Raw genomic sequence first — 45,223 nt, forward strand, 5'->3', positions numbered from 1 at the left:
CAGCTCGCGGCGCAGCGGGAGTCCACCTGGGCGGAGTTCGCCACGCAGGTGGTCGAGACCACGGGGCGGCCGCCGCACGAGGTGGCCCGCATCGTGGCCGAGCGCACGCGGGACGAGGACGTCGCCGACCGGTGGCCCCTCGGCCCCCGCAGCGGGCTGCGCGTGGCCGTGAGCACCTCCGAGGGCGGTGACGCCTACCCGGTGACCATCGGCCACGGGGTGCTGGACGACCTCGCGTTGCTCCTGCCGGCCACCGGGGCGGTGCCGCCCGCGGCGCTCGTGGTGCACCAGCCGGGTCTGGAGCCGGTCGTGGAGCGGGTGCGCGCGGTGCTGGAGGCCGCGGGCACGCCGGTGCACGTGCACGGCATCGAGGCGGCCGAGGCGGGCAAGCGACTCGAGGGTGTGGCCGGTATCTGGGAGGCGTGCGCGGCGGCCGGGCTGGACCGTGGCGGGCTCCTCGTGGCCGTGGGCGGGGGAGCGTGCACGGACGTCACCGGCTTCGCCGCAGCCACGTGGATGCGGGGCGTGGACGTGGTGCACGTGCCCACCACGCTGCTGGCCATGGTGGACGCCTCGGTGGGCGGCAAGACCGGCATCAACACCTCCGCGGGCAAGAACCTCGTCGGCGCCTTCCACCAGCCGCGGGCCGTGGTGTGCGACCTGGACCTGCTGGCCGGCCTGCCCGTCCAGGACGTCCGCGCCGGATTGGCCGAGGTGGTCAAGTGCGGGTACATCGACCTCGAGGAGGTGGACGGCTGGCAGATCCTGGACCGGGTCCGTGCAGGCGCCGAGCACTCGGCCGACCCGCGTGAGTGGCCCTTCCTCGCCGAGCTCGTCCACCGGGCGCTGCGCGTCAAGGCCCGGGCCGTGGCCGCCGACACCCGCGAGGCCGGGGTGCGCGAGTTCCTGAACTTCGGCCACACCCTCGGCCACGCGCTGGAGAAGGTGGAGGGCTTCGCCCTGCGCCACGGCGACGCGGTGGCCGTCGGCATGGTCTTCGCCACCGCGCTGGGCCAGGAGCACGACCTGTGGCCCGGCACCGACGAGGTGCGCGGCCTGCTGACGTCGGTCGGCCTGCCCACGCGCTACCAGGGGAGCGCCACGTGGGAGGAGGTGCGCGTGGCGATGGCGGGCGACAAGAAGGCCCGCGCCGGCGCCCTGCGCTTCGTGGTGCTCGAGGAGGTCTGCCGTCCGACCACCCTCGACGCCCCCGACGAGGCGCTGCTGCGCCGCGCGTGGGAGGCCGTGCGGGCCTGACGGGGGTGCACGCCCTCGTACCGAGGGGGGAGACGCAGGACCGCCGAGGGCGGGCCCGGGAGACCGGGCCCGCCCTCGGCGGTTCTGGGGGAGCGGCGCCTCAGCGGACCGCGTCCACCACCTGGCGCTGCTCGGCGAACAGGCAGCGGCTCGGGTGGTCCGTGCCCTCGCGGAGCTCCAGGTCGGGCTCCGTGGTGGCGCACAGGTCCACGGCCTTCCAGCAGCGGGTGCGGAAGCGGCAGCCCGACGGCGGGTTGGCGGGAGAGGGCACGTCACCCTCGAGGCGGATCTGGTCGCGCTTGCCGCGCATCTCCGGGTCCGGCACCGGCACCGCCGAGAGCAGCGCCTGCGTGTACGGGTGCACCGGGCGGGAGTAGATCTGGTCCTCGTCGCCCAGCTCCACGATGCGGCCCAGGTACATCACGGCCACGCGGTCGGAGATGTGGCGCACCACCGAGAGGTCGTGGGCCACGAAGATGTAGGCCAGACCGAGCTCGCTCTGGAGCTCCTCCATGAGGTTGACGACCTGCGCCTGCACCGAGACGTCGAGCGCGGAGACCGGCTCGTCGCAGACCAGCACCTCGGGGTTGAGGGCCAGGCCGCGGGCGATGCCGATGCGCTGCCGCTGACCACCGGAGAACTGGTGGGGGTAGCGGTTGATGTGCTCGGGGTTCAGCCCCACCAGCTCGATGAGCTCCTTGACGCGCGCGGTCCGCTTGCCGCGGTCCAGCACGTCGGGGTGGATCTTGAACGGCTCGGCGATGATGTCGCCGACCGTCATGCGCGGGTCGAGCGAGGTGTACGGGTCCTGCAGCACCATCTGCACGTTGCGGCGCATCTCGCGGAACTCGCGGGAGTTCATCTGCGCCACGTCGCGGCCCTTGAAGAACAGCTGGCCCTCGGTGGGCTTCTCCAGGGACATGATGAGGCGGCCCAGAGTGGACTTGCCACAGCCGGACTCGCCCACCACGCCGAGGGTCTCGCCCCGGTACAGGTCGAAGTCCACGCCGTCGACGGCGCGCACGTGGCCGTACGTGCGCTTGAACACGCCCTTGGTGAGCGGGTAGTGGCGCTTGAGGCCACGGCCGCTGATGACGGGCGTCTCACCCGCGCGGTCGGGGCGCACGCCGGCGGCAACGACCTCGTCCACACCGGCCTCCAGGGACCGGGTCACCGGGTGGCCCTTCTGGTCCACCAGGCCCTCGCCGGTCACCGGGGTGCGGTCCTCGGTCAGGGCGTGGCTGCCGGTCGCGTGGGCGTCGGCGCGCTCCACGTCCTCGCGGCGCCTGTCGTCAGATCCCAGCACGCTGGCTCCCATCGAGCGTCTCCTTCCAGAAGTGGCACGCCGAGGCGCGCTCCGGGGCGAAGCGCTCCAGCGGCGGGCGCTCGGTACGGCAGACGTCCTGCGCGTACGGGCACCGCGGGTTGAAGGCGCAGCCCGGGGGGATGTTCGTCAGCATCGGGGGCAGGCCCTCGATGGCGGTGAGCTTCTGGCCCTTCTGGTCCACGCGCGGGATCGAGGCCAGCAGGCGCTCGGTGTACGGGTGGGCCGGGGCCTTGTACAGGTCGCGCGCGGGCGCCTGCTCCACGATGCGGCCGGCGTACATCACGGCGATCTGGTCGGCGACGTCGGCCACCACGCCCAGGTCGTGCGTGATGAGGATCAGGCCCATGTTCATCTCGCGCTGCAGCTCCTCGAGGAGCTCCATCACCTGGGCCTGCACCGTCACGTCGAGCGCAGTGGTCGGCTCGTCGGCGATGAGCACCTCCGGGTCCAGCGCAATTGCCATCGCGATCATGATGCGCTGGCGCATGCCGCCGGAGAACTCGTGCGGGTAGTTGTTCACGCGCTCGCGGGCGGCCGGGATGCGCACGCGGTCCATCAGCTCGATGGCGCGCTCCGTGGCCTCCTTCTTGCCCATCTTGCGGTGCACGCGGAACATCTCCGCGATCTGCGCACCCACCGGGAACACCGGGTTCAGGGCCGAGAGGGAGTCCTGGAAGATCATGGAGATCTTGTCGCCACGGTAGGTGCGGCGCTCGGACTCCTTCATCGCCAGCAGGTCCTTGCCGCGGAAGCGGACCTGGCCGCCGGTGATCCTGCCGGGGGGCGAGTCGAGGATGCCCATGATCGCCTGAGCGGTCACGGACTTGCCCGATCCGGACTCGCCCAGGACGGCCAGGGTCTCACCGGCGCGCAGGCTGTAGTTCACGCCGTTGACGGCCTTGGCCACGCCGGCCTTGGTGTGGAACTCGACCTGGAGGTCCTCGACCTCCAGGAGCAGCTCGCCCTGCCGGGCACGGTCGGTGCCGGCGGCGCGAGTGGGCTGCGTGGGGGGATTCGTGTCGGTCATGTCGGTGCTCCTCATCGCAGCTTCGGGTCGAGGGCGTCACGCACCGCGTCGCCGAGGAGCATGAAGCTCAGCACGCAGAGCGAGAGGGCCAGGGACGGCCAGACCATGATCTCCGGGTTGGTCCGCAGCACGCGCTGGGCCTCGGAGATGTCACCGCCCCACGAGACGACCTTCTCGGTGTCCAGCCCGATGCCCAGGTAGCTCAGCGTGGCCTCGGCCACGATGAACATGCCCAGCGAGATCGTCGCGATGACGATCACCGGCGCGATGGCGTTGGGGATGATGTGGTTCACGATGATGCGGCCCGTGCTCGCGCCCATCGAGCGGGCGGCGGTCACGTAGTCGGCCTGCTTGGCCTGCAGCACCGAACCGCGCATGATGCGGGCCACGGAGGTCCAGCCGAAGATCGTGAGCATCAGGGCCACGGTGGGGATGTTGCGGCCGAGCCAGCCGAAGCCGGGCAGGTCGATGTGCTCCACCATCGACATCACGACGATGCCGGCGAGCAGCAGGGGGATGGCCAGGAAGGTGTCGAGGATGCGGGAGAGGACCGCGTCCACCCAACCGCCGAAGTAGCCGGCGATTGCGCCGATGGCCCCGCCGAGCAGCACCACGCCGGCGGTGGTGAGCAGGCCCACGAGGATCGAGGCCCGGGCGCCGTGGACGACGCGGGCCCAGATGTCGTGGCCCTGCTGGTCGAAGCCCAGCGGGTGACCGGGCTCGGCCGGCTCGAGCGAGTTCATGATGCTCTGCGCCTGCGGGTCCACCGACGTGAACAGGGTGGGGAACAGGGACATCGCAGCCATGACGAGGATCAGGAGCGCACTCACCACGAACATCGGGTTGCGGATGAGGTCCGCCCAGGCGTCCTGCGCGAGCGACCGGGGCTTGCCGACGACCGCGTTCGCGTCGCCCATCGCCTGCGCCTGCTCGGCGGCTGCGGTCGGGTTCTGGTCCGGGTCGGCCGAGAGGCGGTCGCCGTCGGCGCGACTGGCCGGCTCATGCTCGAGGTCGTACTGCGACTCGGTGAGCTCTGCTGGGTGCTGGGTGTGGTCAGTCAAGGCGGATCCTCGGGTCGAGAACGGCGTAGAGCAGGTCCACGATCAGGTTGGCGACCAGGTAGACGAAGATCAGCACCGTCACGAAGGAGACGACGGTGGCGTTCTCGCCGGCGATGATCGCGCGGTAGATCTGGTTGCCCACGCCCGGGACGTTGAAGATGCCCTCGGTGACGATGGCGCCGCCCATGAGCGCGCCGAGGTCGGTGCCGAGGAAGGTCACCACGGGGATGAGCGAGTTGCGCAGCAGGTGCACGCCGATGATGCGGTGCTTCGGCAGCCCCTTGGCCAGTGCGGTCTTCACGTAGTCGGCGGACTTGTTCTCCACGATGGAGGTGCGCATGAGGCGTGCGATGTACGCCACGGACATGGCGGCCAGCACCAGGCCCGGCAGCAGCAGGTTCGACCAGGAGGCCTCGCCGCCCACGGTGGGTTCGAACACGCCCCAGCGCAGGCCCAGGTAGAACTGGGCCAGGAAGCCGAGCACGAACACCGGGATGGAGATCACCAGCAGGGTGAGCAGCAGGGCGGCGGTGTCGAGGAAGGTACCGCGCTTGAGGCCCGCGACGAGACCGATCGGGACACCGATGAGGATCTCCAGCACCCACGCGATGAGGGCCAGTCGGATGGTCACGGGGAAGGTCTCACCCATGACGTCCAGGACCGGGCGGCCGGTGAAGGTCTCACCGAAGTCGAGGGTCAGCACGCCCTGGAGGTAGTAGCCGTACTGGACGAGCAGCGGCTCGTCGAGGTGGTGTTCCTCGTTGAACTTCTTGACGAAGGTCGGGTCGCAGCCGCGGTCGCCGCACATCGCGGCGGCGGCGTCTCCGGGCAGGCCGTAGACCATGGCGTACAGCAACAGCGTTGCCAGGATGAACACGGGGATCATCTGGAGCAATCGCCGGAGCACATAGGTACCCACAACTTTCTCCTCAAGTTGTCGAGTGCACGGGGCAGGGGTGGCGCCGGACCGTGGGGTCCGACGATCGTGCAACGTCGGAACAGTACAGGGCCAGTGAGGCGTGGATCACAGGACACGCCTGCGGCGCACGACTGTGGGGGACCCGGTCGGGTCCCCCACAGTCGTGTCATGTGGTGCCGGGAGGGGCTCCCGACGTGGCGTCAGTTCTTGACGATGTTGTGGTACTCAGCCACGCCGAAGACGTCGAAGCGGACGTTGCTGACGGCGTCGGAGCGGCCGCCGGTCACGTTGGAGTACCACAGCGGGATGACCGGGGCGTCCTCGACGAGGATCTTCTCGGCCTCCTTGTACTTCTTGAGCGACTCCTCCTCGCTCTTGGCGGCGTCACCCTCCTCCAGGAGTTTGTCGAACTCCTTGTTGGAGTAGTCGCCGTCGTTGGAGGAGGCGCCCGTCTTGTACAGCGGGGTGAGGAAGTTCTCCAGGGCCGGGTAGTCCATCTGCCAGCCGGTGCGGAAGGCGCCCTTCATCTTCTTCTCGGTCACGTCGTCGCGCAGGGCCTTGAAGGCCGGGTAGGCCTTGCCCTTGCACTCGATGCCGAGCGCGTTGGAGATCTCACCGCAGACCGCGTCGACCCAGCCCTTGTGCGGGCCGTCGGAGTTGTAGGCGATGGTCAGGGGGCCACCGGACCAGCCGCCGGCCTCCTCGAGCAGCTGCTTGGCCTTCTCGTCGTCGTGGGCGCACAGGTCGCCGCACACGGTGTCGTCGTAGCCCTTGACGACGGGGGAGGAGAAGTCCTTGGCCGGGATGCGGGACCCGGAGAACAGCTTCTGCGTGATGCCCTCGCGGTCGATGGACATCGAGATGGCCTTGCGGATCTTCTTGGCCTTGTCGCTGTCGCCGGCGTAGGGGGCGTCGGCGTACATCGGGAAGGAGAAGGACTGGAAGACACCGGACGGCTGGTTGATGGCGCGGTCGCCCAGGTCGGTCTGGAAGGTCGAGAGGGCGGTGTCCGGCACGGAGTCGAGGATGTCGAGCTTGCCGGCCTGCAGGTCGGTGTAGGCGGGGTCCGGGGTCTGGTAGAACTTCAGCTCCACGCCGCCGTTCTTCGGCTTCTTCTCACCCACGTACTCGGGGTTCTTCACGAGCTTGGCGCCCTGGTTGTGGGTCCACTTCTCGACCATGTACGGACCGTTGCCGATCGGCTTCTCGCCGAAGGCCTTGGGGTCCTCGAAGAACTTCTCCGGTAGCGGCGCGAAGGCGGTGTAGCCGAGGCGCTGCGGGAAGGCGGCGTAGGGCTGCTCGAGGGTCACCTGGAAGGTCGTGTCGTCGATGACCTTCAGACCCTTCATGGTCTTGGCCTTGGCCTTGGCGCCCTCCTCGGAGGGGTACACGTCGGTGTAGCCGGCGATGGGCTCGAAGAAGTAGGAGGCCAGGTTGTTGTTGTCGATGTGGGCGCCCCAGTTCCAGGCGTCGACGAACGACTTGGCGGTCACCTTGGTGCCGTCGGAGAACTTGCGGTCGCCCTTGATCTTGATGGTCCAGGTCTTCTTGTCCTTGGACTCGATCGACTCGGCGACGTCGTTGACGAGGTTGCCCTCGTTGTCGTAGTCGACGAGCTTGGCGAAGGCCATGTCGAGGATCTTGCCGCCACCCGTCTCGACGGTCGCGGCAGGGATCAGCGGCTTCTGCGGCTCGGAGCCGTTCGCCGTGATGATCTTGTCGTTGCCCTTGGCGTTCTCGTCGATCGGGGGCTGCGAGGCGGTCTGGCTTCCCTTCCCCTCGTCTGAGCCGCCGGACTCCCCGCCGCCGCATGCGGTCAGGGTGAGGGACAGGGCTACCGCGCCCGCCGCGCCGGCCAGCCACTTGTTGCGCTTGATCGCCATGGAATCTCCTGTAGCAGTAGGGACACCGCGGCCGGGACCGCAGCGACGCCCACCCTAAGCACCTGTGAGGCCCCTCACCTGCCGATCTGCCGGGTCGTTACCCAACTGAGACCAAAAGGCAGGTGAGGGGCCCGGCAGGAGCGGTGCCGGCTCAGTGCCCGGGGGAGACCGACTCCCGGTCGGCGGCGACGTTGTCCGTCTCGTCGGGCTGCGTGAGCGCGTGCATGAGGTCCATGACCTCCCGGCGGTTGGCCTCCGGCACGCCGCCCCAGCCCAGCTCGTAGCCGTAGATCTCACGGAGAGTCCGGCCCTCGCGGGTTCCCCACATGAGCTCGAGGTCGTCACAGGTGACGAAGCCCGGGTGGGGCACGCCGACGGCCTCGGACAGCTTGAGCAGCTGGGCGCGCAGGGCGCGGATGTAGTTGGCCGCGCGCAGCGACTTGGACGGGACGTCCAGGCCGCGCTCCAGCCACTTGTTCTGGGTGGCCACGCCGGTGGGGCAGCCACCGGTGTGGCACTTCTGCGCCTGGATGCAGCCGACCGACATCATCGCCTCGCGGGCCACGTAGAGCATGTCGGCGCCCATCGCCATCGCGACGATGGCGTTGGAGGGCAGGCCCAGCTTGCCGGCACCGATGAAGGTGACGTCGTCGGTGATGCCGGCGCGGGCGAAGGTGGAGTACACGCGGGCGAAGCCGAGGCGGAAGGGCAGGGCCACGTGGTCGCTGAACAGCAGCGGGGCGGCGCCGGTGCCGCCCTCGCCGCCGTCGACGGTGATGAAGTCGACGCCGCGGGTGCGATCGATCATGCGGTCGGCGAGCTCCTCCCACATGCTCATCTCGCCGATGGCCGCCTTGATGCCCACCGGCAGGCCAGTGGCCTCGGCGATCTCCTCGACGACGTCCAGCATGGAGTCGACGTCGCGGAAGGCGCTGTGGCGCGAGGGGGAGGCGACGTCCTCACCCACCGGCACACCGCGGATGGCGGCGATCTCCGGGGTGACCTTCTCGCCGGGGAGCATCCCGCCCAGGCCCGGCTTGGCGCCCTGCGAGAGCTTGATCTCGATGGCGCGCACCGGGTTGGCCTGGGTGAGCTCCACCAGGCGGGGGATGGACAGGCGCCCCTTCTCGTCGCGGCAGCCGAAGTAGCCGGTGCCCACCTGGTAGATGAGGTCACCGCCCTGCTTGTGGTGCTCGGACAGGCCGCCCTCGCCGGTGTTCTGCATTGCACCGGCCATGCGCACGCCGTTGTTCAGCGCCTGGACGGCGTGGCCCGAGAGGGAGCCGTAGCTCATGGCCGAGACGTTCACGATGGAGTCGGGACGGAAGGCGTGACGGCGCCCACGGGGGCCGCCGAGCACCTTGGCCGAGGGGAGGCGCGCCGGGTCGCCCTTGTGGCCGTGCGAGGTGGGCGGGGCCTCGGTGCTGAAGGTGCGGTGCTTGACCACCAGCCAGCCCTCGTCGAACTCGACGTTGTTGTCGGTGCCGAATCCCTTGTAGGTGTTCTGCTCCTTGGCGGCGGCGTAGATCCACGAGCGCTCGTCGCGGTCGAAGGGTCGCTCCTCGTTGTTCATCGCCACGATGTACTGCCGCAGCTCGGGGCCGATGGTCTCCAGGGCGAAGCGGGCGTTGCCGAGCACCGGGAAGGTGCGCAGGATGGCGTGCTTCTTCTGGAACGCGTTCTGGGCCGCCCAGCCGGCGAGGCCGAGGGCAGGGATGGCCAGTGCCTTGATGGGGTGCATGCGCCCGTTCTACCAGTCCGGGCGCGAGGCGCCACCCGGGCCGTCAGGTGTGGTGGGGCACTGCGCCGGGAGTGCGTAAAATGACCCACTGCCCACCTCGACCGCGCCGCTGCGGCCCGCGGGTGGCCGACGGACATCCCCGACGACACGCAAAGGACGCGCCTCGTGGCAACGACGAACGACCTGAAGAACGGCATGGTGCTCAACCTGGAGGGCCAGCTCTGGCAGGTCCAGGAGTTCCAGCACGTCAAGCCCGGCAAGGGCCCGGCCTTCGTGCGCACCAAGATCAAGAACGTGCTCTCAGGCAAGATCGTCGACAAGACCTTCAACGCCGGCACCAAGGTCGAGACCGCCAACGTGGACCGCCGCGACATGCAGTACCTGTACAACGACGGCGACTCCTACATCTTCATGGACACCCGCGACTACGAGCAGCTCCCGGTGTCGGCCGAGATCGTGGGCGACGCCTCCCGGTTCATGCTCGAGAACCAGGAGGTGCTCGTGGCCACGCACGAGGGCACCCCGCTCTACATCGAGCTGCCGCCGAGCGTGGAGCTGCGCATCACCCACACCGATCCGGGCCTGCAGGGCGACCGCTCCACCGGTGGCACCAAGCCCGCCACCCTGGAGACCGGCGCCGAGATCCAGGTGCCGCTCTTCCTGGAGTCCGACACGGTCGTCAAGGTCGACACCCGCGACGGCTCGTACATCAGCCGCGTCTCCTGATGGCAGCCCGCTCCAAGGCCCGCAAGCGGGCCGTCGACCTGCTCTTCGAGGCCGAGCAGCGCGGCCTCAACGTGGAGACCCTCATGGGCACCCGCCGTGCCGAGGCCGACCCGCAGGTGCCGGTGCCGCAGTTCACCGTGGACCTCGTGGAGGGCGTGGTGGCGCACTGGGCGTCCATCAACGACGCCCTCTCGGCCTGGTCCCAGGGCTGGTCGCTGGAGCGCATGCCGGCCGTCGACCGCGCGATCCTCCGCCTGGGCGTCTACGAGATCGTCTGGGTGGAGGACGTGCCGGACGCGGTGGCCATCAGCGAGGCCGTGAACCTCGCCTCCCACCTGTCCACCGACGACTCGCCGAACTTCGTCTCCGGCCTGCTCACCCGCATCAGCCAGATGAAGGCCACCGTCGTGTGACCCGACAGTGGCACCCCGCCGCCCGTGGCCTAGGCTGGGCGGCGTCCGACATCCTTTAAGCGACTGTCCCGTGAGGCAGGCAAGGAGGTCACGATGGGGCACACCCCCACTGTGCGTACGGTCCTGGACGACCAGGACATCACCCGCGCCATCCGCCGGATGGCCCACGAGGTGCTGGAGCGCAACGACGGCGCCGGTGACCTCGTCCTGCTCGGCATCCCCACCCGCGGTCTGCCGCTGGCCCGTCGCCTGGCTGATGCCGTCCGCGCCATCGAGGGCGTCGACGTGCCCTGCGGCGCGGTCGACCCCGCCGGCCACCGCGACGACCGCGAGCCGGGCGGTCCCACCCCGGCCGCGCCCGCCGAGCCCCCCACCGCGCTGCCGGTCGACGTGACCGACCGCGTCGTGGTGCTCGTGGACGACGTGCTCCACACCGGCCGCACCGTCCGCGCCGCCATGGACGCCGTCTCCGCCGCCGGGCGCCCCCGCGCCATCCGGCTGGCCGTGCTGGTGGACCGGGGCCACCGCGAGCTGCCCATCCGTGCCGACCACGTGGGCAAGAACCTGCCCAGCGCGGCCGACGAACGCGTCCAGGTCCGCCTGGCCGACCCGGACGGCCTCGATGCCGTCGAGATCATCCGTCTGGCCAGGGAGGCCCGATGAAGCACCTGCTGAGCACCGACGACCTGACCCTGGAGCAGACCACCGCGCTGCTCGACGCGGCCGAGGGCCACATGGCCCTGCAGTCCGCCCCGGTCAAGAAGCGGGACGACCTGCGCGGTCGCACCGTCATCAACCTGTTCTTCGAGGACTCCACCCGCACCCGCTCGTCCTTCGAGATCGCCGGCAAGTGGCTGGGCGCCGACACGATCAACATCGCGGCCAAGGGCTCCTCGGTGAGCAAGGGGGAGTCGCTGCGCGACACCGTGAGCACCATCGCCGCGATGGGGGTGGACGCCCTCGTGGTGCGCCACCCGGCCTCCGGGGCGCCGCAGCAGATCGCCGGCTGGCTCGACGAGCGCGGCCGGCGCACCGCGGTGGTGAACGCCGGCGACGGCACCCACCAGCACCCCACGCAGGCGCTCCTGGACGCGTTCACCCTGCGCCGCGCGCTGGGTGACCTGGAGGGCCGCCACGTGGCGATCGTCGGGGACATCACGCACTCCCGCGTGGCGCGCTCCAACCTCGCCACGCTGCGCACCCTGGGGGCGCGCGTCACCGTGGTCTCGCCGCCCACCCTGCTGCCCAGCGGCATCCACGCCCGGGCGCAGGCCGAGGGATTCACCGTGAGCCACGACATCGACGCGGTGCTGCCGACGGTGGACGCGGTGATGATGCTGCGCGTGCAGTCCGAGCGCATGGCCGGCGGGTTCTTCCCCACGCCGCGCGAGTACACGGTGGTCAACGGCCTCACCCGCGACCGCCTGGCCGCCCTGCCGGCCCACGCGGTGATCTGCCACCCCGGCCCGCTCAACCGCGGCCTGGAGATCAGCCCCGAGGCCGCCGACGACGCGCGCTCCCGCGTGCTCGACCAGGTGAGCGCCGGCGTGGCCGTGCGCATGGCGGTGCTCGACCACCTGCTCAACGGAACGGACGGAGAGAACGCATGACCACCGCTCGACTCATCCAGGGCGCGGACCTGGCCGGCGCGGGCGTCGGCGACCTCCTGCTGGTGGACGGCGTGCTCGCCGCCGCGGGGGCCGGCGCCGCCGAGCAGGCGCCCGCTGGGACCCAGCGCGTGGACGCCTCCGGCCTGGTGGCGCTGCCCGGGCTGGTTGACCTGCACGTGCACCTGCGCGAGCCCGGTCGCGAGGACGCCGAGACGGTGGAGACCGGCTCGCGCGCCGCGGCCGCCGGCGGGTTCACGGCCGTGCTGGCCATGGCCAACACCAACCCCGTCACCGACACCGCCGAGAAGGCCGAGCACGTGGCCGACCTGGGCCGCCGTGCCGGGCTGGTGGACGTGCACCCGGTGGGCGCCGTGAGCAAGCGGCTCGCCGGCGAGGAGCTCGCCGAGCTGGGGCTCATGGCCCGCTCCGTGGCCCGCGTCCGTGTCTTCAGCGACGACGGCAAGTGCGTGCACGACGCGCGCCTGATGCGCCGCGCGCTGGAGTACCTGCGCGGGGTGGACGGCGTCATCAGCCAGCACAGCCAGGACCCGCGCCTGGCCGACGGCACGGCCTGCTGCCACGAGGGTGAGGTCTCCGGGCGCCTCGGGCTGCCCGGCTGGCCGCAGGTGGCCGAGGAGACCGTCATCGCCCGTGACGCGATGCTGGCCAAGCACACCGGCGGCCGCGTGCACGTCGCCCACGTGACGACGGCCGGCGGGGTGGACGTGGTCCGCTGGGCCAAGTCCCAGGGCATCCGCATGACCGCCGAGGTGACCCCCCACCACCTGGCGCTGACCACCGACCTGCTCACCGGCTTCGACCCGGTCTTCAAGGTGAACCCTCCGCTGCGCCCCGACGAGCACGTGCAGGCGCTGCGCGAGGCCCTGGCCGACGGGACCATCGACGCCGTGGCCACTGACCACGCCCCGCACGCCACGCACGACAAGGAGCACGCCTTCGTCGACGCCGCCTTCGGCATGCTCGGCCTGGAGACCGCCCTGCCGGTGGTGCACGAGGTGATGGTGCGCAGCGGCCTGCTGGACTGGGCCGACGTGGCCCGCGTGATGTCCAGTGCGCCGGCCCGCATCGCGCGGCTGGACGAGCTGGAGGGGGAGCGCCGGCAGGGCCAGGGGCTCGTCGTGGGCGCCCCGGCGCACCTCACGCTGTTCGACCCCTCGGCCGTGTGGACCGTGGACCGCGACGCGTCGCTGTCCCGCTCCCGGAACAACCCGTGGCACGGCCGCCAGCTGCACGGCGTGGTGCAGGCCACCCTGCGCGCCGGTCGCCCCACCCACTCCCTGCTGCCCGACCTGCCCGCCCACACCCAGGAGGACCGCGCATGAGCGCCGCACCCACGGACCGTTTCACCCCCGAACCCGGCCTGCTCGTCCTGGAGGACGGCGAGACCTTCGCCGGCCACGCCTGGGGCACCCGCGGTACCACGCTGGGCGAGATCGTCTTCACCACCGGCATGACCGGCTACCAGGAGACCCTCACCGACCCGAGCTTCGCCGGGCAGATCGTGGCCCTCACGGCGCCGCACGTGGGCAACACCGGCTGGAACGACGAGGACGACGAGTCCCGCCGTATCTTCGTGGAGGGCCTCGTGGTGCGCGACCCGGCCCTGCGCCCGAGCAACTGGCGCAGCCAGCGCACCCTGGAGGACGAGCTCGAGCGCCAGGGCGTGGTCGGTCTGGCCGGGGTCGACACCCGCGCCCTGACCCGCCACCTGCGCACCCGCGGCGCGATGCGGGCCGGCGTGTTCACCGGGGAGGCCGCCGGCCGCCCGGTCCAGGACCTCGTGGCCGAGGTGTGCTCCGCCCCGGCGATGGCCGGCCGCGAGCTGGCCAGCACCGTCTCCACGCCCACCCCCGTGGTGGTGCCGGCCGTGGGGGAGCACCGGTTCACCGTGGCCGCCGTGGACCTCGGCATCAAGAGCAACACCCCGCGGCTGCTGGCCGCCCGCGGCATCGAGGTGCACGTGCTGCCGGCCAGCTCCACGCTCTCGGACGTGCTCGCCGTGCCGGGCGTCACCGCGCAGTCCGGCCCCGACGGGGTGTTCTTCTCCAACGGGCCGGGCGACCCGGCCACCGCCGACACCGCCGTGGAGCTGCTGCGCGGCGTCCTGGAGGCCGAGGTGCCCTTCTTCGGCATCTGCTTCGGCAACCAGCTGCTCGGCCGGGCCCTGGGCTTCGGCACCTACAAGCTGGACTTCGGCCACCGCGGCATCAACCAGCCGGTGATGGACCGCACCACCGGCAAGGTGGAGATCACCGCCCAGAACCACGGGTTCGCCGTGGACGCCCCGCTGGACGCCGCGGTCACCGTGCCGCACCGCGAGGACTGGGGCCGGGTGTGGGTCTCCCACGTGGGGCTCAACGACCAGGTGGTGGAGGGGCTGGAGATGCTCGACCGCCCGGCCTTCTCCGTGCAGTACCACCCCGAGGCCGCCGCCGGCCCCCACGACAGCGAGTACCTGTTCGACCGCTTCGTGGAGCTCATGACCACCCGCCGCCCCGCCGACCGCAGCGCGCAGACCGCGCGGCTCGGCGCCGCGGCCGCCCCGTCCACCCCCGCAGGAGAGGTGCGCTGATGCCCCGCAATCCCGACATCCGGTCCGTCCTGGTCATCGGCTCCGGCCCGATCGTCATCGGCCAGGCGTGCGAGTTCGACTACTCCGGCACGCAGGCCTGCCGCGTGCTCAAGGAGGAGGGCCTGCGCGTGGTCCTCATCAACTCCAACCCGGCCACGATCATGACCGACCCGGAGTTCGCCGACGCCACCTACGTGGAGCCCATCACCCCCGAGGTGGTGGAGCGCATCATCGCCGCCGAGCGCCCCGACGCCGTGCTGGCCACCCTCGGCGGGCAGACGGCCCTGAACTGCGCCATCGCCCTGCACGAAGCGGGCGTGCTGGAGAAGTACGACTGCCCCCTCATCGGTGCCAACGTGGAGGCCATCCAGCTGGGCGAGGACCGCCAGCTGTTCAAGGGCGTGGTGGAGCGCTGCGGCGCCGACGTGGCCCGCTCGGTGATCTGCCACACGATGGACGAGATCATGGCCGCCGCCGACGAGATGGGCTACCCGCTGGTCCTGCGCCCCTCGTTCACCATGGGCGGTCTGGGCTCCGGCTTCGCCCACGACGAGGCCGAGCTGCGCCGCATGGGCGAGGCCGGCCTGCGCGACTCGCCGACCACCGAGGTGCTCATCGAGGAGTCGATCCTCGGGTGGAAGGAGTACGAGCTCGAGGTGATGCGCGACCGCGCGGACAACGTGGTGGTCGTGTGCTCCATCGAGAACCTCGACCCGATGGGCGTGCACACCGGTGACTCGATCACCGTGGCGCCGGCCCTGACCCTCACCGACCGCGAGTACCAGAAGTTGCGCGACGTGGCCATCGCCGTCATCCGCGAGGTGGGCGTGGACACCGGCGGCTGCAACATCCAGTTCGCGGTGAACCCCGAGGACGGGCGCGTCATCGTCATCGAGATGAACCCGCGCGTGAGCCGCTCCTCGGCGCTGGCGTCCAAGGCCACCGGCTTCCCGATCGCCAAGATCGCGGCCAAGATGGCCATCGGGTACACGCTCGACGAGGTGCCCAACGACATCACCGGTTCCACGCCGGCGTCCTTCGAGCCCACCCTGGACTACGTGGTGGTCAAGGTGCCCCGCTTCGCCTTCGAGAAGTTCCCGGCCGCCGACCCCGAGCTCACCACGACGATGAAGTCCGTGGGCGAGGCGATGGCGATCGGCCGCAACTTCACCGAGGCCCTGCAGAAGGCGCTGCGCTCCACCGAGGCCAAGGGCTCGTCCTTCGACTGGACTCCCGAGGACCGCCCGGACGCCGAGGAGCTCGAGCAGCTGCTGGCGACCGTGGGCACCCCCACCGACGGGCGCCTGCGCCAGGTGCAGCGCGCCCTGTGGGGCGGGGCGAGCGTGGAGACGCTGCACGAGGTCACCGGCATCGACCCGTGGTTCCTCGACCAGGTGGCGCTGCTCAACGACGCCGCCGACGCCATCGCCGCCGACGTGGCCCGCAACGGCCGCCTGCGCCCGGAGGTGCTGGCCCACGCCAAGCGCCACGGGTTCAGCGACGCCCAGCTGGCCGCCCTGCTGGGCATGGACGAGGCGGTGCTGCGCGGGGTGCGCCACGCGCTGGGCATCCGCCCGGTCTACAAGACGGTGGACACCTGCGCGGCGGAGTTCGACGCCCGGACGCCGTACCACTACTCGAGCTACGACGCCGAGACCGAGGTGGCCCCGCGCGAGAACCCGGCCGTGCTCATCCTCGGCTCCGGGCCCAACCGCATCGGGCAGGGCGTGGAGTTCGACTACTCGTGCGTGCACGCCAGCTTCGCCCTGCGCGAGGCCGGCTACGACACGGTGATGGTCAACTGCAACCCGGAGACCGTCTCCACCGACTACGACACCTCGAGCCGGCTCTACTTCGAGCCGCTGACCCTCGAGGACGTGCTGGAGGTCTACCACGCCGAGCTCACAGCCGGTCCCGTGGCGGGCGTCATCGTGCAGCTCGGGGGGCAGACGCCGCTCGGCCTGGCCCAGGAGCTGGCCGACGCCGGCCTGCCCATCGTGGGCACCTCCCCGGAGGCCATCGACCGGGCCGAGGACCGCGGGCACTTCGGTCGCGTGCTGGCCGAGGCCGGCCTGGCCGCCCCACGCTTCGGTACCGCCTTCTCCGCCGAGGAGGCCGTGGAGATCTCCCGCGAGATCGGCTACCCGGTGCTGGTGCGCCCGAGCTACGTGCTCGGCGGCCGTGGCATGGAGATCGTGTACGACGACGAGTCGCTGACCGACTACGTGCAGCGCGCCGCGCTGGTGACCCCGGACAAGCCGATCCTCGTGGACCGCTTCCTCGACGAGGCCGTCGAGATCGACGTGGACGCGCTCTACGACGGCACCGACATGTACCTCGGCGGCGTCATGGAGCACATCGAGGAGGCCGGTATCCACTCCGGCGACTCGGCCTGCGTCATCCCGCCGGTGACCCTGGGCACCGAGGAGCTCGACCGGGTGCGCGAGGCCACGCGGGCCCTGGCGGAGGGCATCGGGGTGCGGGGCCTGCTCAACGTGCAGTTCGCCCTCGCCCAGGGTGTGCTGTACGTCCTCGAGGCCAACCCGCGCGCCAGCCGCACGGTGCCGTTCGTCTCCAAGGCCACCGGCGTGCCGCTGGCCCGCGCCGCCTCCCGCATCATGATGGGGGAGAGCATCGCCTCGCTCACCGAGCAGGGCCTGCTGCCGGAGCACCTGGACGGCGGATCGCTGCCGGTGGACTCCCCGGTGTCGGTGAAGGCCGCGGTGCTGCCCTTCAAGCGCTTCCGCACCCGCGAGGGCCAGGTGGTGGACAGCCTGCTCGGCCCGGAGATGCGCTCCACCGGCGAGGCGATGGGCGTCGACACGAGCTTCGGCGCGGCCTTCGCCAAGGCGGAGATGGGCAAGACCACCCCGCTGCCGACGAGCGGCACCGTGTTCGTCTCGGTGGCCAACCGTGACAAGCGCGGCATGATCTTCCCGGTCAAGCGGCTGGCGGACCTCGGGTTCACGCTCGTGGGCACCTCCGGCACCGTGGAGGTGCTGCGCCGCAACGGGGTGGAGGCCCAGGTGGTGCGCAAGCGCAGCGAGGGCCGGGGGCCCGACGGCGAGCCCACCGTCGTGGACCAGATCACCTCCGGTGAGGTGGCGATGGTGGTCAACACCCCGTCGGGCCGCGACGCCCGGGCCGACGGCTACGAGATCCGGGCCGCCACGGCCTCGGCGGGTGTGCCGATCATCACCACGGTGCAGCAGTTGGGCGCCGCGGTGCAGGCCATCGAGTCGCTGCAGACCGCGGACTTCGGCGTGAAGCCGCTGCAGGCGCACGCCGTCGCGCTGGACCTGGTGGGGCGCGGGCCGGCCGGGAGCGGGGCGTGAGCGCGGGCGCGCCCGCCGGGCCGGGCCTCGGGGCCCGGCTGCGGCAGGCCGTGGCCGCGCACGGGAGACTGTGCGCCGGCATCGACCCGCACCCGAGCCTGCTGCGCGACCTCGGCCTCGGGGTGGACCCGGCGGGCCTGGCCACCTTCGCCGAGCGGTGCGTCGCGGCGTTCGCGGGCCGGGTGGCCGTGGTGAAGCCCCAGGTCTCCTTCTTCGAGGCCTTCGGCTCCCGCGGCATCGCGGTGCTCGAGGACACGATGGCGGCGCTGCGGGAGGCCGGCGCGCTGGTGCTGCTCGACGCCAAACGCGGCGACATCGGCAGCACCAACGCCGCCTACGCCCGGGCCTGGTTCGGCGAGGGCGCCCCGCTGCGCTGCGACGCGGTGACCCTCAGCCCCTACCTGGGCGAGGACGCCCTGCGCGGCGTGGTCGAGGCCGCCCGGGCCGACGGTGCCGGGGCGTTCGTGCTCTGCCGCACCTCCAACCCGGAGGCCGGCCGGCTCCAGGGCGCGCGTCGCGATGACGGCCTGACGGTGGCCGCCGGGGTGGCCCGGTGGGCCGAGCAGTTCGAGGGCGACGTGGGCCTCGTGGTGGGCATCACCGTGCGCGACGCGCTGGAGACCCTGCCGCTGGCCGGCGGTAGGGCGCCCCTGCTGGCCCCGGGCTTCGGCGCGCAGGGCGGCTCGGCCGCCGACCTGCGTGGCGTGTTCGGTGACGAGTCCAACCGCGTGCTGGCCTCGGTGAGCCGTGACCTGCTCCGTCACGCCGGCTCGGCCGAGACGCTCGTGCAGGCCGTCGAGGGCTGGCAGCGGGAGCTCACGGCGGGGGAGGGGCCGGGGCGTTGAGGGCCACCGTGCACCACCGGTACCCTGCGGTGTCCCCCGCAGAGCAGGAGCAGCACGTGACCCTTCCCGACCTCACGGCCGACCAGCGTCGGGCCGCTCTGGACGCCGCCGTCGCCGCCCGCCACCGGCGGGCCGAGGTCAAGGCGGCCGTAGCCCGGGGTGCCCTGAGCATCGGGGAGGTGCTGCAGGCCGCCGAGCACGACGAGGCCGTGGCCAAGATCCGGGTGTCGGTGCTGCTGGAGTGCCTGCCCGGCATCGGCCCGGTGCGTGCCGGTCAGGTGCTGGCCGAGCTGGGCATCGCCCCCTCGCGCCGGCTGCGCGGCCTGGGCGTGCACCAGGTGGCCCGGCTCAGCGACCGCTTCGCGGCGGTGGCGCGGTGACCGCCGACGCGCCCCAGCGGCGCCTCGTGGTGCTGGCCGGCCCCACGGCGGTGGGCAAGGGGACCGTCTGCCAGTGGGTCCGTGAGCACCACCCCGAGGTGTGGGTGTCGGTGTCCGCGACCACCCGCGACCCCCGGCCCGGCGAGGTGGACGGCTCCACCTACCACTTCGTGACCCCACAGGAGTTCTCGCGGATGGTCGAGGACGGGCGGATGCTCGAGCACGCCGTCGTGCACGGGGTGCACTCCTACGGCACCCCGCGCGACCCGGTGGAGAGCGCGTTGGAGCAGGGCCGTCCCGCGCTGCTGGAGATCGACCTCCAGGGGGCCCGCCAGGTGCGTGAGGCGATGCCGGACGCTCTCTTCGTCTTCCTCGCCCCGCCGAGCTGGGACGAGCTGGTGCGCCGCCTCGTGGGCCGGGGCACCGAGGACGCCGAGGAGCGGGAGCGCCGCCTGGCCACCGCCGAGCGCGAGCTGGCCGCCCGGGACTGGTTCGACGTCAGCATCGTCAACGAGTCCGTCGAGCGTGCCGGTGCCGACCTCGTAGACTTGCTCCTCGACCCGCCGCCGGTCCCCGCCGACCGCCGGGTCCCCTGACCACCCGCCGACCCGCCTCCCGCCCGCCGGGAGGCCCGTGCGACGACCCCGTCGCCACCACCGCCCCGATCCAAGGAGGATCCATGTCCGGCACCAAGGCCGCCCCCATCGGCGTGACCAACCCGCCCATCGACGACCTGCTCAAGCACGTCGACTCCAAGTACGCCCTGGTCATCTACTCGGCCAAGCGCGCCCGCCAGATCAACGCCTACTACGCACAGCTCAAGGAGGGCCTGCTGGAGTACGTGGGCCCGCTGGTGGAGGCCGAGGCCTCCGACAAGCCGCTCTCGGTGGCGCTCAAGGAGATCAACGCCGACAAGCTGGTCCGCACCGTGCGCACTGACGTGCCCGAGCTGGGCGAGGACGGGGTGTCCGAGGAGCCCGAGGAGATCACCGCGGTCGCCGACTCCACCGACGAGGTGGCCCCGGCCGAGTCCGTCGACGTGGTCGAGGGCACGCAGGACGCGGACGGCACCGACGAGGCCTGATGCGCGTCGTCCTGGGGGTCGCCGGCGGCATCGCCGCCTACAAGGCCGCGAGCCTGTGCCGCCTGTTCACCGAGGGCGGGCACGACGTGCGCGTACTGCCCACGGCGGCGGCGCTGCGCTTCGTGGGCGCCCCCACCTGGGAGGCCCTCTCCGGGCACCCCGTGGCCACCGACGTGTTCACCGACGTGCCGTCGGTGCAGCACGTGCGCGTGGGCAAGGAGGCCGAGCTCGTGGTGGTGGCCCCCGCGACCGCCGACCTGCTGGCCCGGATGGCCGCCGGCATGGCCGACGACCTGCTGACCACCACGCTGGTCACGGCCACCTGCCCGGTGGTGGTGGCCCCGGCCATGCACACCGAGATGTGGCAGCACCCGGCCACGCAGGCGAACGTGGCCACGCTGCGCTCCCGGGGCGTGCACGTCATCGAGCCCGCGAGCGGGCGCCTGACCGGCAGCGACACCGGCCCCGGCCGCCTGCCGGACCCCGAGGTGATCCACGCCGAGGCGCTGGCGCAGGTGGGGGCCGCGGACGCGGGCTCCGGTGAGCTGCCGTGGGCTGGTCGCCGCGTGGTGGTGAGCGCCGGCGGGACCCGGGAGGCCCTGGACCCGGTGCGCTTCCTGGGCAACGCCTCCTCGGGGCGCATGGGGATGGCCGTGGCCCGCGCCGCACGCGACCTGGGCGCCGAGGTGACCGTGCTGCAGGCGGCGGTCGAGGTGCCGGCGCCGGAGGGGGTGCGGGTGGTGGACACGCCGAGCGCCGCCGACCTCGAGGCCGCCGTGGGGCGGGAGTTCCACGAGGCCGGGGCGGACCTGCTGGTCATGGCCGCCGCCGTGGCCGACTACCGGCCCGCGCAGGTGGCGACCACCAAGATCAAGAAGCAGGACGACGGTGCCGGGCTCACCCTGGAGCTCGAGCGGACGCCCGACGTGCTCGCCGGGGCCGTGCGCCGCCGCGACGCCGAGGCCGCGCAGCACCCGCAGGAGCGACGGCAGGTGGTGGTCGGCTTCGCCGCGGAGACTGGCGACGAGCACGGCTCGGTGCTCGACCACGCGCGCGCCAAGCTGGCCCGCAAGGGCGTGGACCTCCTCGTGGCCAACGAGGTGGGCCTGGGCGTGGTCTTCGGGCAGGAGGACACGACGGTGCACCTGCTCACCCCCGACGGCCCGGTGCGCGCGGTGGGCCCGGTGTCCAAGGACGAGGCCGCCCGGGCGGTGTGCGAGGCCGTGACGCCCCTGCTGGGCTGAGCTGCAGCCGGGCCGAGGTCGTCGGTGGAGGGGTCTAGGCTGTCGCCCGCGTCAACCCGGCGCACCCGTCAGACAGCAGCCGCTGCACAAGGAGCACCCATGGCACGTCTCTTCTCGTCCGAGTCCGTCACCGAGGGACACCCCGACAAGATCTGCGACCAGATCAGCGATGCGATCCTGGACGAGATGCTGCGGCAGGACCCGGACGCGCGGGTGGCCGTGGAGACCATGGTCACCACCGGGCTGGTGCATGTGGCCGGCGAGGTGCGCACCTCGGGGTACGTGGACATCCCGCGGGTGGTGCGCGACACCATCATCAAGATCGGCTACGACAGCTCCGAGAAGGGCTTCGACGGACGCACCTGCGGCGTCGAGGTGAGCATCGGCGACCAGAGCGTCGACATCGCCGCCGGCGTGGACGACTCCTTCGAGGCCCGGGAGGGCGCCTCGGAGAAGTACGACCGGCAGGGCGCCGGTGACCAGGGGCTGATGTTCGGGTACGCCAGCGACGACACCCCCGAGCTGCTGCCGCTGCCCATCTCGTTGGCCCACCGGCTGAGCAAGCGCCTGGCCCAGGTGCGGCAGGACGGCACGCTGGACTACCTGCGCCCCGACGGCAAGACCCAGGTGACCGTCGAGTACGACGGTGACCGCCCGGCGCGGCTCGACACCATCGTGCTCTCCACGCAGCACGCCCCGGGGGTGCCGCTGGAGGCGCTGCTCACCCCCGACCTGCGGGAGCACGTCATCGGGCCGGTGCTGGAGAACCTCGCCGAGTCGGGTGTGGAGCTCGACACGAGCAGCACCCGCCAGCTCATCAACCCGACGGGCATCTTCACCATCGGTGGGCCCATGGGCGATGCCGGGCTCACCGGGCGCAAGATCATCGTGGACACCTACGGCGGCATGGCCCGCCACGGCGGTGGCGCCTTCTCCGGCAAGGACCCGTCGAAGGTGGACCGCTCCGCCGCCTACGCGATGCGGTGGGTGGCCAAGAACGTGGTGGCCGCGGGGCTGGCCGCGCGCTGCGAGATCCAGGTGGCCTACGCCATCGGTGCCGCGCGCCCGGTCGGCCTCTACGTGGAGACCTTCGGCACCCACACCGTGCCGGTGGAGCGCATCGAGCACGCCATCGACGAGGTCTTCGACCTGCGCCCGGCGGCCATCGTGGACGCGCTGGGCCTCAAGCGCCCGATCTACCTGCCCACCTCGGCCTACGGGCACTTCGGCCGGACCACCGCCAGCGGCGTGGCCCGCGCCTTCCCGTGGGAGCGCACCGACCGGGTGGAGGCGCTGCAGCGCCTGGCGCACGCCTGAGCGGCGCCGTGGAGGAGGGCCTGCTCCCGGTCCCCGGCCTGGCCGTGCAGCGCACGGCCCCGCCGGGGGTGGGGGAGCTGGCCGCCTCGCACCCGGTGGCCCGGGTGCTGGTCTCCGGCGGCCTGCCGCACCTGGACCGGCCGTTCGACTACGTGGTGCCGGCCGACCTCGACGACGACGCGGTGCCCGGCGCGCGAGTGACCGTCACCCTGGCCGGGCGGACCGAGGACGGGTGGATCACCGAGCGCCTGACCGCCAGCGACCACCCCGGCCAGCTCTCGCCCCTGCGCTCGGTGGTCTCGCCGCTGCCCGTGCTCACGCCCGCCCTGCACGCCACCTGTGCGGCCGTCGCGGCCCACTACGGCGGCACCGTGGCCGACGTGGTGCGCCTGGCCGTCCCGGCGCGCCACGCCACCGAGGAGAGGGCCGCCCTCGCCCTGGGGGAGCCGGGGCCCGCCGAGCGGCCCGTCGCCCCGACCCCGGGACCGGTGTGGACCGGCGTGCCGGCCGCCGGGGCGCTGCTGGCCCGCATCGCGGCAGGGGAGCACCCGGCCGCCGCCTGGGTGGCCACGCCCGACGGGGGCGACCCCGCGCGCCACTGGGCGCACGGGCTGCTCGACCTCGCGGTGGCCGCGGCGGCCTCCGGGCGGGGCGCCCTCCTGCTGGTGCCCGACGACGCCGACGTGCAGACCGTGCTCGACCTCGCCGGCACCCGCTCCGAGGCCGTGCTGGGAGGGCTGGTGGGGCTCACCGCCTCGCAGGGTCCGCGGGCGCGCTACGCCGCTTGGGTGCGGGTGCTGCTGGGGCACGCCCGCCTGGTGGTGGGTACGCGGTCGGCGGCCTTCGCCCCGGTGGCCGACCTCGGGGTGGTGGCCTGGTGGGACGACGGTGACGGGTCCTGGTCCGAGCCGCGCACGCCCCGCCCGCACGTGCGGGAGGTGGCCGCCGCGCGCGCCCGCATCGAGGGCGCCGCGCTGGTCTCGGCCGGGCCCACGCGCACCGCCCGCGTGCAGTCCTGGGTGGAGTCCGGGCGGATGGCCGACCTCGCGCCGGCTGCGGGGACCGCCCGGGCCGCGGCGCGGGTCCACGTGGCCGGCGAGGGGGTGGACCAGGAGCGCGACGCCGCGGCCCGGCGGGCGCGGATCCCCTCGGTGGCCTGGCAGGCCGCCCAGCGTGCCCTGCAGCACGGGCCGGTGCTCGTGCAGGTGCCACGCACCGGGTGGTCGGGGGCGGTCCGCTGCCGGGAGTGCGGCACCGCGGCCGCCTGCCACCTGTGCCCCGGGCACCTGGTGCAGCCGGGCGCGGGGCAGCCACCGCAGTGCGGCACCTGCGGCGAGGCGCCCCGTCACTGGGCCTGCACCCGGTGCGGGGGCCAGCGGTGGCGTCCTGCCGCGCCGGGCACGGAGCGCACCGCCCACGAGCTGGGCCGCGCCTTCCCCGGGGTGCGGGTGGTGACGAGCACCGCCGCCTCCCGCGTGGCCACGGTGGGGCCCGAGCCGGCGCTGGTCATCGCCACGCCGGGCGTGGAGCCCCGCCCCGAGGCCGGGTGGGCGGCGGCCCTGGTGCTGGACGGTGCGGTGACCCTGGAGCTGCCGGTGGCCGATGCCGAGGCGCAGGCCCTGCGGCGGTGGGTCTCCGGCACGGCCTCGGTGCGCCCGGACGGGCCCGGCATCGTGCTGTGCGGCGTGCCCGCCCACGCCGGCATCGACGCCGTGGAGGCCATGGTGCGGCGCGACCCGGTCTGGTACGCCCGCCGCCTGCTGGCCGAACGGACCCAGGCGCACCTGCCGCCCGCGGTCTCGCTGGTGCACCTGGTGGGGCACCGGCGGGACGTCGAGGGGTCCCTGCAGGAGTTCACCGCCGCTCTGGACGCCGCCGAGGTGGTGGGGCCGGTGCCGGTGGGTGCCGCGGCCCTGCCCAGCCGGTGGGACGACCTCGACCCCGAGCAGGCCGCCCAGGCCTGGGTGCGCGTGCCGTGGGCGCACCACGCCGAGCTGGCCCGCACGGCCCACGACCTGCGCGCCCACCGGTCCGCGCGCCGCGCCACGGGACAGCTGGTGATGACCGTCGACCCGGAGGACTGGGTGGCTCCGTAGACTTGCTCCTCGTGCGCATCCTCTTCGCCGGAACCCCGGACGTCGCCCTGCCCGCCCTGGACCACCTCGTGGCCGCCGGCCGGGCAGCGGACGGACCCGACCGACCCGAGGTGGTGGGGGTGCTGACCCGGCCCGACGCCCGCGTGGGGCGCGGCCGCAAGGTGCGCCCCAGCCCAGTCAAGGAGCGGGCCACCGAGCTCGGCCTGCCGGTGCTGGAGAGCGACCGGCCGTGGGAGGACGACACCCTGGCGGCCCTGCGCGAGCTGGCGCCGGACGTGGCCGGGGTGGTGGCCTACGGCGCGCTGCTCCCGGCATCGGTGCTGCAGGTGCCCGCGCACGGCTGGGTGAACCTGCACTTCAGCCTGCTGCCCGCCTGGCGGGGGGCGGCGCCGGTGCAGCGCGCGCTCATGGCCGGGGACGAGATCACCGGGGCCACCACCTTCGTGCTCGACGAGGGCATGGACACCGGCCCCGTGCTGGGCACGCTCACCGAGGCCGTGCGCCCCACCGACACCGCCGGCGACCTGCTGGACCGTCTGGCCCACGCCGGGGCGCCGCTGCTCACGCAGAGCCTCCTGGGCCTCGTGGACGGCTCGCTGCAGCCGATCGCCCAGCCGGCCGAGGGGGTCTCGCGTGCGCCCAAGCTGACCGTGGCGGAGGCGGAGCTCGACTTCGCGCTCCCGGCGTTCGCCGTGGCGCGGACCGTGGCCGGGTGCTCCCCGGCGCCGGGGGCGTGGACGACCTTCCGGGGCAACCGCCTCAAGGTGCTGCGTGCCGCAGCCGGCCCGGCCGTGACCGACCTGGCGCCCGGCCGCATCACCGTGCGCGAGGGGGCGGTGCTGGTCGGCACCGCGGCCGGCGCGCTGCGCCTCGTCAGCGTGCAACCGTCGGGCAAGCAGGAGATGGATGCCGACGCCTGGGCACGCGGTGCCCGTTTCGACGATGAGGAGGTCCTCGGTGGCTGAGCAGGAGAACACCCGGTCCCGGGGCGGGCCCCGCCGGGACGACCGCCGGGGCGAGCGGCGAGGTGGCCCGCAGGGCCAGCGCCGCGAGGGCGGCCCCCGCGGCGAGCACGGGCGCAGCGCCCACGCCCCCCGGCAGCGCTCCCGCAAGGCCGACGCCCCGCGCACCGCCGCCTGGCACCTGCTGGGGGGCGTCGACGAGGGGGCCTACGCCAACCTCGAGCTGCCCCACGTGATGCGCCGCTTCCGCCTCTCGGGCCGCGACGCCGCGTTCGCCACCGAGCTGGCCTTCGGCACGGTGCGCAGGCAGGGCTTCTACGACCTGGTCATCGCCAGGGCCACGGGCCGCGAGGTCGAGGGCCTGGACCCCGAGTTGCTGCGCACCCTGCGGCTGGGCGCCCACCAGGCCCTCTCGATGCGGGTGCCTCCCCACGCGGCGGCCGACCAGACCGTGGCCCTGGCCCGGTGGGTCAACGGCTCCGGCCCGGCCCGCCTGGTGAACGCTGCCATGCACCGCATGACCGAGAAGGACGCCGAGGCGTGGATGGACGAGGTCACCGAGGGCCTGTCCGGTCCCGACCTGCTCGCCGCCCGCCACTCCCACCCCACGTGGATGGTGCGTGCCCTCATGGCCGGCCTGCTCGACCGCGGCCGCCCCGCCGAGGAGGTGGAGGCGCTGCTGGAGAGCCACAACACCCCGGCGCTGGTCTCCCTGGTGGCCCGACCCGGCTGGGTGGAGGTCGACGAGCTCCTCGAGCAGCCCACGGTGGAGGACGGCCGCTGGGCGCCCACCGCGGTGACCCTCACCGAGGGCGCTCCCGGCGGGATCCGTGCCGTGGAGGAGGGCCGCGCCGGTGTGCAGGACGAGGGCTCCCAGCTCGCCGCCCTCGCGCTGGCCGGCGCCCCCACCCTCGGTGAGGACACCGGCGCCTGGCTCGACCTGTGCGCCGGCCCCGGCGGCAAGGCTGCCCTGCTGGCCACCACCGCGCACCGCCGTGGTGCACGCCTCGTGGCCAACGAGGTGCACCAGCACCGCGCCGATCTCGTGGAGCGTGCCCTGCACCCGGTGAACGTGCCCGAGGCCGACCAGCCCGAGGTGGAGGTGGTGGTCGGCGACGGCGCCGAGTACGCCACCGCCCACCGGGACGCCTTCGACCGTGTCCTGGTGGACGTGCCGTGCACCGGGCTGGGGGCGCTGCGCCGCCGCCCGGAGGCCCGGTGGCGCCGCCAACCGGCCGACCTGGCCCAGCTGGCCCCCACGCAGCGTGCGCTCCTCGGCGGAGCCCTCGACGCGGTGCGCCCCGGCGGCGTGGTGGCCTACGTGACCTGCTCGCCCCACCCGGCCGAGACTTCGGTGGTGGTGGACGACGTGGTGGCCCGCAGGGGCGACGTGGAGCTGCTGGAGGTGGCGCCCGTGCTGCGCGAGGTGGCCCCCGCCCTGGCGGACGCCGAGCTCGAGATGGCGGCCGGCGCCAAGGGTGCCCGTGCCACCTCGGTGCAGCTGTGGCCGCACGTCCACGGCACCGACGCCATGTACATCGCCCTGCTGCGCCGCACCCCGGAGGCCTCATGACCCGCCCCCTGCACGTCCACCCCAGCATCCTGGCCAGCGACTTCACGCGGCTGGGGGCCGAGCTGCAGCGCATCGTGAGCGCCGACGCCGCCCACGTGGACGTCATGGACAACCACTTCGTGCCCAACCTCACCATCGGCCTGCCGGTGGTGGAGGCCCTGCAGAAGGTGACCCCGGTGCCGCTGGACCTGCACCTCATGATCGAGGAGGTGGACCAGTGGGGACCGCGCTACGCCGAGACCGGCGCGCACTCGGTGACCTTCCACGTGGAGGCCAGCCGCGACCCCCGCCAGCTGGCGCGCGACCTGCGCTCGGCCGGCTCCCGCGCCGCGATGGCGCTCAAGCCGGGCACCCCCTTCGCGGACTACGCCGACCTGCTGCCCGAGCTGGACATGGTGCTGGTGATGACCGTGGAGCCCGGCTTCGGCGGGCAGTCGTTCATGCACGACCAGCTCGAGGTGGTGCGCGAGGTGCGCCGGGCGGTGGGGGAGTCCGGGCTCGACCTGGCGATCCAGGTGGACGGCGGCGTGGACGTCGACACCGTGGTCGACGCCGCCGCGGCCGGGGCCGACGTGTTCGTGGCCGGGTCGGCCGTGTTCCGCGGTGACGACGTGGCCGGCGCCATCGCCGACCTGCGGGTGGGTGCCCTGCGAGGGGCGCGCAGCCAGGGCGACGGCGAGCCGGGGAGCGGCCGATGAGCCGCCGGTCCGCGCCCGACGCCGCGCCCACCCCGGACGCCCTGCGCCCCTTCGTGCCCCGGCGCGGCCGGTGGGTGGCCATGGGCTCGGCGGTGGTACTCGTGGTGATGTTCACCGCCATCGCCGTGCTCGCGCCCGGGTTCACCCCGGTGGACCGCACGATGACCGTGCTGGCCGGCCTGGGCATCGCGGCCTTCCTGTGGCGCTACGCGATGATCCGCGCGGTGCCGGACCGGCAGGGCATGACCGTGCGCAACCTCTTCACCACGCAGCGCGTCGAGTGGTCCGAGGTGCGCGGTGTGGTCTTCACCCCCGGCGACCCGTGGGTGCGCCTGCAGCGCACCGGTGGGCAGGAGGACCTCGCCGTCATGGCCGTGCAGGCCGCTGACGGGGAGGCCGTCTCGCAGGCCGAGGCGAGCCGCCTGGCCGGCATCGTCCAGGCGCTGCGCGGCTGAGGCGCGGAGGCCCGCGCTGCGGACGGAGCGGCTCAGTCCTCGTCGCGGGCGGCGTGGCGGTCCCGGTAGCGGGAGGGCACGCGGACCCGTGCCTCGCCGTAGGACAGCCCGGTGACCATGTACATGTCCACGATGATGGAGCGCACCTGGGCGCGGATCACCTCGGCGCTCAGCGAGGGGTCGTCGGCCTGGTGGTTGCTCAGCTCGGCGAGCTCGCCGAGTTCGAGGCGCACCGACCCCATCGAGTCCGGGTCGTCCAGGGCGTCGACGAGCAGGGCGGCCACGTCGGCGGCCTCGGCCACGAGCTCCACGTAGGCGTGCGGGACGGGTTCCCCCTCGAGGATGGCCACGTCGGCGCGGCGTACCAGCACGCGGGCGTTGCGCACCAGCCGGTCCAGTGCCGTGACCTGCCGGTCCATGCCGCGCAGGTCGCGGCGACGGCGCCACTGCCAGGGCACGGTGTGGGCGATGGCCGAGCCCTCCTCCACCTGACTGCGCATCTCGCTGATGAGCCGGTCGGTGTAGCGGGCGTCGCGCAACGCCTCGCCGACGATCTTCTCGTCGCGCTCGCTCAGGCCGTGCGCGGTGCGGTCGAGCAGGCGGGAGACCTCCCGGGTGAGGCGGCGCGCCACGCGGCGCGGCTTGTGCAGCGGCGACATCGGGTTGAGGGCCGCGATGGCCACGGCCACCAGCCCGCCGATGACGGCGTCGACCCAGCGGGAGAACGCCCCACCGGGCAGCACGGTGGCCGTGGCCACCACCACGCCCTGCACGCCGGCCTGGATGGTGAGCAGGCTGCCGGCTCCCCAGACCGAGGCGGCCACCATCGCGAGCATGGCGATGAGGGCGGTCTGCCACGCCCCCGCGCCCAGGAAGTGGAGGATGAGCTCGCCGGTGAAGATGCCGGTGGCGGCGCCGGCGGTGATCTCCAGGGCCCGGGTGATGCGCTGCCCGAAGTTCATGCCCAGGCAGACCACGGCCACCACGCCGGCGAAGATCGGGGCCTCGTGACCGAACACGTGGTGGGCCACCCACCACGCGATGCCGGCACCCGCCGAGGCCTGGAGGATGGGCAGTATCCGCTCCTGGAGGTGGTCACGGCGGCGACGGGCGGCGGAGGCCGACCAGCGCCGGGCACGTTCGAAGGCCCGGAGCTGCCGGGCGGCCTCGCCCTGCACCCTGATGCTGCCGGTGGTCGTCCGCCGGACCGGCGTTCCGCTCACGCCCTGCTCCTCTCCTCGTCGACGCCTGACCGCTCCACGAGCTGGTCGTGGTGCGGGGGGTGGGCGGCCAGCAGCCGGTCCTCGGCCCGGGCCCAGCCGTGCCACCATGGTGGGGTGCCGGGCGCGGTGCTGGTGGCGTCCTCGCGCCGTGCCACCGCGGTGCGCCGCAGATCGGCGGGGGCCTGCAGCCAGACCACGTGGTCGTAGGCCCCACGGGCCGGTGGGGCCGAGCAGCCCACACCCTCCACCACCACAACACCGGTGGGCGGCAGATCCATCCGGCCCAGGGCGGTGTACCGCTCGACCGCCCAGTCCCAGCGGGGCCAGGTCACCGCGGTGGCGCCCTCCCGCAGGGGGCGCAGCACGTGCCAGTCGAGCAGCGCGGGGGCCGCCGTGAGCCCCTCCCAGCCGGGGTAGAGCTCCTCCACGGCCACCAGCCCCACGTGGTCGGTGGGCACGCCCAACCGCTCGGCGGCGTGGGCGCGGAGGTGGGCCGCGTAGGTGGTCTTGCCGGAGCCGGAGCGTCCGTCGACGGCCACGAGCACCGGACGCCCCCGACCCACCCGGTGCGCCACGGCCGCCCAGGTCTCCCGGACGGCCGCGGCGGTCACCGGGTCGGCACCCACCTCAGAGGGCCCGCCGGTGGGCGCGCAGGGCCGCCACGTCGGCCGGGTCGCCCTCGAGGGTCACGCGGGCGGCGTCCTCGCGGCCGAAGGAGAAGAGCAGCAGCTCCACCGGCTCCCCGGTCACCACCACGGTGTTCCGCCCCGCCGGGGGACGGCGCACGGCGGCCCGCCCGGTGCCGGGGGCCACGAGCACCACGCCCACCGGCGCCTTGCGGTGGGTCAGGCGCGCGGCCCGGGAGACCGCGGCCCAGGCGGCCTGCTGGAGATCGGCGTCCTCCCGGGGCTCCCAGCCCGGGGTGGCGCGGCGCGCGTCCTCGTGGTGCACCACGTACTCGGCGATGTTGATGGCCGGTCCCACGCCGGGCAGGGCGAAGGGCATCCACGGTGCGGGCCCACGGGAGAAGGTGGCCAGCAGGGTTCCCCAGTCCCGGGCGGCGAACTCGTCCTGCACCGCGGCGGTGTGGGAGCGGGCCGGGCCGGGCAGCCCGATGCCGGGCAGCACGTCGGGACGGCGCTCTCGCACCACCATGTGGGCGAGCATGTCGCGGGTGGTCCACCCCTCGCAGAGCGTGGGGGCGTCGGGGCCCAGCGAGCGCAGCGTGGCCACGAGGGCGGCACGCTCGCGCTCCACCAGGGCGGCGGTGCTCGGGCGGGTGTCGGAGGACGGGTTCGCGGACGCGGTGGGAGCCATGCGGCCATCCTGTCACCGCCGACCGACAACCTGCTGGACGGTGCCCGGGCGCCGGCTGGGAGGGCTCCCGCAGGAGGTCGTCGGTGCTGCGTGAGAGTGTGAGGTCCACGTCACCCACCTGTCCACGGAGGTCCCTCGTGCGCGTCGCCACCGGCCGGTCGTCCACCGACCTGCTCACGGAGCAGGTCTCCGGCGTGGAGGCCCTCGCGGTGGTGTGGCGCGGCATCCGCCGGGAGCCCGGCTGGTTCACCCTGGCCGTGCTCGGCTCCGTGGTCTGGGCGGGGTCCATCGTCGGGGTTTCCCGCGCCGTCGGCTGGGCGGTGGAGCACGTCGTCGAGCCGGCCGCCGGGCAGGGTTCGGTCACCTGGCGGGCGGCCCTCACCGGCTTCGCCGTCGTCCTGGGCGCCTACCTCCTCCAGGCGGCCTCGATGCTGGTGCGGCGCCTCTCGGCGGGCCTCGTGACCTTCCGGCTGGGTGCCACCTACCGGCGGCTCGTCACGGACGCCTACCTGCGCCTGCCGCTCTCGTGGCACCGGCGGCACCCGGGCGGGCAGCTGCTGAGCAACGCCAACGCCGACGTCGACACCACCTGGCGCATCTTCATGCCCCTGCCCATGTTCGTCGGAGTGCTCTTCCTGCTGGTCTTCGCGGGGGTCTCGATGTACCTGGTGGACCCCCTGCTGGCCGCGGTGGGGGCCGTCGTCTTCCCCGTGCTGGCGGCGCTGAACATCTGGTACCAGCGGGTGATGTCGCCCCGGGCGCAGACCACCCAGGAGCTGCGCGGCGAGGTCTCGCGGGTGGCGCACGAGAGCTTCGAGGCCGGGCTGCTCGTGAAGTCGATGGGGCGGGAGGACGCCGAGGCCGGGCGCTTCGGTGCCAGCGCCACCGACCTGCGCGACGCGGCGGTCTCCATGGGCCGGGTCCGTGGCCTGTTCGACCCCCTCATCGAGGCCCTGCCGCAGGTGGGCACCCTGGCCGTGCTCGTGGTGGGCACCTGGCGGGCGTCCCACGGGCACGTGAGCACCGGCGAGGTGGTGCAGGTGGCCTATCTGTTCACCATGATGGCCATGCCGGTGCGGGCCCTGGGCTGGACGCTCTCGGAGGCCCCGGCATCGGCGGTGGGCTGGCGACGGGTGCAGGCCGTGCTCACGGCCCCGACCGGTCCGGCGGCCGGGACCCGCCGGCTGCCGGGGACGGGCGGGCTCGCGGTGCGCGTGCGCGGACTCGTCCACGCCCACGAGGACGCCTCGGACGACCCGGCGCTGCGGGGCGTGGACCTCGACCTGCCGGCGGGCTCCACGGTGGCGCTCGTGGGGGCCACCGGGGCGGGGAAGTCGACGCTCGCCTCGGCGGCGCTCGGACTCGTGCGGCCGACCGCGGGCACCATCGAGTACGACGGGGTGCCGCTGGAGGAGGTGGCGCCCGAGGCCCTCGTGGGGGCGGCCTCCCTGGTGGAGCAGACGGCCTTCCTCTTCGACGACACGGTCCGCTTCAACGTGGCCCTGGGCGCCGACCTCGGCGACGAGGAGCTCTGGGCCGCCCTGGAGCTCGCACAGGCGGCCGACTTCGTGCGCGCCCTGCCCGACGGGCTCGACCAGCAGGTGGGGGAGCGGGGCGGCTCGCTCTCCGGCGGTCAGCGCCAGCGCATCGCCCTGGCCCGCGCCGTGGTCCGCCGCCCGCGGTTCCTCGTCCTCGACGACGCCACGAGCGCCCTCGACCCGGCGGTGGAGCAGGCCGTGCTCTCCCGGCTGCGGGAGGCCCGGGCGGGCATGACGGTGCTCGTGGTGGCCTACCGCATGGCCACCATTGCGCTGGCGGACACGGTCGCCTACCTCGAGGACGGCCGGGTGGTGGCCACCGGCTCTCACGCCGAGCTCATGGCCAGCCAGCCCGGCTACGCCCGCGTGGTGGGGGCCTACGCCGTCGACCACGCCCAGCGGCAGGAGCAGGACGGGGGCCGGGCATGAGCACGCGGACGCAGGAACCTCTCGAGCAGGGCCGTGGGTCGCGGATCGGTGTCTCCGAGGCGGGGACGCTCGCCACGGTCCGACGTGGCCTCGCGCTCTCCCCGGAGCTCACGCGCGGGTTCGGGCTCACGCTCTTCCTCGCGGGGCTGGCCACCCTCGGACGCCTCGCGGTGCCCGTGGCCGTGCAGCAGGGCACCGACCACGGGCTGCTCGCCGAGGGCGGCCCCGACGTCCGGTACACCCTGCTCATGGCCGGCGCCACGGCCCTGGTGGTGGTGCTGCTCTCGGCGGCCACCTACGCCGTCAACGTGCGGCTGTTCACGGCGGCCGAGAGCGGGCTGGCCACCTTGCGCACCCGCGCCTTCCGCCACATCCACGACCTCTCGGTGCTCACCCAGAGCACGGAGCGGCGCGGTGCGTTGGTCTCCCGTGTGACCAGTGACGTCGACACCATCAGCCAGTTCGTGCAGTTCGGCGGCATCATGCTCATCCTGTCCGTGGGGCAGGTGCTGGCCGTGACCGTGCTCATGGTGCTCTACAGCCCGTGGCTCGCCCTGACCGTGTGGCTGACCTTCCTCCCGATGCTGCTGGGCATCCGCCGCCTGCAGCCGTTCGTGGGACGCGGGTACACCCGGGTGCGCGAGCGGGTCGGCACCATGCTGGGCGCCATCACCGAGTCGATCGCCGGCGCCTCCACCATCCGGGCCTACGGCATCCAGCAGGTCACGCGGGAGCGCACCACCGAGGCCGTGCTCGCCCACCGGGCCGCGGCCGTCCGGGCCCAGACCCGCACCGTGACCGTCTTCACCCTGGGCATGCTCTCCTCCGGCGTCGCGGTGGCCGCGGTGGTGGGCGTGGGCGCCCTGCTCGTGGGGCGCGGCTGGATCAGCCTCGGCGAGATGGTGGCCTTCGTCTTCCTGGTGCAGCTGTTCACCGCCCCGGTCAACCAGGCCACGGAGATCCTCAACGAGCTGCAGAACGCCGTGGCCTGCTGGCGGCGCGTCATCGGCATCATCGACACCCCGGCCGACGTGGCCGACCCCGCGGACGGCGTCGAGAGCCACCGCGGCCCGGCCACCGTGACCTTCGAGGGGGTGTCCTTCGCCTACCCCCGCAGCGGGCGGGTGCTCCACGAGGTCGACCTGGCCTTCGAGGCCGGGCGGCGGCACGCCATCGTGGGGGAGACGGGGTCGGGCAAGACGACCGTGGCCAAGCTCATGACCCGGCTGCAGGACCCGGCCGAGGGCGCGGTGCGCCTCGACGGCGTGGACCTGCGGCAGATCACCTTCGCCTCGCTGCGGCGGCGCATCGTGCTCGTGCCCCAGGAGGGCTTCCTCTTCGACACCACGCTCGCGGAGAACCTGCGCTTCGCCGCGCCAGAGGCCACCGACGCCGAGCTGCTGGCGGCGGCCGACGAGCTGGACCTGCGGGACTGGGTGGACACCCTGCCGGCGGGCCTGGGGACCCCCGTGGGGCAGGCCGGGGAGTCGCTCTCGGCGGGGGAGCGTCAGCTCGTCGCCCTGCTGCGGGCCCGGCTGGCCGACCCGGACCTGCTCGTGCTCGACGAGTCGACCTCCGCGGTCGACCCCGGCACGGAGGTGCGCGTGCAGCGGGCGCTCGAGCAGCTCACGCAGGGGCGCACGTCCGTGGCCATCGCGCACCGTCTGTCGACCGCCGAGAACGCCGACGTGGTGGTCGTGATGGACTCGGGCCACGTCGAGGCGGTGGGGCACCACCGCGAGGTGCTCGCCGCGAGCCCGACCTACCAACGCCTGCACGCCTCCTGGGCGGCGCAGCGAGAGGACGTGAGATGACCAAGTCCCGTGTCGTGCTGACCGGCCTGGCCCTGTGCGGCCTGCTGGGCGTGCTGCTGACGACCACCTGGGTGTCCGGGACGCCCAGCGGGGGTCTCGGGGGCGGTGCTCCGGTGGAGCTCACGGGCTCCGAGGCCAGCAGCCTGGTGCGCCCCGCTCTGTTCACCGCCGTGGCGGGCCTGCTCGTCGCCGCCTTCCTGGGGCCGGTGGCGCGCCGGGTGGCCGGGGTGGTGGTGACGCTCTCGGGGCTGGCCGTGGCCTGGGCGGCCGCCGCCCTGCTGCTGGACCCCGAGGGGCCGGTCACCGCCCGCGCGGCCGAGGACTGGGGCCTGGCCGGCAGCGCCTCGGTGCACGCCGATGCGACCGCCTCCTGGGCGCCCTGGGTGGCGGCCCTGCTCGGCGTCCTGCTCGCCCTGGTGGGCGTGGCCGTCCTGGTGGCCCGCTGGCAGGGACTCGGCGCCCGGTACGAGCGCCGGGGGCAGGCGACCCGGACGGAGGAGCCCCTGTGGGACAGCCTCAGCCGCGGCGAGGACCCGACCTGAGATACTGACCCGAGCGCAACCCGCACGTCCCGAGAGGAACACCCATGACCCAGGCCCCGCACGCCCCGCAGCACCCCACCCGTCTGCCCGAGCCGCCGGAGGTCCACGAGGACCACGGCCACAGCACCGCGGCGTGGACCGGCACGATCCTCATGATCGTGGGCTCCGTCGTCATCGCGCTGGGCATCGTGCTGCCGAACGACGTGATGACCTACGCCGGTGTGGCCCTCACCGTCGTCGGTGCGCTCGCCTGGCCGATCATGGCCAAGATGGGGTTCGGCAGCAAGCACGGCCAGTGAGCGGCACGGTGCTGGACGCCATCGTCGACGGCGTCCGCGAGGACGTCGCCGCACGAGAGCGTGCAGTGCCCCTGAACGCCCTGGGCGAGGCCGCGGTGGCCCCGCCCCGCCCCGTCCTGGAGGCTCTCCGCACGCCGGGCGCCTCGCTCATCGCGGAGATCAAGCGCCGCAGCCCGAGCAAGGGCGACCTGGCGCCGATCGGGGAGCCTGCCGACCTGGCCCGCACCTACGCCGGCGTCGGGGCCGCGGCCATCTCCGTGCTCACCGAGGAGCGCCGCTTCGGCGGGTCCCTGCAGGACCTCGTGGCCGTCCGCGCCGCGGTGGACACGCCGCTGCTGCGCAAGGACTTCCTCGTCGGGGAGTACCAGGTCCGTGAGGCCCGCGCCGCCGGGGCCGACCTCGTGCTGCTCATCGTGGCCGCCCTGGACCAGCCCCTCCTGGCCGACCTGCTGGCCCTGACGCACGAGCTCGGCATGGAGGCCCTCGTGGAGGTGCACGACGAGGAGGAGCTCGAGTGCGCCGTCACGGTGGGCAGCCGCATCATCGGCGTGAACACTCGCAACCTGAAGACCCTCGAGGTGGACCCTGCCACCCCCGCCCGCCTCGTGCCGCAGGTGCCCGGTGGCGTGGTGGCCGTGAGCGAGTCCGGCATCCGCACCCCGCAGGACGTGCGCACCGCCGTGTCCGCCGGTGCCCGCGCCGTGCTCGTGGGCGAGGCGCTGGTCACCGCCGCCGACCCGGCCGCGGCCGCCGCGGGGCTCGTCGCGGCGGGTGCCGCCCCGGCCGACCCCACCCCCTCCGACCGGATGGGAGGAACCAGCCGATGACGGACCTCTTCAGCCCGCAGTTCGGCGAGTTCGGCGGCGCCTACGTGCCCGAGGCGCTCACCGCGGCCCTCACCGAGCTCGACGCCGAGTTCGAGCACGCTCTGGCCGACCCGGAGTTCGTGGCCCAGCTGCACGGCCTGCACGCCACCTACACCGGCCGCCCGAGCCCGCTCACCGAGGCCCGCCGCCTGTCCGCCCACGTGGGGGGCGCGCGGATCTTCCTCAAGCGCGAGGACCTCAACCACACCGGCTCGCACAAGATCAACAATGTGCTCGGCCAGGTGCTGCTCGCCGAGCGGATGGGCAAGACGCGCGTCATCGCCGAGACCGGCGCCGGCCAGCACGGCGTGGCCACCGCCACGGCCGCGGCCCTCCTCGGCCTGGAGTGCGTGGTCTACATGGGTGCCGTGGACACCCGCCGCCAGGCCCTCAACGTCGCCCGCATGCAGCTGCTGGGCGCCGAGGTGGTGGCCGTCGAGCACGGCTCGGCCACGCTCAAGGACGCCATCAACGAGGCCATGCGCGACTGGGTCGCCAGCGTGGACACCACCCACTACGTGCTGGGCACCGTCACCGGCCCGCACCCCTTCCCGACGATGGTGCGCCGCTTCCACGAGGTGATCGGCGCCGAGGCCCGCGAGCAGGTCCTCGCTGCGGTCGGGCGCCTGCCGGACGTGGCCGTCGCCTGCGTGGGCGGCGGCTCCAACGCCATCGGCCTGTTCTCCGGTTTCCTCGACGACACCGAGGTGGAGCTCGTCGGCTGCGAGGCCGGCGGCGACGGGGTGGACACCGGCCGGCACGCGGCGCGCTTCGCCACGGGCCGCCCCGGCGTGCTCCATGGCGCCGCCACCTACGTGCTCCAGGACGAGGGTGGCCAGACCCTGGAGACCCACTCGGTGAGCGCCGGTCTGGACTACCCGAGTGTCGGCCCGGAGCACAGCCACCTGCACACCACCGGGCGCGCCCGGTACGTGGCCGTGACCGACACCGAGGCGATGGACGCCTTCCGGCTGCTGTGCCGCACCGAGGGGATCATCCCCGCCATCGAGTCCGCGCACGCCGTGGCCGGGGCGGTCGAGGAGGCGCGCCGCCTGGGCCCCGAGGGCGTGGTGCTGGTGAACCTCTCCGGGCGCGGCGACAAGGACGTGGACACCGCGGCCCGCTGGTTCGGGCTCGTGGACGCCGACGGCGAGGCCCACCCCGAGGGCGACGAGGACACCGACGAGAACCCTGCACAGGGGGTCGAGGCATGAGCAACCTGCTGGACGAGCGCTTCGCCGCCTGCCGCGAGGCGGGCCGGGCGGCCTTGGTGGTCTACCTGCCGGTGGGCTTCCCCGACGTGGAGACCTCCCGGGCCGCGATGGTGGCCGCCGTGGAGGCCGGCGCCGACGTCATCGAGATCGGCATCCCGTACACCGACCCGGTCATGGACGGCCCCGTCATCCAGGACGCCGCCGACCGCGCCCTCGAGCAGGGGGCCAGCGTGGACGATGCCCTGGAGTGCGCCCGCGCCGTCGTGGACGCCGGGGGCGTGCCGGTGGTCATGAGCTACTGGAACCCGCTGCTGGCCCGGGGCGTGGAGCGCCTCGCCGGCGAGCTGGCCGGGGCCGGGGTGGCAGGTGTGATCCTGCCGGACCTGCCGCCCGAGGCCGCCGGTGCCTGGCACGCCGCGGCCGCGGAGCACGGCCTGGCCACCACCCACCTCGTGGCGCCGAGCACCACCCCGGAGCGGGCGGCCACCATCACGGCGGCGTGCAGCGGCTTCGTCTACGCCGCGAGCACCATGGGCGTCACCGGCGCCCGGGCCACGGTCTCCCACGCCGCCGAGCAGGTGGTGGAGCGGATCCGTGCCGTGAGCGACCTGCCCATCGGGCTGGGTCTGGGCGTGTCGTCCGGCGAGCAGGCCCGTGAGGTCGCGCGCTACGCCGATGGCGTGATCGTCGGGTCGGCGGTCGTTGCCGCGCTCGGGGCCGACAGCGGCCTGGACGGCAACGCGGCGCGCGAGGCGGACCCCGCCGCTCCGGACACCGCCTCCGTGGGAGCATCGGCTCCCAGCGGGCAGTCAGGTTCCGTTCCTACCTTCCCCCGCATGACGGCGCTGGTGCGTGAGTTGGCCGGCGCCCTGGACCACTGATCAGGAGAACTCGCATGCCCGTGGACACCTCGCCCCGCCCCAGCAGCGCCCACCGACCGAAGAACTCCTCCGGCGGGGGCGTGAGCAAGGCGCTCATCGCCCTCATCGCCGCCCTGCTCGTCGCCGCCCTCGTGGTGGTGGGCATCTGGGCCTTCGGCAAGAAGGACGACAAGCCCTCCTCCGACGAGAGCAGCACCTCCACCTCGTCGGGCGATGGGTCGGCCGCCCCGGCCAAGACGCCCAAGGGAATGAAGGCCGACAAGACCGGTGTGGTCGTGGGTAAGGCAGGCCGCCCGGAACTCGCCATCTTCGAGGACTTCCAGTGCCCCGGGTGCAAGGGCTTCGAGGACATGCTCGGTGAGGGCATCAGCCAGCGCGTCGACGAGGGCAAGCTCCAGGTGACCTACCACCCGAAGACCTTCCTCGACAACAACTTCCCCGGTGAGCACTCCACCCGCGCCGCGTCGGCCGCGTACTGCGCGCAGGACGCCGGCAAGTTCCGCGAGTACCACAACACGGTGTTCAAGAACCAGCCCGAGAAGGAGGGCGACGGCTGGACCGACGACGACCTCAAGCGCTTCGGCAAGGACGCCGGCATCGAGGGCGACGCGCTGAAGACCTTCGAGAAGTGCGTGGACGACAAGACCTACGCCGACTACGCCCTGAAGTCCGAGCAGTACTCCAACGAGCTCGGTGTGACCGGCACCCCGACCGTCTACCTCAACGGTGAGCTGATCGACCTGCAGCAGCTCAAGAGCAAGGAGGAGTTCTTCTCCAAGATCGACGAGGCCGGCGCCCCCAAGAAGTCCGACGCCTCGGCCACGAAGTGACCCTCCCGGCATCCATCCCCAGCCCCACCCAGTCGGTGTGGTGGCTGGGGCCCCTCCCGGTCCGCGCCTACGCCCTGTGCATCCTGCTGGGCGTGGGCGCGGCCCTGTGGTTGACCACCCGTCGCTGGGTGGCCCGGGGCGGTGAGGCCGACGACGTGCTCGATGTGGCCATGTGGGCGCTGCCCCTGGGGCTCGTCGGCGGGCGGCTGTACCACGTCATCACCTCGCCGGAGGCGTACTTCGGCGAGGGGGGCGAGCCGCTCAAGGCCTTCGCCGTCTGGGAGGGCGGCCTGGGCATCTGGGGCGCCGTGGCCCTGGGTGCCGTGGGGGCGTGGCTGTGCTGCCGCCGCCGCGGCTGGTCGTTCGGCTCCTTCGCTGATGCCGTGGTGCCCGGGCTGCTCGTGGCGCAGGCGTTGGGCCGGTTCGGCAACTGGTTCAACAACGAGCTCTACGGCGGCCCCACCGACCTGCCGTGGGGTCTCACCATCCACGCCTGGGACCAGTCCGCCGGCCGGGCCCGGGTGGACGCCGCGGGCGACCCGGTGGTGCTGGGAACCTTCCACCCGACCTTCCTCTACGAGGCGCTGTGGTGCCTGGCGATGGCGGGGCTCGTGCTGTGGCTCGACCGCATCCGCTCCTTCGCCGCCGGGCAGGTGGCCGGGCTGTACCTGATGCTCTACACGCTGGGGCGCTTCTTCATCGAGATGATGCGCACCGACGAGGCCAACACCTTCCTGGGTCAGCGCGTGAACGTGTGGGTCTCCGCGGCGGTGTTCGCCCTCGGCGCGTTCCTCTACTGGCGGGCCGGGCGCTCCGGCGAGCCGAGCCGCGCACGCGTGTGACCCAGGGGGCCCGTCCACGACAGGATGGGCCCCATGCGTCGCGCCAAGATCGTCTGCACCCTGGGCCCCGCCACCTGCACCGAGCCGGTCCTGCGCCGGCTCGTGGAGGCCGGCATGGACACCGCCCGTCTCAACATGTCGCACGGCGACCACGCCGAGATGGCCGGGTGGATCGCCACGCTGCGGCGCCTGGAGGCCGAGTCCGGCCGGGCCCTGGCAGTGCTCGTGGACCTGCAGGGGCCCAAGATCCGCACCGGCACCTTTGCCGACGGGCCGGTGGAGCTCACCGCCGGCCAGACCTTCACGCTGACCACCCGTGAGGTCGAGGGCACGGCCGAGGAGGTCTCCACCACCTACGCGGGCCTGCCCGGCGACGTGGAGCCCGGCGACATCCTGCTGCTGGCCGACGGGGCGCTCCAGCTGCGGGCCACCGAGGTCACGGACACCGACGTGGTGACCACGGTGGAGGTGGGCGGCGAGCTGGGCGACCACAAGGGCATCAACCTGCCGGGGGTGGCCGTCAGCGTGCCGGCACTGGGGGAGAAGGACGCCGCGGACCTGCGGTGGGCGCTCGACCAGGAGGTCGACCTCGTGGCGCTGTCGTTCGTCCGGTCGCCGCAGGACGTGCAGGACGTGCACGCGGTGATGGACGAGGTGGGCCGCCGCCTGCCGGTGGTGGCCAAGATCGAGAAGCCGCAGGCCCTGGAGCGCCTCGAGGAGGTGGTGGAGGCGTTCGACGGCATCATGGTGGCCCGCGGCGACCTGGGTGTGGAGATGCCGCTGGAGGACGTGCCGGTGGCCCAGAAGCGGATGGTGGACCTCGCCCGTCGCCGCGCCAAGCCCGTCATCGTGGCCACGCAGGTGCTGGAGTCGATGGTGCACAACCCCCGGCCGACGCGCGCGGAGGCCTCGGACTGCGCCAACGCGGTGCTGGACGGCGCGGATGCCGTGATGCTCTCGGCGGAGACCTCGGTGGGCGAGCACCCGGTGGAGGCGGTGGAGGTGATGACGCGCATCATCGCCAGCACCGAGGAGCACGGCCTGCAGCGGATGCGGGTCCTGGCGCAGGTGCCGGACACGGTCACCGGGGCGGTCACCTCGGCGGCGGTGCAGGTGGGCCACCAGGTGGGGGCGGCGGGCTTCGTCGCGTTCACCACCACCGGGTCGTCGGCCCGGCGCCTGGCCCGCACGCGTCCGGCGGAGCCGCTGTGGGCCTTCACGCCCGACCCGGCGGTGCGGCGCCGGCTGGCGCTCACCTGGGGCGTGCGGCCGGTGCTCGTGCCGCAGGTCGGCGGCGTCGAGGAGATGGTGGAGCAGGTGGACGCCGCCCTGGCCGGGCAGGAGGGGCTGACCGCGGGGGACCTCGTGGTGGTGGTGACCGGGACCCCCATCGGTGTGCCGGGGAGCGTGAACACCCTGCGCGTCCACCGTCTCGGCGGGGAGGGCTGAGCGCACCGGTGCGCGGGGGGCCGGAGCGGCCGGGGCTCCGCCGTTACACTGGCCCGCGCCGCGCGCCGGTGTGGTGGAACGGCAGACACGGAGCACTCAAAATGCTCTGCCCGCAAGGGCGTGCGGGTTCGAATCCCGCCGCCGGCACCCGACGAGACGCCCGCCCGACCAGATGGTCGTGGCGGGCGTCCGTGTGCACGGATCGCTCAGCCCTTGGGCGCGCTGAGCAGCGAGCAGGTGAGACGGCTGGTGCACACCCGCTTGCCGGCGTCGTCGGTGATGACGATGTCGTAGCTGGCCGTCGTGCGACCGCGGTGCAGCGGGGTGGCCACGGCGTGCACGTGCCCGGTGCGCCCGGCACGGTGGTGGGTGGCGCTGATGTCCACGCCGACGGCGGCGCGCTGCGGCCCGGCGTGGAGGGCGGCCGCGATGGAGCCGACGGTCTCGGCGAGCACCACGCTCGCCCCGCCGTGCAGCAGACCGTACGGCTGCGTGTTGCCCTCCACCGGCATCGAGGCCTCCACGCGGTCGGCATCGGCGTGCGTGATCTCGATGCCCATCTTCTGCGCCAGCGCGCCGGGGCCGAGGGAGAAGACGCGCGAGAGCTCCTCGGCCACGGCGTTCGGGGTCTGGGACTGCGGGGTGCTGTCGGTCACGGGGCCTCCTGGGCCGGTGGGTGTCGGTGCAGGGGCTTAGGCTGCCACGCGTGACTCGCCTGCTGCTGCTCGACGGACACTCGCTCGCCTACCGCGCCTTCTTCGCCCTGCCCGCGGAGAACTTCTCCACGGCCACCGGGCAGCACACCAACGCGGTGTACGGGTTCACCTCCATGCTCATCAACGTGCTGCGTGACGAGCAGCCCACCCACGTGGCAGTGGCCTTCGACCTCTCCCGGCAGACCTTCCGCACGCAGGAGTACGCCGAGTACAAGGCCGGCCGCGCCAAGACGCCCGACGAGTTCGCCGGGCAGGTCTCGCTGGTTCAGGAGGTGCTCGACGCGATGGGGATCGCGCACGTGGGCGTGGAGGGCTTCGAGGCCGACGACGTCATCGCCACGCTGGCCACGCAGGCCGGCCAGCAGGGCATGGAGGTGCTCATCTGCTCGGGCGACCGCGACGCGCTGCAGCTGGTGGACGATCGCACCACCGTGCTCTACCCGCGCAAGGGCGTCTCGGACCTGGCCCGCATGACCCCCGAGGCCGTGGAGGAGAAGTACGGGGTGCGCCCCGAGCGCTACCAGGACCTCGCCGCGATGGTGGGGGAGTCGGCCGACAACCTGCCCGGCGTTCCCGGCGTGGGGCCCAAGACCGCGGCCAAGTGGCTGGGCCTGCACGGCGACCTCGGCGGCATCGTGGACGCCGCGGACACCATCAAGGGCAAGGCGGGGCAGTCCTTCCGCGACCACCTGGACCAGGTGCTGCGCAACCGCCGCCTCAACCAGCTGGTGCGCGACGTGGAGCTGCCGCTGGCCCTCGACGACACCGCGTGGGACACCTTCGACCGCGAGAAGGTGCACGAGGTGTTCGACGCCCTGGAGTTCCGGGTGCTGCGCGACCGGATGTTCGAGTACCTCGGGCAGGAGGGCGCCGAGACGGCCGACGCCCTGGAGGTGGAGGCTGAGCTGGTGGCCCCCGGCGCGCTGGCGGACTGGATCGCGGCGCACGGGACCGGCCTGGTGGGGCTGGAGATGGTCTTCCCCGCCCCACCGTCGGTGGCCGGGCGGCACCGCACCGAGCCCACCGGCATCGCGCTGGCGGCCGGCGAGGGCGACGACGCGGTCACCGGGTGGTTCGACCTGGCCGGCCGGACCCCTGCCGACGAGGAGGCGCTGCAGGGCCTGTTCACCGCCGGGGCGGAGCGCCTGGCCGTGCATGACCTCAAGCGCGTGGTGCACGGGGCGCGGGTCATCGGGCTGCAGCTGGACGCCGTGGCCGTGGACACCGCCCTGAGCGCCTACCTGGTGCGCCCCGACCAGCGCTCCTACGACCTCGCGGACCTGTGCCTGCGCCACCTCCAGCGCGAGCTGCCGGCCGTGGAGGAGGACGGCGGCGCCGAGGCGCTGTTCGACGCCAGCGAGGTGGACGGCTCCACCGACGGCCTCACCACCGCCGCCCGCACCGCGGCGATCCGCGCGGTGGCCGTGCGCGAGCTGGCCCCGGTGCTCGCCCAGGAGGTCGAGGCCGTGGGTGCCGCCGGGCTGGCCCGTGACCTGGAGATCCCGCTGGCCCGGCACCTGGTGACCATGGAGGCCACCGGCATCGCGGTGGACAGCGACCAGCTGGCGGCGCTGGAGGAGGACTTCGCCGAGCAGGTGGCCGCCGCCCAGGCCGACGCGCACGCCGCCATCGAGGACGACTCGGTGAACCTCGGCTCGCCCAAGCAGTTGCAGGAGGTGCTCTTCGAACGCCTGGGGCTGCCCAAGACCAAGAAGACCAAGACCGGGTGGACCACGGACGCCGACGCGCTGGTGTGGCTCAGCGCCCAGGCCGAGGAGGGCTCGGCCGCCGAGGCCTTCCTGTCCGCGCTGCTGCGCCACCGGGACGTGACGCGCCTGCGTTCCACCGTGCAGGGCCTGCAGAAGTCCGTGGACGAGGACGGCCGCATCCACACCACCTACCAGCAGACCATCGCGGCCACCGGGCGCCTGAGCAGCGTGGACCCCAACCTGCAGAACATCCCCATCCGCACCGAGGCCGGGCGCCGCATCCGCGAGGTGTTCGTGGTGGGCGAGGGCTACGAGCAGCTCATGAGCGCCGACTACAGCCAGGTGGAGATGCGCATCATGGCGCACCTCTCCGGCGACGCGGGTCTCATCCAGGCCTTCAACGAGGGCGAGGACCTGCACGACTTCGTCGGCGCGCGCGTGTTCGGCGTGCCCGCCGACGATGTGACCCCCGAGATGCGCGCCAAGGTCAAGGCGATGTCCTACGGCCTGGCCTACGGGCTCAGCGCCTTCGGCCTGTCCAAGCAGCTCGGCATCAGCACGCCCGAGGCCACCGCGCTCATGGACGAGTACTTCGCCCGCTTCGGCGGCGTGCGCGACTACCTGCGCGAGGTGGTGGACGAGGCCCGCAAGGTCGGTTACACCCAGACGATGCTGGGCCGCCGTCGTCCGCTGCCGGACCTGGCCAGCACCAACCGGCAGCGCCGGGAGATGGCCGAGCGGATGGCGCTCAACGCCCCCATCCAGGGCTCGGCTGCCGACCTCATGAAGCTGGCCATGCTCCGGGTGGAGGACCGTCTGGCCGCCGAGGGCCTGCGCTCGAGGGTGTTGCTGCAGGTGCACGACGAGCTGGTGCTCGAGGTCGCGCCCGGCGAGGTCGAGGCCACCGAGCAGCTGGTCCGCGAGGCGATGGGCTCGGCCGTGGAGCTCGACGTGCCGCTGGACGTGAGCATCGGCACCGGGCGCAGTTGGCACGACGCCGCGCACTGA

General features: G+C 73.4%; 39 protein-coding genes, 1 tRNA gene and 1 pseudogene. 31 read left to right on the forward strand and 10 right to left on the reverse strand.

Going from position 1 to position 45,223, the window contains the following annotated elements; all coding sequences use genetic code 11:
- Positions 1-1,257, forward strand: a 1,257-nt coding sequence (gene aroB, locus ACFFHC_RS09205; RefSeq protein ID WP_379804837.1) for a 3-dehydroquinate synthase, incomplete at its 5' end; no start/stop codon positions are given.
- Between the two features lie 100 nt (positions 1,258-1,357).
- Here the strand turns inward: aroB and ACFFHC_RS09210 are convergent.
- The 6 genes from ACFFHC_RS09210 to ACFFHC_RS09235 form a co-directional block, all read right to left on the reverse strand.
- Positions 1,358-2,575 (reverse strand): ABC transporter ATP-binding protein, encoded by a 1,218-nt coding sequence (locus ACFFHC_RS09210; RefSeq protein WP_379804841.1) that lies wholly within the window; start codon positions 2,573-2,575, stop codon positions 1,358-1,360.
- Complete coding sequence (locus ACFFHC_RS09215) at positions 2,550-3,611, reverse strand: ABC transporter ATP-binding protein (protein WP_237769674.1); 1,062 nt, start codon at positions 3,609-3,611, stop codon at positions 2,550-2,552. Before ACFFHC_RS09215 ends, ACFFHC_RS09210 begins: the two co-directional genes overlap by 26 nt.
- 11 nt (positions 3,612-3,622) lie before the next feature.
- Positions 3,623-4,672: an ABC transporter permease gene (locus ACFFHC_RS09220; RefSeq protein WP_070703183.1), complete on the reverse strand. Its 1,050-nt coding sequence runs from the start codon at positions 4,670-4,672 to the stop codon at positions 3,623-3,625.
- A complete protein-coding gene (locus ACFFHC_RS09225; protein ID WP_101849724.1) occupies positions 4,665-5,591 on the reverse strand; it encodes an ABC transporter permease in 927 nt (308 codons plus the stop codon). Before ACFFHC_RS09225 ends, ACFFHC_RS09220 begins: the two co-directional genes overlap by 8 nt.
- A 200-nt stretch (positions 5,592-5,791) precedes the next feature.
- Positions 5,792-7,474: a peptide ABC transporter substrate-binding protein gene (locus ACFFHC_RS09230; protein WP_379804847.1), complete on the reverse strand. Its 1,683-nt coding sequence runs from the start codon at positions 7,472-7,474 to the stop codon at positions 5,792-5,794.
- A 151-nt stretch (positions 7,475-7,625) separates the two neighbouring features.
- Positions 7,626-9,215 (reverse strand): FMN-binding glutamate synthase family protein, encoded by a 1,590-nt coding sequence (locus tag ACFFHC_RS09235; protein WP_379804850.1) that lies wholly within the window; start codon positions 9,213-9,215, stop codon positions 7,626-7,628.
- A 165-nt stretch (positions 9,216-9,380) separates the two neighbouring features.
- Between ACFFHC_RS09235 and efp the strand changes: the two genes are divergently transcribed.
- The 18 genes and pseudogenes from efp to ACFFHC_RS09325 all read left to right on the forward strand — a co-directional run bounded on the left by efp (position 9,381) and on the right by ACFFHC_RS09325 (position 28,546).
- A complete protein-coding gene (efp, locus tag ACFFHC_RS09240) occupies positions 9,381-9,941 on the forward strand; it encodes an elongation factor P (RefSeq protein WP_070703180.1) in 561 nt (186 codons plus the stop codon).
- Positions 9,941-10,354, forward strand: a complete 414-nt coding sequence (gene nusB, locus ACFFHC_RS09245) for a transcription antitermination factor NusB (RefSeq protein WP_379804854.1) — start codon at positions 9,941-9,943, stop codon at positions 10,352-10,354. Before efp ends, nusB begins: the two co-directional genes overlap by 1 nt.
- Before the next feature lie 93 nt (positions 10,355-10,447).
- Complete coding sequence (gene pyrR, locus ACFFHC_RS09250; RefSeq protein ID WP_379804857.1) at positions 10,448-11,017, forward strand: bifunctional pyr operon transcriptional regulator/uracil phosphoribosyltransferase PyrR; 570 nt, start codon at positions 10,448-10,450, stop codon at positions 11,015-11,017.
- Positions 11,014-11,964 carry an aspartate carbamoyltransferase catalytic subunit gene (locus tag ACFFHC_RS09255; RefSeq protein WP_141494105.1) on the forward strand — a complete coding sequence of 317 codons (951 nt, stop codon included), beginning with the start codon at positions 11,014-11,016 and terminating at the stop codon, positions 11,962-11,964. Before pyrR ends, ACFFHC_RS09255 begins: the two co-directional genes overlap by 4 nt.
- Positions 11,961-13,307 carry a dihydroorotase gene (locus ACFFHC_RS09260; protein WP_379804861.1) on the forward strand — a complete coding sequence of 449 codons (1,347 nt, stop codon included), beginning with the start codon at positions 11,961-11,963 and terminating at the stop codon, positions 13,305-13,307. Before ACFFHC_RS09255 ends, ACFFHC_RS09260 begins: the two co-directional genes overlap by 4 nt.
- Positions 13,304-14,557: a glutamine-hydrolyzing carbamoyl-phosphate synthase small subunit gene (gene carA / locus ACFFHC_RS09265; RefSeq protein ID WP_070705379.1), complete on the forward strand. Its 1,254-nt coding sequence runs from the start codon at positions 13,304-13,306 to the stop codon at positions 14,555-14,557. Before ACFFHC_RS09260 ends, carA begins: the two co-directional genes overlap by 4 nt.
- Complete coding sequence (gene carB, locus ACFFHC_RS09270) at positions 14,557-17,892, forward strand: carbamoyl-phosphate synthase large subunit (protein ID WP_379804866.1); 3,336 nt, start codon at positions 14,557-14,559, stop codon at positions 17,890-17,892. Before carA ends, carB begins: the two co-directional genes overlap by 1 nt.
- Positions 17,889-18,737 carry an orotidine-5'-phosphate decarboxylase gene (gene pyrF / locus ACFFHC_RS09275; RefSeq protein ID WP_379804870.1) on the forward strand — a complete coding sequence of 283 codons (849 nt, stop codon included), beginning with the start codon at positions 17,889-17,891 and terminating at the stop codon, positions 18,735-18,737. The genes carB and pyrF overlap by 4 nt, the downstream gene beginning before the upstream one ends.
- A gap of 29 nt (positions 18,738-18,766) precedes the next feature.
- Positions 18,767-19,117, forward strand: coding sequence for an integration host factor, actinobacterial type (gene mihF, locus ACFFHC_RS09280; protein WP_446685146.1), 351 nt, complete (start codon positions 18,767-18,769; stop codon positions 19,115-19,117).
- Complete coding sequence (gene gmk / locus ACFFHC_RS09285; protein WP_070705452.1) at positions 19,114-19,713, forward strand: guanylate kinase; 600 nt, start codon at positions 19,114-19,116, stop codon at positions 19,711-19,713. The genes mihF and gmk overlap by 4 nt, the downstream gene beginning before the upstream one ends.
- 83 nt (positions 19,714-19,796) lie before the next feature.
- Positions 19,797-20,036 (forward strand): annotated as a pseudogene (gene rpoZ / locus ACFFHC_RS09290) (DNA-directed RNA polymerase subunit omega); the annotation flags it as partial.
- Between the two features lie 164 nt (positions 20,037-20,200).
- Complete coding sequence (gene coaBC / locus ACFFHC_RS09295) at positions 20,201-21,445, forward strand: bifunctional phosphopantothenoylcysteine decarboxylase/phosphopantothenate--cysteine ligase CoaBC (RefSeq protein WP_379804874.1); 1,245 nt, start codon at positions 20,201-20,203, stop codon at positions 21,443-21,445.
- A gap of 99 nt (positions 21,446-21,544) precedes the next feature.
- Positions 21,545-22,762: a methionine adenosyltransferase gene (gene metK, locus ACFFHC_RS09300; protein ID WP_101849733.1), complete on the forward strand. Its 1,218-nt coding sequence runs from the start codon at positions 21,545-21,547 to the stop codon at positions 22,760-22,762.
- A gap of 8 nt (positions 22,763-22,770) precedes the next feature.
- Positions 22,771-24,858: a primosomal protein N' family DNA-binding protein gene (locus ACFFHC_RS09305; protein ID WP_379804878.1), complete on the forward strand. Its 2,088-nt coding sequence runs from the start codon at positions 22,771-22,773 to the stop codon at positions 24,856-24,858.
- 11 nt (positions 24,859-24,869) lie between these two features.
- Positions 24,870-25,823: a methionyl-tRNA formyltransferase gene (gene fmt / locus ACFFHC_RS09310; protein ID WP_070704785.1), complete on the forward strand. Its 954-nt coding sequence runs from the start codon at positions 24,870-24,872 to the stop codon at positions 25,821-25,823.
- Positions 25,816-27,393 (forward strand): RsmB/NOP family class I SAM-dependent RNA methyltransferase, encoded by a 1,578-nt coding sequence (locus ACFFHC_RS09315; protein ID WP_379804883.1) that lies wholly within the window; start codon positions 25,816-25,818, stop codon positions 27,391-27,393. The genes fmt and ACFFHC_RS09315 overlap by 8 nt, the downstream gene beginning before the upstream one ends.
- Positions 27,390-28,091: a ribulose-phosphate 3-epimerase gene (gene rpe, locus ACFFHC_RS09320; RefSeq protein ID WP_379804886.1), complete on the forward strand. Its 702-nt coding sequence runs from the start codon at positions 27,390-27,392 to the stop codon at positions 28,089-28,091. The genes ACFFHC_RS09315 and rpe overlap by 4 nt, the downstream gene beginning before the upstream one ends.
- Complete coding sequence (locus ACFFHC_RS09325; RefSeq protein ID WP_141494099.1) at positions 28,088-28,546, forward strand: PH domain-containing protein; 459 nt, start codon at positions 28,088-28,090, stop codon at positions 28,544-28,546. Before rpe ends, ACFFHC_RS09325 begins: the two co-directional genes overlap by 4 nt.
- A 32-nt stretch (positions 28,547-28,578) precedes the next feature.
- Here the strand turns inward: ACFFHC_RS09325 and ACFFHC_RS09330 are convergent, their stop codons facing one another.
- The 3 genes from ACFFHC_RS09330 to ACFFHC_RS09340 are packed head-to-tail and all read right to left on the reverse strand — an operon-like array spanning position 28,579 to position 31,086.
- Positions 28,579-29,769 carry an FUSC family protein gene (locus ACFFHC_RS09330; protein WP_070705705.1) on the reverse strand — a complete coding sequence of 397 codons (1,191 nt, stop codon included), beginning with the start codon at positions 29,767-29,769 and terminating at the stop codon, positions 28,579-28,581.
- A complete protein-coding gene (locus tag ACFFHC_RS09335; RefSeq protein ID WP_083323676.1) occupies positions 29,766-30,380 on the reverse strand; it encodes a nucleoside/nucleotide kinase family protein in 615 nt (204 codons plus the stop codon). The genes ACFFHC_RS09330 and ACFFHC_RS09335 overlap by 4 nt, the downstream gene beginning before the upstream one ends.
- A 16-nt stretch (positions 30,381-30,396) precedes the next feature.
- Positions 30,397-31,086, reverse strand: a complete 690-nt coding sequence (locus tag ACFFHC_RS09340; protein ID WP_101849738.1) for a TIGR03085 family metal-binding protein — start codon at positions 31,084-31,086, stop codon at positions 30,397-30,399.
- Positions 31,087-31,223: 137 nt separating this feature from the next.
- On the opposite strand from ACFFHC_RS09340, the gene ACFFHC_RS09345 reads away from it, so the two are divergent.
- The 11 genes from ACFFHC_RS09345 to ACFFHC_RS09395 all read left to right on the forward strand — a co-directional run bounded on the left by ACFFHC_RS09345 (position 31,224) and on the right by ACFFHC_RS09395 (position 41,937).
- Positions 31,224-33,053, forward strand: a complete 1,830-nt coding sequence (locus ACFFHC_RS09345) for an ABC transporter ATP-binding protein (RefSeq protein WP_379804893.1) — start codon at positions 31,224-31,226, stop codon at positions 33,051-33,053.
- The gene (locus tag ACFFHC_RS09350; protein WP_379804897.1) at positions 33,050-34,867 is read left to right on the forward strand and encodes an ABC transporter ATP-binding protein; all 1,818 of its coding nucleotides are present in this window, start codon (positions 33,050-33,052) and stop codon (positions 34,865-34,867) included. Before ACFFHC_RS09345 ends, ACFFHC_RS09350 begins: the two co-directional genes overlap by 4 nt.
- Positions 34,864-35,409 (forward strand): Trp biosynthesis-associated membrane protein, encoded by a 546-nt coding sequence (locus ACFFHC_RS09355; RefSeq protein ID WP_070703731.1) that lies wholly within the window; start codon positions 34,864-34,866, stop codon positions 35,407-35,409. The genes ACFFHC_RS09350 and ACFFHC_RS09355 overlap by 4 nt, the downstream gene beginning before the upstream one ends.
- A gap of 44 nt (positions 35,410-35,453) precedes the next feature.
- Complete coding sequence (locus tag ACFFHC_RS09360; RefSeq protein WP_070703729.1) at positions 35,454-35,708, forward strand: HGxxPAAW family protein; 255 nt, start codon at positions 35,454-35,456, stop codon at positions 35,706-35,708.
- Complete coding sequence (gene trpC, locus ACFFHC_RS09365; RefSeq protein WP_379804903.1) at positions 35,705-36,535, forward strand: indole-3-glycerol phosphate synthase TrpC; 831 nt, start codon at positions 35,705-35,707, stop codon at positions 36,533-36,535. Before ACFFHC_RS09360 ends, trpC begins: the two co-directional genes overlap by 4 nt.
- Positions 36,532-37,788 (forward strand): tryptophan synthase subunit beta, encoded by a 1,257-nt coding sequence (trpB, locus tag ACFFHC_RS09370; protein ID WP_070705315.1) that lies wholly within the window; start codon positions 36,532-36,534, stop codon positions 37,786-37,788. Before trpC ends, trpB begins: the two co-directional genes overlap by 4 nt.
- Entirely contained in the window at positions 37,785-38,669 is an 885-nt protein-coding gene (gene trpA / locus ACFFHC_RS09375) for a tryptophan synthase subunit alpha (protein WP_379804907.1), read from the forward strand. The genes trpB and trpA overlap by 4 nt, the downstream gene beginning before the upstream one ends.
- A 14-nt stretch (positions 38,670-38,683) precedes the next feature.
- Positions 38,684-39,499 (forward strand): DsbA family protein, encoded by an 816-nt coding sequence (locus ACFFHC_RS09380; RefSeq protein ID WP_070704815.1) that lies wholly within the window; start codon positions 38,684-38,686, stop codon positions 39,497-39,499.
- Positions 39,496-40,341, forward strand: coding sequence for a prolipoprotein diacylglyceryl transferase (lgt, locus tag ACFFHC_RS09385; protein WP_070704812.1), 846 nt, complete (start codon positions 39,496-39,498; stop codon positions 40,339-40,341). Before ACFFHC_RS09380 ends, lgt begins: the two co-directional genes overlap by 4 nt.
- Positions 40,342-40,374: 33 nt before the next feature.
- A complete protein-coding gene (gene pyk / locus ACFFHC_RS09390; RefSeq protein ID WP_379804912.1) occupies positions 40,375-41,790 on the forward strand; it encodes a pyruvate kinase in 1,416 nt (471 codons plus the stop codon).
- Positions 41,791-41,854: 64 nt separating this feature from the next.
- Positions 41,855-41,937, forward strand: a tRNA-Leu gene (locus ACFFHC_RS09395).
- Positions 41,938-41,996: 59 nt separating this feature from the next.
- On the opposite strand, the gene ACFFHC_RS09400 is transcribed toward ACFFHC_RS09395, so the two are convergent.
- Entirely contained in the window at positions 41,997-42,446 is a 450-nt protein-coding gene (locus ACFFHC_RS09400) for a PaaI family thioesterase (RefSeq protein WP_379804916.1), read from the reverse strand.
- Between the two features lie 50 nt (positions 42,447-42,496).
- Between ACFFHC_RS09400 and polA the strand changes: the two genes are divergently transcribed.
- Positions 42,497-45,223 (forward strand): DNA polymerase I, encoded by a 2,727-nt coding sequence (polA, locus tag ACFFHC_RS09405; protein WP_379804919.1) that lies wholly within the window; start codon positions 42,497-42,499, stop codon positions 45,221-45,223.

Source organism: Kytococcus schroeteri, assembly GCF_042433515.1.
Taxonomy (GTDB): domain Bacteria; phylum Actinomycetota; class Actinomycetes; order Actinomycetales; family Dermatophilaceae; genus Kytococcus; species Kytococcus schroeteri.

Excerpts from the sequence above, each read along its gene's own strand:
- pyk (WP_379804912.1), top strand. The coding sequence starts at position 40,375 with ATGCGTCGCGCCAAGATCGTCTGCACCCTGGGCCCCGCCACCTGCACC.
- coaBC (WP_379804874.1), top strand. The coding sequence starts at position 20,201 with ATGCGCGTCGTCCTGGGGGTCGCCGGCGGCATCGCCGCCTACAAGGCC.
- ACFFHC_RS09210 (WP_379804841.1), bottom strand. The coding sequence starts at position 2,575 with ATGGGAGCCAGCGTGCTGGGATCTGACGACAGGCGCCGCGAGGACGTG.
- rpe (WP_379804886.1), top strand. The coding sequence starts at position 27,390 with ATGACCCGCCCCCTGCACGTCCACCCCAGCATCCTGGCCAGCGACTTC.
- nusB (WP_379804854.1), top strand. The coding sequence starts at position 9,941 with ATGGCAGCCCGCTCCAAGGCCCGCAAGCGGGCCGTCGACCTGCTCTTC.
- carB (WP_379804866.1), top strand. The coding sequence starts at position 14,557 with ATGCCCCGCAATCCCGACATCCGGTCCGTCCTGGTCATCGGCTCCGGC.
- ACFFHC_RS09215 (WP_237769674.1), bottom strand. The coding sequence starts at position 3,611 with ATGACCGACACGAATCCCCCCACGCAGCCCACTCGCGCCGCCGGCACC.
- ACFFHC_RS09260 (WP_379804861.1), top strand. The coding sequence starts at position 11,961 with ATGACCACCGCTCGACTCATCCAGGGCGCGGACCTGGCCGGCGCGGGC.
- pyrR (WP_379804857.1), top strand. The coding sequence starts at position 10,448 with ATGGGGCACACCCCCACTGTGCGTACGGTCCTGGACGACCAGGACATC.
- metK (WP_101849733.1), top strand. The coding sequence starts at position 21,545 with ATGGCACGTCTCTTCTCGTCCGAGTCCGTCACCGAGGGACACCCCGAC.
- ACFFHC_RS09235 (WP_379804850.1), bottom strand. The coding sequence starts at position 9,215 with ATGCACCCCATCAAGGCACTGGCCATCCCTGCCCTCGGCCTCGCCGGC.
- ACFFHC_RS09360 (WP_070703729.1), top strand. The coding sequence starts at position 35,454 with ATGACCCAGGCCCCGCACGCCCCGCAGCACCCCACCCGTCTGCCCGAG.
- carA (WP_070705379.1), top strand. The coding sequence starts at position 13,304 with ATGAGCGCCGCACCCACGGACCGTTTCACCCCCGAACCCGGCCTGCTC.
- ACFFHC_RS09255 (WP_141494105.1), top strand. The coding sequence starts at position 11,014 with ATGAAGCACCTGCTGAGCACCGACGACCTGACCCTGGAGCAGACCACC.
- ACFFHC_RS09325 (WP_141494099.1), top strand. The coding sequence starts at position 28,088 with ATGAGCCGCCGGTCCGCGCCCGACGCCGCGCCCACCCCGGACGCCCTG.
- ACFFHC_RS09350 (WP_379804897.1), top strand. The coding sequence starts at position 33,050 with ATGAGCACGCGGACGCAGGAACCTCTCGAGCAGGGCCGTGGGTCGCGG.
- ACFFHC_RS09380 (WP_070704815.1), top strand. The coding sequence starts at position 38,684 with ATGCCCGTGGACACCTCGCCCCGCCCCAGCAGCGCCCACCGACCGAAG.
- ACFFHC_RS09340 (WP_101849738.1), bottom strand. The coding sequence starts at position 31,086 with ATGGCTCCCACCGCGTCCGCGAACCCGTCCTCCGACACCCGCCCGAGC.
- ACFFHC_RS09230 (WP_379804847.1), bottom strand. The coding sequence starts at position 7,474 with ATGGCGATCAAGCGCAACAAGTGGCTGGCCGGCGCGGCGGGCGCGGTA.
- ACFFHC_RS09355 (WP_070703731.1), top strand. The coding sequence starts at position 34,864 with ATGACCAAGTCCCGTGTCGTGCTGACCGGCCTGGCCCTGTGCGGCCTG.
- trpA (WP_379804907.1), top strand. The coding sequence starts at position 37,785 with ATGAGCAACCTGCTGGACGAGCGCTTCGCCGCCTGCCGCGAGGCGGGC.
- trpB (WP_070705315.1), top strand. The coding sequence starts at position 36,532 with ATGACGGACCTCTTCAGCCCGCAGTTCGGCGAGTTCGGCGGCGCCTAC.